The organism is Paenibacillus sp. 19GGS1-52, assembly GCF_022369515.1.
Taxonomy (GTDB): Bacteria; Bacillota; Bacilli; order Paenibacillales; family Paenibacillaceae; genus Paenibacillus_AQ.
In genome coordinates, this window is the sequence record NZ_CP059724.1 from 3,978,984 (window position 1) to 4,036,654 (window position 57,671).

Below are 57,671 nucleotides of genomic sequence, written 5' to 3' on the forward strand. Positions count from 1 at the left end.
TTTAAATATTCATAATTACTTTATGTAAGTTTATGATATAATGAATGCAGAGGTGATAGAAATGGATGACTTTGAAATGTGTCCACGCTTTGAAAAAGCGGTCGATATGCTCAGTAAACGTTGGGTTGCCTTGATCGTTTTCGTACTTATGACAGGTCCGCATCGTTTTGGTGAAATTGAAAATTGTTTGTCCAATCTCAGTGGTAAAGTGTTATCTGACCGTTTAAAGGAACTAGAGGGTGAGGGAATTATCAAACGTACAGTATATCCTGAAATGCCTGTTCGTATTGAATATTCGCTTACGGATAAAGGAACCGCTTTGGCACCCATACTAGGAGAAATCAGCAACTGGTCAACCGACTGGATCAAACTTGGAATAAAAATCTGAATTCCATTCCACTGTTCCTAATGATTCCTTGCGCTCGTATGATCTGTTTATTTCATTATGATAAAGTACAAACATGATCAATTTATATAAAATATTAGATATAATTCTATAATCTTCATATTAAAAAGGCAGCCCTTCTATTAAATAAAGGGAGCTGCCTTAATTTCGTATTGAATCTTTCAGGTAAATATAGTAAATTAGAAGATCTACTGAAGTTTATTAAGAGGAGGTGGAATATATGATGGAAAAAATGTGCATGACAATGATGCGTGAAGGAATGCAAATGTCTAAATAATCATTTGTCTTTATTTTCAAGTGAATCCGCAATATTCACTTTCTAGAAATATTCGCAAGTCTTGGCAGAGTAGACTAACTGCATGCCATTTTTTTGTTTTTCTAGGCTTTAATCTCGTTTTATGTTGCTTAGCTGATCTTAATGTATCTGTCCTGAATTTTCTTTGCTATTATGATTCGTTCCATCTTGAGTTCCCATATCTGCTCTTTCCACCGATATCGTTCCTCTGATTCCTCATTATCCTTCAGTTTGTCGAATAACCCCAGCAGTATGACATTTATATCATCAAACCGTGTCCAGAGTTCCTTGATATTCGCTTCCCTATTCTGTGCTTCAGTAACCACTTCAAAGTTCTTCAAACTCTCGATGAGTTCAGCCTGCCACTGTCCATCGTTAATTGTTTTGGCATAATTTAAGAGATCCAGATAATCATCGACTGACATGTGCACCGACTCCTTAATTTGTTTATACCAAGTATTATACTCGGTATTGTGTATATTGCAATAGTCTATGTAAAAAAAGCAGACCTTAAACTGTCCGCTTAGTGTAAAACTGCTCATCTGCTGATCACTACACAATTATTGTGTTCTCGGACAAAGTCTGTAAACTCTCAATTAGCTGGTCCAATCGATCAAAGCCGGCGACAACCTCGTCTACAATCAGCTTCTGCTCCTCAACACTGGCGAGTATTTCCTGGGAAGCTGCACTGGATTGCTCTGTAATGGCAGAGATGGAATCAACCTCAGTTCCAATCACACTAGAGGAATTACGCACATGCATTGATTTCTCTTCTACTTCTTTGGCTTGCTTCACTACTTGTGATGCTATTTCGGATAATTCGCGGAAGACCTGCTCTGATTGTTTTACTGAAGCTTCACTGGATTCAATCATAAGCTTCCCCCGTTCCATCAAGGAAGATAAGTGTACAACCTTTAGTCCTAGGCCTCCTAGACGACCGGAGATTTCATCAGCCGATTGATGGGAATGCTCTGCCAGCTTTCGAACTTGTGCGGAGACTACTGCAAAGCCACGCCCTTGTTCTCCTGCACGTGCAGCTTCTATAGCCGCATTCAGCGCAAGAAGATTCGTTTCTGCTGCGATAGATTGAATAGTATCGACAATCGTGCCAATACTGCGATTCTGCTCACTCAACTCATCCATCTCATTCACGATACCGTCCATCATGAGGCGAATTTCACTGATGTTATTCGACAACTCTATGATCTGCTCATTCCCCTTTCCTGCGGAAATAGCTGAATTATTGGACAATTCACGCATCGTAATTGAATTCTCAGCCACAAACTCAATAGCCTCATTTGTACCTCCAATGGCACTGGAGATATCGCTTACGCTTATGGCTTGACTCTCAATCCCTTTGCTCATTTCAGTAAAGCCGATGGTTAATTCACTGGTGATATCCCCGGTGATCCGAACATTTTTTTGCAGCTTCTGGTTAAATATACCCATCTCATCGATTGATATTTTCATTTGCTCCAGTTGAAGCTCGACATTTTGATGTGATTGTTCTGATGCTACAGTTCGTTCATATACATTCTTAATTAACTGACGTGAAAGGAAAGATAGCATAAATACGATAACCATCGGTAAGAAGAGCTTGATATTATCAGCCCATATATAGGGTGGGAAGTCATTAGTACCAGGATGCACAATAAAATAATTCAGCTGTATAAAGCTGATTATTCCGTATACCAGCAGTGGTTTATAGACAGGATAAAGTGCTAACAACACAGCAAAAGTGAGTAAAGAAATGAGATTGGGTTGAGTGAAATTCACGTAGATCATTAATATACTTGACACTACGACCATTATGTATGGAATCTGCCGGGTACCTATTCGCATCTTCAATGCACCGAAAAATACTATATTCGTAACAATGCATATTATTGCAGTTACAATACCGGTTGTCATACCTTCTTGTATAGTAAGTAATGGTGTAGCCAATACCGAGATCAGTAAAATTAAATAGGCCATTATTTTATTTCGCTTGTGAGTTAATTCATTCTCAAAAAGGGTATAACTTCCATTTTTAGACTCTTGTGCAATCAATATTCGACGTTCAGCCTGCATCACAATTGACATTTTCTCTCGTCCCTTCATCTATACGCATTCTGTATGAAGTATTATATCGGACGATAACAAACTTTATTTTAGAGGAGTTTCCTTAATTAGACAAAAAAACAAGGGCGGAATTTATAATTCCGACCCTTGTTCTATAAAGTGTGTGAATTTATTGTGTTTTTTTCAAAAACATTCTTATAACAATTTATTAATATCATCCTTAATCTGTTCGGATTGTGGACCAAATACGATTTGGACTGCACCTTGACCCAGTCTCATGACTCCAGAAGCACCTAGCTGCTTCAGAGCAGAATCTTTGACAGCCTTATCATCATTTACAATCAGACGAAGGCGCGTAATACATGCATCTATATTGCGGATATTAGATGGACCTCCGATGTTTTCGAGGATCTTAGCTGCTCTTGAAGAAGCGGATATCTTCGCTCCACCTACAGAGACTTCTTCCAGTTCATCTTCTACATCATCTTCACGACCTGGTGTTTTGAGGTTGAACTTCGTGATAATAAAACGGAACAAAACATAATACAAGACGAAGAAGGCAAGCCCAATCGGAATCAGAAGCCATGCATTGGTGGAACTCTTCAGGTTAACCAGATAATCGATTAGCCCTGCAGAGAATCCAAAACCCAGCTTGACGTCTAGAATGTACAACAATGCCATAGAGAATCCTGTTAGTAACGCATGAACCAGATACAATAATGGTGCAACAAACATAAAGGAAAATTCTAGTGGTTCAGTGATACCGGTCAAGAAGGAAGCAATTGCAGAACCAATAAAGATCGAAGCTACCATTTTGCGTTTTTCCGGCTTCGCTGTGTGAATAAAGGCTAGTGCTGCGCCAGGAAGTGCGAACATCATGATTGGGAAGAAACCGGACATGAACATCCCTGCAGTTTTATCTCCAGCAAAGAAGCGGGTTAAATCGCCGTGAACGACATCACCAGCTGCGTTCGTAAAATCACCGATCTGGAACCAAGCAATTGTATTAATTACGTGATGCAAACCAATAGGAATCAGCAGTCGGTTAGCAGTACCAAATATGAAGGCACCTAAGGCACCCAGTCCGACAACCCAGTTACCAAAATCATTAATTACATCCTGTACAGGACTCCAGATCATCCCTACAAATACTGCCAAGACCATCATGGAAGCTGCAGTTATGATAGGTACAAAACGTTTGCCGGCAAAAAATCCAAGCCAGTCTGGCATCTTGATATTATGATATCTCTTATATAAGAAGGCTGCCCAAGCACCGGCAAATATCCCGCCGAGTACACCCATGTTCAATACAACATCATCATTAATAAAGGAGAATTGTAGTGGCACAATGGCTAATATCTTGGTTAATACCAGATACGAGATAATAGCTGACAATGCAGCTACAGCGTCACCAGCAAACCCTATGGCAACCCCAACTGCGAATATCAACGCAAGATTTCCAAATATGGCTCCGGCACCAGCATTGAGGAATGGAGCAACGTATTGGTTTAGAAATCCTCCCACTGTGCTTCCAAAATGAATATCTTTTTCGTAGTCAATAAGACCAAAGCCTTGAAGAATAGCTGCTGCTGGCAAAGTAGCGACTGGAAGCATCAGCGACTTGCCTAACTTTTGTAGAAAAGCCAACATAAACATATCATCCTTTCGTTTGCTTATTAATAATGCTATTTGTTATTGCTTTGAAACCACGCTGAGAATTACATGTTCACCAGCCGTAACTTGACCGTAATGACACTCCACTTCCGGCATTATCTCCTCTGTTGCAGTCACAATAATAGGTGAAATCGTATCAAAACCTGCTGCACGTATAACTTCGAGATCAAATTCAATTAATGTCTGTCCTGCTTTAACAGTGTCACCACTCGCTACATGACTGATGAATCCATTCCCTTTCAGGCTGACCGTATCGATTCCGATATGCAGCAACAGCTGCAAGCCGCTGGAATGCTCCAATATTAAAGCGTGACTTGATTTGACGATATGAGCGACCTTACCGTCGAAAGGAGCTTTAAGTATTCCCTCTGTAGGTTGGATAGCAATCCCGTTGCCCATATGACCTCCGGCAAAGGTATCGTCCGGAACTTGCGCTAATGGAACAGCCATACCCGTGATTGGAGCTGTTATTTCTACGACAAGCTGAGTATGTTTCTCTTCTTTTTTTGATTTCCATTTGGAAAACATGACTGCCACTCCTCTTAAGCTGTTATTTGTGTTTCCGTGAAGTTTGGAATAGGCGGTGTAAATGCATCGCCATGAAGCATAGCTCTTCTTCTGGAATGTCCACATCCAGTGATTTACGCATGATTGTTCCGAGTTTCTGAGCTAGTTTGTATTCCACTTTGTATTCTTTTTTAATATGCTTCACAAAAGGATTATCAATGAATGACTTTTGCAAAATTCTCTCCAATGAGAATCGTAAGTGAATCATCAAGCGGACATGATTCATACTGCCGTGCTCAAAGGTTATATTCCCTTCGTCCCGTATCACATCCATCAGCTCGCTGACAATATTCGAAGCCTTTACCAGTTGCCCTACTGGCACATTGCTGACTGCCGAATAGACATGATATGTGAGGAATCCGACCTCGTCCTCGGGAACTTGCACCTGGAATTCAGCATTGATTTTTTCGGCTGCTCTGTAAGCGATCTCATATTCCTTCGGAAAAGTCATTTTGGTTTCCTCTAAAAATGGGTTAACAATATCCATGCCGTTGCGCAAACGGTAAATGGTAAATTGGATATGGCTTGGGAGGGCTAAGTAGATTTTGTCGTTTAACTTGTCGGGAAACTGAAAGGCAATGTCCGCGATTATTTCATCAGTAATTCTCATAACCAACGGATCAATATCTTCCAGCAGGATTTGATACTGGCTCCACTCTTCACGGTCTTCCAGACGGAATAGCTTCTCAATCCGGGTGTCATCCCCTTCAATGATCCCCGATTCTTTCACCGCAAAGCCGATACCTTTGCCTATGATGACATATTCCTTACCATTTTTCCCTCCATGAACCATGACCACATTATTTCCGATTACACGTTGTACTTGAAACTGCTCGCTTTCCCGCGCCAAGTTCTTCCCTCCTTCCACTCATTGTCCCGATTTAGACATCAAAAAGAGCCAAGAATAGTCTTATATACTTAAGACAATCCTTGGCTCATGCCCTTTTACGGTAACACGCCACTAACTTATAGTTGATCACTTATGAGACTATCATAGATCATAGTCCGCTATGGCGTCAATGATAATTTTACAAATGTCAAGTTTGGAAGCACGCGGCTCTATTTAGTATGGCTGAGCCATTTGAATATCCGCGATACTACTTCATGCATCACTACCGGTTTACTAATGAAGTCAGTTGCTCCAGCAGACAAGCATTTCTCACGTTCTTCCTTCATCGTCTTAGCGGATATAGCTATAATGGGGATCTCCGGAAGAAGAAGCTCTTCGCGTATAATCGATAACGTATCATAACCATCCAGATTTGGCATCATAATGTCTAATAAAACGATATCTATATCAGACTGCTCCCGCACAATTTGCAGACATTCAAAACCGGTCTGTGCCGTCAGAATATTCATATCATAAGGCTCTAAGCCCTTTCTTAGTGCAAATATATTCCGCGTATCATCATCAACAATGAGAACTGTCTTGCCACACAGCTGCGGATATTCCAAGTCAAAAGTTTTTCCATTATTGATGGGATTTCTATATATATCTTCGATGGTTTCATGGGACGCAGCTACCTCAGAACGGAACTTTGAAGTTACAACATCGTATTCAGGATCCTCTTCTCGACATGGAAGGTATAACGTAAAGTTGCTGCCTTCACCTGGAACACTTTGCAGCAGAATCTGTCCACCTAGCAATTTGGCCAACTGAAGTGAAATAGACAGCCCAAGTCCAGTCCCACCGAACTTGCGTGCGGTTGATCCGTCAGCCTGGCGGAAAGCTTCAAAGATGAGCTCATTGTTCTCCTCCGAGATCCCAATACCACTATCCTTCACTGAAAAAGACAGCACAGGTCCCTCTAATTCATAAGAGGGGGAATGGAAAGATGCCAATCTGGTAATTTCTACGTGAACACTGCCCGTTTCTGTAAACTTAAAGGCATTCGATAGCAAATTGCGCAGAATCTGGTGCAGGCGCATTCCATCGGTATAGAATAGATCAGGCACATTATTCCCGATAGTTATTGAAAAATCTAGTTTTCTTTGTTCTGCAGTTTGACGGAAATGGGCTTGCAGCATTGGCGGAAGCTCTGTTAGATTAACCGCATCATATTCCACCAGCATTTTACCAGCCTCAACCTTGGACAAATCCAGAATATCATTAATCATATTAAGCAAATCACTGCCAGAGGCATAAATTACAGAAGCATACCCTTGCTCTTCTGGGTTCAAAGTATCATTTCGGTTCTCAGCCAACAACTGTGAGAGAATGAGCATACTATTAAGGGGAGTCCGTAGCTCATGGGACATGTTCGCCAGAAATTCTGATTTATAACGAGAACTAAGCTGCAATTGCTCATTAAATTCCTCGAGTTCAATAGCTGCAACCTCTGCTTCAGTTTTTTGGTTATTTAGATCCTTGTTTAGGGTGAGCAGCTCCTGTGTGTAACTTTGCAGCTCCTCGGACTGCACTTGTAATTCTTCAGACTGCACCTGCAGCTCTTCATTCATAACCTGCGATTCACCATATAATTTCTGAATCTCCATCCGAGTGGTTACGGAATTTAGGGTAACCCCCATCATATTTAAGAGATCAGTGAAAAGGTCCAGGTGATACGTTGCCCATTTAGTAAGTGAAGCTATCTCAACCACCGCTACGATATTATTCTCAAAAATAACTGGAGCGATCACTGCAAAACGAGGAGCAGTTCTTCCTAGACCGGAATGGATGCGGATATAATCCTCCGGTAAATCCTCAATGACCATCATGTGTTTATCCATTGCACACTGCCCAACAAGACCTTCTCCCAGACTAATGCTCTCGGTAGCTGGGAAGTTCTTATTTTGCCCGTTGCCTGCATACGTATAAATGCGCTCAAACTCTTTTTCTACATTTAATACATATATTGCACCGTACTGCATTTCCAGTATTGTGGACAATTTGTTCAAGAAGGTTCGACACATCAATGGAAGATCAACAGTTTCCTGAAGTAATACGGACATCAGCGTTAACTGTTCATTATTCCACTGTTCTCGCTGTACCGTCTCCAACAGTCGATTCGTCGCATCGCCCAGGTCATAGATTTCATCAATTGTCCTGACTTCAATCCGTTCTGACATATTACCGCCACTCGCAATATTATTGATCGCTAGAATTATCCGTTGGAGAGGGTTCACAATGCTTCTGGAGAGAACGATAGTGATGAGTGACGCTATTAATGTAACAACACTCCATAGGATATACATCGTTATTAATAGCTTATCGTTACCTTGTTTCAGGCTAATAACCCGTTCATTGGTTAAATCCCGTTCATTATCGCGGAAATATTCAGACTCTGAGCGTATCAGATCAATTAGTGGTTTACCGGTATCATTCTGAAAAAATGCTAAAACTGCTTCATCCTGTCCATTTCGCTTAAGGTCAATAACATATTCACCCGCCGAACTAACCCATAACTCAATATTACTCTTAATATCATCTAAATTCTGGATTTGGGATGGGTTATCAGCCATCAGACCTTTTAGCTTGGCATAATTAATACGCCATTCTACAAGCCCATCATTGTAGGGTGTAAGGTATTCCATATTGTCAGTGAGGGCATAACCTCTTTGACCCGTCTCCATATCCAATACATTCTTTTCAATTTGATAGGTAAGTTCATGCACCTGCACATCGTGCTCGCTTAGAAAGACCGTTTCTTTCTCCAATTCAGATATTCGATGAGATACAATGGCTAAAAATAAACCCAAAATTAGTAAAATAATGATATAACCTAGAGCAATTTTGCCGCGAATCTTCAGTTTCCATCGTTGCTTATCGAACAAAGGCTTAACCTCCATCAAGGTCCGTTTGTATATTCCTATAATTGTAAATGATGGTGTTAGAGTTAACAAGTATCTCTTTATAATGCAGCAGATTATAAGTAGCCTTCGCTATGTGGAATTTTGTCCTTTAGTTGTCGAATATTCGTCTCTAGTTTCATAATGATCTCTTCCAAGTCCTTAGGATCAATACCTTTAATTACAGGATCAGTAATTATTGGCAAGCCTTTGGTTTCAACCTTAATATCACGCAGCTCTAGCTGTTGCTCCTGCCATTTGTCCATAAGATCGGCAATCGTAGCATAGAATCGTTCGTAATCCTTAATTACACTATCCAGAAAAGTATCCACTTCTTCCGGGTCATAACCACGAAGCTTCTTACTGAATTCCTTTTCATGAATAGTTAATGCGTCGAGTCCTATGCCAAGTTGGCTGAATAACTTTCTCTGTTTGTCCAATCGGCGTTTCATGTGCTCATCCATCTGTGATTCCTCCTATGTATACTGCAAACTTTCAGCAGTAACAATTATATCAGTGTGAAAGCGACCTGGAAATATTACTATAGTAGTGACTTTTTAATTAGCCTGGATTTAAAAGTTATCCGCAACTGCTTTATTCAATATTCCCAGACAGCGGTCCAGATCAGTCTTCACCTGCTTCTTATACAGTTTAGCTTTATCCTCGCCGTCCGAAGTGAAATGATATAAGACGATTTCTTGAAAATCCACCTTCGGGTCATTGCCCTTTAATTGCTTGGTACGGTAAAGTATCCCCTGCTGCACCAATTCATGCAGGGCACGATAAATTTCACTCTGCGGGGGGAGTAGCCATGAGCCTTAAAATCACGTCGCATATCCTCAAGCATCTGATAACCATATCCGCGCTGCTGCTCCACCATTGTAATAAGATACACTTTGATAAAAGCCCGTTGGGCAATCATAAAGGCCATACGACACCTCCTAGGGAATGTATTCCTTATCTTTCTATAAGCCTATTATAAGCACTATTTTCCAACTTTCACAACCTGAAACTTGGATTTACTGGGCACACTTTTTCTATTTTTATTGTTGATAGGAAGCGCATACAGGTTGGATTTAGATTTTGTGGTGCTGGTGATTTTTTTTGATTTTCTATTATGAATTTTTCATATGATGAAATGTAGTGAATAGAAATCTGGCGTTAACGTTTAGACGTTTAATCGTAAAAAGTTCACACATTAAAAAGGCCACATTCGCTAGCGGATATCCGCTAGAAATGCAGCCTTGATTATATTTAGAGAAAGCTCGGGTTGTCGGGATTCTATTTACATTTTGTCTCGGTTGTACATATCGGGGTCAACTTCTGCGTTCATCGAACCTCTGTTCCCCAGCGAATTACCTACTTTTGTGTCATCTTCTATAATACCAGGGTTTGTAGGTCCTCTATCTGCCATCGAATTGCTTTCGGTTGAATCGCCTGCATAGGTTCCTTCATAACGATGGGTATTGAGTGAACTATTGCCTCTGAAGATATCATGAATATCATGGCCATGCCCATGTTCTTCTACTAACACAAGAATTTTGCCATTCTCTACATATTCCTCATATTCTCTCGCTTCATCCTCAGGGATGCCCAGTCCGATTAATCCTCCTACCAAACCTCCTGCGCCCGCGCCTATGGCTGCTCCAGTCAGTGTCGCCACAATTGGACCTGCCGCTAAGATTGCACCAATTCCCGGAATAGCCAAAGCACCGATGCCTGCCAGCAATCCGGCTACGCCACCCAATACGCCTCCTGTTGCAGCACCTGTAGCTACACCTTCTGGAGCCATTGTGCCCGTTTCATCCGAAATACTCCTAAGCTCATCACGGTCACGTGTAATAATTGAAATTTCGTCATTCTGAATGCCTTTGTTCTGCAGCCCTTCAATTGCTCTGGTTGCTTCTTGCTCCGTATCGAAGATACCTACGATTTTCTTAGTCACTTGAAGCCCTCCTTTGAAATTGTCGTTCGCTACATTATTACCCTGTATATCTTGGACAAAACATCAAATGTGAAAAACAGAATTTTTCGAGCAGGCCATCCTTTAATGCTTAGGACGTGTCCGGTTGGTCGGAACCGCCTGTAACGGATCATCCGGCCAGTAATGCTTCGGGTAGCGGCCCTTTAAATCTTTTTTGACTTCGAAATAGATCCCACGCCAAAAACTGGCAAGATCCGCTGTCACCTGCATCGGTCGTCTTGCCGGAGATAAGAGATGCATTACCACCGGGATCTTCCCACCACCTACCCTAGGGGTATCCAGTTGTCCGAACATTTCCTGCAGTCTGACCGCCAGCACTGGCGCCGTCGGATTATCATAATCTACTGGGATACGGGAACCGCTCGGCACAGTGATATGTGTAGGAGCTTCCTTGTCCAAGGTTTGACGTTGCTTCCAGTCCAGCATTTCTTCGAAGACACGGGATAAAGGAATGCGCTGAAGATCACGAAAAGCGCGCATGCCATGCGTATAGGGCTGCAGCCATGTGTTCAGAGATTCTAATAAAGCCTCATCCGAAACATCAGGCCAGTCTGCATGCACCATATGCATAAATACCATCCGCTGTCGCAGCTGCATCGTGTTTTTATCCCAAGGCAATAGAAGGAGCCCCTCAGCAGCAAGAGCCGTCAGTAGTACTTGTTCTGCTGCTTCTGCCGAAGGCCGTTCATGGGTAGTTTCCTTCAAGATCAGGCCACCTAGCATTGTGCGACGGCGAGCCTTGACGCTTTTGCTCTCCTTGTCCCAATACACTTCCGCTTCATCGGTGATCCTATCTGCATGGTGCTTCAACAGCTGTACTTCCTTCAGCTCTGCGGCCAGCATGATTTTGCCCTGTGCAGCTTTGTCATCCACTGAGGCTGCCACAATATAAGGACACCGCATAAGCGGTTGTCCTTCCCGCATCGCTGCGCCCCGACCGCTGGAGAGAACAAAAGCGCCATCGCCGCGCTTCTGCCCGATCCGGTCGGGATACGCGAACGACAGCAGCAGCCCGATGAGGCTGATGTCGTTCGGGGCTTCGCCTGGCGCGGCTTGCAGCTGCGCCAGGTAATTGCGGCTCTCGCGCTGCACCGCCCGCAGAGTCGCAAGATCTGCTCCGCCCGCGTCCCTGCCGGCGGAGCGCTCGAACCGAAGCAGCGCCTCGACGCGTAGCGTGAGGTCGCTATCTACGGCCGCGGGACCCCGGAAGAGGTCCCTCTCCTGCAGCAGCGCCGCCAGCCGGCAGGCGAGCGGCGTCGCGCCAAGCTCTTCCGCGCACAGCAGCATGTGCGCGATGCGCGGGTGCGCGCCAAGCGCGGCCATGCTGCGGCCGTGCGGCGTGATTGCGCCGCCGGCGTCGAGCGCGCCGAGCTGGCGCAGCAGCGCAGTGCCCTGCGCGTAAGGCGCAGCCGGCGGCGCGTCCAGCCAAGGCAGCGCGGCGGGATCGCGCACGCCCCATAGCGCCAGCTCCAGAGCCAGCTGCGCCAGGTCGGCCTCCATAATCTCCGGGACGTTGTCATCCGGAAGACGGTGGTGCTCCTCTTGGCTCCAGAGCCTGTAGCACACACCGGGGGCAGTGCGGCCTGCTCGCCCGCGCCGCTGGTCCGCCGATGCCTTGGACACAGGTACTGTTTCCAGGTGCGGCATGCCGGTACGCGGCGAGAATACCTGTGTTCGCCGCAACCCTGAATCAATCACTGTGAGCACACCATCGATGGTCAAGCTGGTCTCCGCAATGGATGTCGCCAGCACCACCTTCCGTTCACCTGCAACAGATGCAGCGACTGCCAAGTCCTGCATAGCCTGCGGCAGCTGTCCATACAGAGGACGAAGCACCGTGCTTGCGGGCAAGCTTCCGTTCTCCAGCTCGCTTTGAGTTCGGCGGATTTCCCGTTCACCTGGCAGAAAGACGAGCACATCTCCCTTCTGCTCAGCAAGGGCGCGATGTACAGAGGCTGCGGTGGATTTTTCTATGGGGAAGTTACCGGAGGCAGTAGCATAAATAGTCTGGACTGGATAGACTCTGCCCGGACAATCTACTACTGGCGCACCACCCAACATGGCGGATACCCGTTCACCATCCAGCGTAGCCGACATAATGAGAATACGAAGATCCTCACGCAATACAGTCTGTGCTTCCAGTGTAAGCGCAAGCCCCAGATCGGCATGCAGACTGCGCTCATGAAATTCATCAAAAATAACAAGACCTACGTCACCAAGCGACGGATCAGTTTGCAGCATCCTTGTCAGTACACCTTCGGTTACGACAACGATCCGCGTGTTCTTCCCTACTCGGGTGTCCATACGCATACGGTATCCAACCCTTTGCCCGACAGTTTCGCCAAGACACGACGCCATGTAAGTAGCCGCTGATCTAGCGGCAAGTCTTCTGGGTTCCAGCATAAGAATGGTTTTGTCCTGCATCCACGGTTCGTCCAGAAAAGCCGGAGGCGTTCCGGTCGTCTTGCCCGCACCCGGTTCGGCAATCAAAATGGCTGCCCGCGAGGCGTTTAATATTATTTTCAGCTCAGGAAGTACCTGCATAATGGGTAGTTGATTCATTTTATCTCTCCATGATCTATTATTATCCTTGTAATCATGGGCGATAATTCCGGAAAGATCAAGTTTGAGAATAGATCCTGCGAGCTTAGTTATCCTCTCCAGTCACTCGCTCCCGTATTTTATCACTATATTGGATAAATGCAGCATTACTCTCGCAGCCGCGCTGTCGCAGCAGCTCTTGCAGACGCAGCTTTTTCAGAGACAGCTTTGTTTCCAGTGCTTTTCCTTCACTAGTAACAGCATTTCCGCTATTCTGGCAAGTAACCAGCAGTTCTTCCAGCGTGACACACTCCGCCCGCAGTGTCACCTCTTCCGGCAACAGTCCGGCATTCTTCATAATCTTGTAGGAAATACGCAACTCCTCCGGCACACCAGACAGATCTTCAAGTACCAGCGGTTTACCGTGTCCTGGCAGTCCTTGAAACTCCCCGTTGCGCATAGCCTCCTGAATTTTCTGCTCAGCCAACCAAGATAAAATCTCCATTCTACCCCTCCTAAACATACCCTATATTATTTCAGCTTGTGATAGCCACGCTCACCATAAGGGGAAAGCTTCTCCAGCCATTTTTTCTCTAGGTCAGGCAGCATTTTATGATATTTTGCCATATCCGATTTATCCTGCACAAACTCTTCTTGTGGTTTAATTTCTTCGAGAATTTCAAAGCTAAACCCTGCTTCTCCATATTTCTTCCAATCGGCTTCGAGCTCCTTATTCGTATGGTTGGCGAAATCGAGCATGAATTTGTGCTTATTCCAGACACCCTCCAGATTCAGAGTGCTTCCTACCAACGATTTTCCATTGTGATTATTCAGAATTCGGTAAGCCCCCATCTGTCTGTGTGTATGTGCGTAGTTGTAGGCCAGTTCTTTACGTTTTGCTTTTTCCATGGTCTCATTTCTCTCCCTTATCACTTCATCTATAATTTCACCCAATAATAGCTTCCGTCCTCTTCTCGTTCGAGTAGTTCATAGTCAATTAAATAGCGGCGCAGCGTAACGTAGTCTGGATAGGCTGCGCTCAAAATAAGATTAACTTCCTTCTCCGTATACTCTCGGCCGGTTTCGAAGCGTTTGATCAGTTGACGCAGGATAGCGGCTTTGCGCTTCTGTTTCTTGGGGAATTCCGCTAAGGGACCTTCTGGCCCCTGCTTGAAATACGCCTTTAGGATCTCGGCGTTCTCCTCCTCTGTGATCGCAAAACGCTCATCAAGCATCGAGGCTGAACGAGGAATGCTGACAAAAGGAGAGGACACTGCGGGTTTCTCCTCCACCAGTTCCATCACGGCCAGAAACAGCTTCGCCTGTTTAGCCTTTTCGCGAAGCGTAAAGCGGTGATTTCGCACAGTAGAGGTACTGCCGATGCCCAGATCCTTTGCAGCTTCACCATCACTTTGACTCTGCCGAAAAGCATTTAATAAGCCCTTTTGCAGTTCCGTCAATCCGGTCAGCTTCTTATCGAGTCCCAGCAGCCAGTTAAACATTGTTCCATGAATATGATTGATATGTTGGACAGCATATTTCTCGGCTTCATAATAAGTACTGCCATCCTTATAAATAATGCCTTTCTCAAACTCTTCTCCACAGACCAAACATACATAAAATCCGGAATGGTCCCGCTCCTCATACAGATAACCTTTCTTCAGTTCATCTATAGAAGCGTTCCAGAATTTCTCCGAGATGCTGATGGCTTCATTTCCCTCTGACAAAACAGTTCACCCAATTCGTTTTATTTATATAAACATATTATCATTTTGTTTGCTTTATTTCAAATATATAAGTAAATTGTTTGTTAAAATTTCTATCGCAACATAAGAAAAGACGGTTCTCCCATCCTCTAGTTAGGACAAAACCGTTTCATCTGAACATGCCATAAGGTAATATAGTTTAACCACTACTTAGAGGAGGATTCAAACATGTTAGCTGAGCTACAAAAAAATGGACAAGGTTATTCCGCCCACTTCGAACGTCACTTGAACCATCCCGTTGCCGAGGTTTGGGCTTATTTAACCGAGAACAAGAAGCTTGCGCTTTGGTTCAACGAGCTCCGGGTAGAGGACCTCCGCGAAGGAGGATTCATGAGGTTTGATCTGCCTAATGGCAGCTCTGAGAAAATAAAGATTACCGCGTACACGCTAAATTCCGTTCTAGAATATAAGTGGGGCGAAGACAGTGTCCGCTTTGTGTTATCCTCTACTACGGACGGTAGCCTATTAGTATTAAATGAGCAACTGACAGCCATCAATGCTCATACGCCTAGGGATCTCGCAGGCTGGCATATATGTCTGGATGTGATTGCTATCCTACTGGATGGAGGAACCATGGTGTCCCGAAGTGAGGAATGGAACAAGTTCTATGTACGATATGTTACGCTTTGTGCCTCAATGGAACGTTAAGAATAGCCATTTTCTTGCCAATAATATAAAAATACCCGTATCTCCTTTTCACATCGGACCCGGAGACACGGATATTAATTTCTTTTATGATAACAGCGATTCCGCCCCATCAATCACAATTTGTGCTCCAGTAATATGAATAGATTCGTCAGATGCCAGAAAGGACACCAACTCTGCTACATTATCGGGTTTACCGGGACCGTCAGCAAGCGGCTGCGCACCCTCTGGGAACTCAATCGGAATAACGATCGCCCCGATCTCCTCGTTAAATTCTGTGCTCTCATCAATATTTGTGGATATTGCTCCTGGACAGATCACATTTACACGAATTTTGAATTTGGCAAGCTCCAGTGCAGCCATTTTGGCAAAAGCTACCTGACCAGCCTTCGTGGTACTGTAAGGGGACCAGCCAAAGCTGGCAAACCGCGAATTACCGTTGATGGAGCTTGTAATGATGATGCTGCCTTTTCCTTTCTTCTTCAAATGTGGAATACTATATTTTAGGGTCAAGAAGGTTCCGGTCAAATTCACCGACATCGTATGTTCCCAGTCACTTAGACTGAGTTCTTCGATAGGTCCTACTGCACCGTTGATCCCTGCATTCGCAAATACAATATCCAATCCTCCAAAACGCTCCACGGTTTGGCGTACCGCTTCTTCCATCCGCTCCGCATCTGAAGTATTGACATCAAGCGCTAATGCGCAGTCCTTGCGCAATTTATTAAGCTTCTGCTCCAATTCGAAGTTACGTTCATTCACTAAATCAAATAACGCGACGTTTGCACCTTCCCGTGCCAACTGAATGGCAGTTGCTCGGCCGATTCCCGAACCTGCACCGGTAATTATGGCTGTTTTCCCGACAAAGCGCTGCTTCTTAGCTATATTTGGGCTCATATGTACTCTCCTTCCACATCATCCATTGAAATGACTCTGTTTCAAGATTACCCAACTCACCCCTATTTTTAATCATTTTAAGTAAAAATCGCAAAAAAATAGCTCCCGCAGAAGCTAAATATCCACGGGAGACTCCTTGTGCAAATATTCAATTTTCCAACTGCCGTACATCCACTTTCACCGTTAAGGTGCCCGGCCCCCCGCGATATACTCCCTTTACAGGTACAATATCTTTGTAATCCCGGCCATGACCAAGCTTTATATAACGCCAGCTCACTTCTACATTATTTGTTGGATCAAACCCGAGCCAGCCAGTACCTGGAATGTGAGTCTCTACCCAAGCATGCGAAGCCTGCTCGAAATTGGCATTCCCACCCTGCAGGTCCCCGACAAAGTGATAACCGCTCACGTATCTGGAAGGCAGACCCACACTGCGACAGACAGCGATCATCAGGTGGGCATAATCCTGACAGACCCCACGTTTGAGCTTCAGAGCTTTTTTGACGGTTGTGTTCACACTGGTTGCTCCGGGATCATAGGTGAACTGCTCATAGATCGTTGAAGATAACTTTACAATCCACTCGTACATATCTTCAGCTTCATCAAATGGATGCTGCGAAGCGAACTCGACCAGCTCACGTGTCACCTCGGTATAACGGGTAGGTAAAATAAATTCAATGTAACGGTTCTGAAATTTCTCGTCATTCAGCAGCTCGACCTGCTCCTTAAGCGGGATACGCGGCAGATCCCATCCTTGTGCCTTATCCAGTGTTACAACCGTAGCCTTAGTATGGATGACCATCTCCGTATGCGGCTTGTTAACAGAATAGGCATGAACCCTGTTTCCAAAGAAATCTTCATAGGTTAATAGATTAGCCGCCGGATAAACATCAACTTCATGATGGTAACATGATTGCCGATAGTTAGTGCGCGGTGTCAGCCTGATCTCATTGACACTGTCCGTAACGGGATTGGGATAGCTGTATGTGGTCGTATGATCGATTTGGATCTTCATGCTGATATTCCTTCTCGCCGAAAAAAGGCGCCTTCCATCGTTTTCCCCAGCTTTTGGCAGGAAAGCATCAGTGAATTCAGTACATCCTCTACCAGATCACCAGACATATCTTCATTTTCCATATAATCAAGCTCTGCTTTGATCTTTCCAGCTTGCCGGATAACTTTCTCATGCCCAGAGCCTTTTTCCGATGAATCTAGCTGAAGCTTGGCCAAATGCTCTTCCAGTTTATGAAAGGAGAACCGCACTGAACGCGGAAAGTAGGCATTGGCGATCAGAAACTCTAGTATACTTTCCGGTGACATGGCATCTGCATAATAACGACGAAACGCCTGATACCCACTCACAGATTTCAAGACGGCTTGTAGTTGAATATAGACCCCATTCATATCTTTGGATCGGCACGATGCCGTCACCGATTGTAATATGCGAGTAGTATTTTCCGCCCGCTCCAGAAACCGCCCACTCTCGATAAAATGCCACTCATTCCCTCTCAGCATGACCGACTGCTCTGCTCCCAGGAACATAGCCGTCCGTTCTTTGATCTGTTGGTAGAATTGGTGCGGTCCACTCATAATATCCGCAACCGATCTATCCCCAAGCCATAGATTGAAGCTGTTCGCAATATCCCATAGTTCACTAGGCAAATGTTGCCGCAATGTCCGCAAGTTATTTCTCGCTTGGTGCACACAGGAGAATATCGAATTGGAATTGCCAAGGTCCAGAGTTATAAAGGACAGCACATCCTGCTCAGAGAAACTTTCAAATTGCTGTTGATACTGAGTTCTGACACCTAAGGCATCAATCAACCGTGACCATTTATGTCCTTCTTGCTGGAAGTCCTCTTCCTGCTGGATATGATAATGTACATCTATAAGCCGTGCATGATTCTCAGCCCGTTCAATATATCTGCCTATCCAAAATAAAGCCTCCGCATTGCGATTCAGCATCTTCAGCCACTCCCTCATCTTACATATTGATGCCGCATTGGTTAAATGTCAGCAAACTCGCTAGGCAGTGTCAGGCCATTACCCATGTATCCTTAACTCCGCCTCCTTGAGAAGAATTGACAACCAGTGACCCTTCTCTCATTGCCACTCGTGTTAACCCTCCGGGGATAACATGCGGTTTGCGGTCAGCACCCATTAATACGAAAGCTCTTAGATCAATATGACGCGGTGTCATCGTTCCTCCTGACAATACAGGGGCTCTAGAGAGAGACATAATCGGCTGGGCGATATAACGCTCCGGATCAGCAAGAATCTTTAACCGGAACTCTGCGAGATCTTCCTTGGTTGCCTCACTACCAATCAACATCCCGTAACCTCCGGATAGCGAGGTTTCCTTAACTACCATTTCCGGTAGATGGTCCAGCACATATTGGCGTTCTTGTACTCTGGATAACAAATAAGTTGGAACATTTCCAAGTATTGGTTCTTCATTAAGGTAATAACGTATCATGTCCGGTACGTATACATACATGGCTTTGTCATCTGCTACACCTGTTCCGGGCGCATTCGCTATCGCTATGTTTCCAGCCCTATAGGCATTCATCAACCCCGCTACCCCAAGCAGCGAATTCGGTTGAAAAGCGAGCGGATCAATAAAATCATCGTCCAGACGGCGGTACAATACATCTACGCGGCGCAGTCCATTCATTTCTTTAAGATAAATCTTATGATCCTTCGTCACCAGATCGCGGCCTTCAACCAAATGGATGCCCATTTGTTGAGCCAGAAAAGCATGCTCATAATAGGCGGAATTATATTCTCCTGGAGTCAATAGTGCAATTACCGGATCGGAAGTGCGTGTTGGGGAAAGACTGCGCAGCACCGACAGGAATTGATTCAGACTATGATCCACATCGCGAATTGAGCTGGCAAATGACAATTCCGGAAACAACTGATTCATCATCGATCTGCCTTTAAAGAGATAAGAGAATCCTGAAGGAGTTCGCAAATTGTCTTCAAGTACATAATATTGACCGTCATGATGGCGGATTAGATCAATTCCCGAGGTATTTACATAAGCTCCACCGGGAACTCGTAAACCAGCCATCTCTGGCCGAAAATAACAATTAGAGATAATCATGCGCCGCGGTACAATTCCATCCTTAACAATGTACTGCTCATGATAGATATCGTGAATGAATAAATTCAATGCAGTAATGCGTTGAATGATGCCGGCTTCAAGCCTTTCCCACTCATCTTTGGGAATAATCCGGGGAATCATGTCGAAAGGAATGGTACGTTCCATCGGCTGGTCCTGTGCCGGATTGTATAATGTAAAGGTAATACCTTCTTCCATCATTCGTCGCTGCATCATATTCTGCTTGGCTTGCAGCTCTTCGGGGCTCATCCCGGAAAACATGCGGTTCACATGTTTGTAATGAGGTCTGACATTCCGTTCATCAGCATACATTTCATCGAAAAAGTCCTGTAGCGGGTACGGAGACAGACCGGGTAAAGGATCTATTTTTGACATGAGCCCGACTCCTTTCGGATAACAAGTAATGTTTAGTAACAAATAACACTTAAAATCAAGATTATTAACCATAAAAATATTGATTTATACCCTCATCATACGAAAATGATAATGTTCATGTCAATATATATAACAGCAAAATGGAGTTTCTGAACCATCTTACACTCTGTAATCGCTTCCTTTCTCTATTTCGTAGTTTGCAGGAGCATAGAAATAGACAATACATAAAATTGTATGCTAGAGAGTTGACAAGCATTACTATTATGAATTTTTCATATATTGAAATAGTATAATAATATTATTTTTGGAATAACAAAAAAGCAGCAAGCCTCCAGTTAATGAGTGCTTGCTGCTTTTTGCAGGTAATATTTCTATTCCTCTGATTCTGCTGTCTCAGCAATCAACCCTGCGAATAGGGCATGCACGAACTGCTGAGAATCGAACACCTGTAAATCATCAATTTTCTCACCCAAGCCCACAAGCTTTACGGGTAGATTCATTTCCTGACGAATGGCAATAACAATACCACCTTTGGCTGTGCCGTCCAGCTTGGTCAGCACGAGACCGGTAACCCCACTCTTCTCGCCAAAAAGCTTAGCCTGAGTAAGCGCATTCTGTCCAGTAGTCGCATCCAAAACCATAAGAACCTCATGCGGAGCACTAGGGATTTCCCGTTGAATGACACGAAAGATCTTATTCAGCTCTTCCATAAGGTTGCTTTTGTTCTGCAGTCTGCCAGCCGTATCACAGATCAGTATATCAACATTACGTTGCTTAGCCGCTTGCAGCGCATCGAACATTACTGCTGCCGGGTCAGAACCCGACTGCTGCTTGATCACATCTACTCCGGCACGCTGGCCCCACACTTCCAACTGCTCAATTGCACCAGCACGGAAAGTATCACCTGCAGCCAGCAGAACCTTTTTACCCTCTTGCTTATAGCGGTGAGCCAGTTTGCCAATTGTGGTCGTCTTGCCGACCCCGTTAACACCAACGAATAGAATAACGGTAAGTCCATCTGGATTCTCATTCAAGCGGTTATCATCATCTCCGCGCAGCAGCTCCATCAGCTTGCGGGACAGAATCGGTTGTAGCTCAGTCGCATCCTCAATCCGCTGCTGTTTCACTTCTGTACGCAGTTCCTCAACAAGCTTCATAACTGTATTTACGCCGACGTCAGCACCAATCAGAATCTCTTCCAGCTCTTCGTAGAACTCTTCATCTATTTTTTTGCGGCGGATAATAAGGTCAGACACCTTTTCGACAAGTCCTTTACGAGTTTTCTCCAGACCGTCTCGAAATTGTTTGGTTACACTCTCCGTCTTGCCGGAGATGCTTTCCTTCAACTTTCTAAAAAAGCTCATTTTGTTCCTCCTAAAGTTTTATGGAGCATTTACTCCCTGGCATTCTTCGCAATAAAACTGCCTCGTAAGCATACGCTAAGTTTTGTTAGCATCACTTCATAGAACTACTTCGTACAAAACTGCCTCGTAAGCATACGCTACAATCACTTATGCTATTTCTGCCTCTTCATCCTCTAAACGGACGGAGACGAGCTTGGATACGCCGCCCTCTTCCATCGTTACACCGTATAACACATCCGCTTCCTCCATAGTTCCTTTGCGATGTGTAACTACAATAAACTGTGTCTGCTCGGAGAACTCGCGCAGATACTGCGCGAAACGTACCACATTAGCTTCATCCAAGGCCGCCTCAACCTCATCCAGTACACAGAAAGGAACCGGCTTTACCTGGAGGATGGCAAACAATAGAGCCATAGCGGTCAATGCGCGTTCTCCACCAGAGAGCAGCTGTAGATTTTGCAGTTTTTTGCCAGGAGGCTGAGCCACAATATCTATGCCTGTATCCAGCATATGTTCCGGGTCCAGCAGCATGAGGTCTGCCCGTCCGCCGCCGAACAGCTTCGAGAACACCGTACCGAATTCGCGGCGAATGGCATCAAAGGTCTGCTTAAAGCGTTTGGACATTTCCTCTTCCATTTCATGGATCACATGATACAGTGTTGTCTTGGCCTCGACCAGATCATCCTTTTGACCACTAAGAAATGTAAAGCGCTCATGTACGCGCTGGTATTCCTCAATTGCTCCTAGATTAACCTCACCCAATGCGGAAATACTACGTTTGAGTCGCTGTACATCCGCTTGAGCGGCGGGCACATCCTCAGGCACAGGATAACGCTGCTTCGCCAGCTCATAGCTAAGTTCATAATCCTCACTCAGCTTGCGCAAAATATTATCCAGCTCAACATCAAGTCTGCCCACAGAAACCTCAGTAGAACGCAGCTTGTCCTCGACCACTCGCAGTGCCTGCCGTTGGTCTTTCGTCTCACCTTCTGCCAGCTCCAGCTTACGCGTTAATGCTGATCGCTCTGCTCTTGCCAAATCAAGCGTACCAGAGGTTGCTTCCTTCTTAAGGCGGTTGCTGTTCAGACTTTCCTTCTGCTGTACCGCTTCCAACGTATTATTGACTAAGTCCTGTTCTATTGTATCCAACAAGCTGCGGTTCTGGCGCAGCTCTTTATCCTGTGAGCCAACATCCTGTCTTAAACGCCGCAGTTGCTCCTCAAGGGAAAAAATCTCCTGATCTAGCTTGCCTTCCGCAACCTTCATCCCAGTCAGCTTGCCTTGCAGCTCTTCTTTGGCAGATTCATTGGCCTTCCGCGCAGATTCGGCGTTCCGGATTTCCTCATGGGCTTCCTTCTCTTCCTTCACCAAGCGTTCAAGCTCGGTAGTAGCCAACTTCCTCGACTCTTCAAGTCCACGGACCTCGCTCTCAAAGCTGCTGCGTTCCGCGCCCGCGCTCTCTACTTGCTCAAGCACATGGCGCAGCTCTTGCTCCAGCTGCTTCAGGTCGCCCGAAACCCGCTGCTCTTCCAGACGTTTCTCGTCTCCATCACGACGCAACGTTTCCAGCTTCACCGTGGCGTTCTCTTGCTCCTCACGGAGACGCGTTATGCTCTGATTCAGCTTCGCAATCTGGCTTTCGCTTTCTTCAATCTCATCACTCAATTGATCCAGCTGGCGCTTACGGCTTAATAGACTGTTGCTCTTCTTGTGCTGGCTACCTCCGGTCATCGAACCTCCGGCATTAACCACATCACCTTCAAGTGTTACCACGCGAAAGCGGTACTGACATTTAGCCGCAATACGATTAGCCTGCTCAAGACTTTCGGCTATAACAACATTTCCGAGCAGACTGCCGACAATACTTGCATATTTATCGTCGAAACCTACTAAATCGGAACCAATACCTACAAACCCTTCAGCGTCCCCCACCAATCCACGATCGCTGCTGGAAATTTGCCGAGGCCGGATCACGTCAAGCGGGAGAAAGGTAGCTCTTCCTAATTGACGCTGCTTCAAAAAAGCAATCGCCTGGCGTGACACAGACTCATTCTCCATGACGACATGCTGAAGCGACGCGCCGAGCGCAGTCTCCATAGCAAGCTCCAGCTTCTCTGGGACAGAGATCAGCTCGGCAACAGCGCCATGCACCCCGTTCAACTGCCCTTTGCGTGCGCCCTTAAGCACTTCCTTAACCCCAAGCATGAAGCCGTCAAAGTCATCCTGCATTTCCTTCATAGTCTCGTGGCGGGAGACCTGTGCTTCACGCTTCTGTTCCCATTTACGCAGACCAGATTGCGTCTCCTCCAGCAGCTTCTGTCTCTTGGTGAGCTGCTCACTCTCCGAGATATAGGCACCGCGCAGAGCTCCCAGCTCCTTGCCGAGCAGTGCTATCTTGTCCTTGAGCCCCTTCTCGGCCGCAGACAATTCTCCGCGGCGAACTGTCCACTTATCGCCCTCTTCTTCACTGCGGCTCATGCGGCGCTCCAGATTCTCCTTCTGCTGGTCTGCGTAACGAATTTCGTTACGCGCTCCAGCCATCAGGTTCATCAGCTCCAAGAGTGCGCTCTTCAGCTTCTCTTCCCGGCTCTGGCTGATGCCGTCAGCTACACCTTCCAGCCTTGTTTCCTCGTCAGCCAGCTGCTTTCTCAGCTCGACAAGTGCTGTACGGGATTGTGTAAGCTTAAGCTCCAGATCCGTTAACTCACGCAGTCGATCCGCCGAACGCTCACCCACAGAACCAACCGTTAGCAGCAGTTGCTCGCGATTATTCTCCAGATTACGTCTGCGTTCCTTCAGCAGCTCACCATAACCTTCGCTTTTCTCATAAGCTTCAATATACCGCAGCAGCTGTTCTTGCTGCTGTTCTATCTGCGCTTCCAGTGTCCGCAGAGCAGAACGTCCGCTTTCCAGCTTGGCATCATGCGCTGACACAATGGTTGACAGTTCGAGCTGTTCATTCCGCAATGTCACAAGCTTGGCATTACCTTCCTGCCAAGCCGTATGTATCCCTTCGATCTGGTGCACATACACTGAGATCTCCAGTTGCTTCAGCTGTTGACGCAGTTCCTTGAAACGCACTGCCTTCTCAGATTGATCCTTTAGCGGTCCGACCTGATCCTCCAGCTCACTGATCAAATCATGGATACGCAACAGGTTCTGTTCTGTATCCTCCAGCTTGCGTCCGGCATCCTTTTTGCGCGATTTATATTTCACAATTCCTGAAGCCTCTTCAAAGATCCCCCGCCGGTCTTCAGAACGGGTACTAAGTATTTCTTCAATCCGGCCTTGCCCAATAATAGAATAAGCCTCACGCCCGATACCCGTATCCATAAACAGCTCTGTGATATCCTTCAGACGGCAGGCTTGCTTGTTGATTAAGTACTCACTCTCTCCGCTGCGGTGAACACGCCGAGTGACCGTCACTTCGCTGAAATCCAGCGGAAGCGTGTGATCTTCATTATCGAGCGTTAGCGAGACTTCACTTACATTCACTGCTTTGCGAGCGTCACTACCGGCAAAAATAATATCCTCCATCTTGCCGCCGCGCAAAGATTTGGCGCTCTGTTCGCCCAGCACCCAACGGATGCCATCCGAAATATTGCTTTTGCCGCTTCCGTTCGGACCTACTACGGCTGTAATTCCACGCACAAATTCCATTTCCGTTTTGTCGGCAAACGATTTAAAGCCAGCTAATTCAATCCGTTTCAAAAACATAACTCGCCAATCACCTCAGACCCATTATAACATAGCGTTCGTTGCCCTAAAATAGCACTCAAGACGATGAACCTACTGATTTATTTAAGTAAAAATATAAGGATAAAGTATAATTTCACAGTATACTTTATCCTTATATTTCGAAAAAGAGCAGCAACAGTCTGACCTCCGCCAAATGGCGACACTCAGACCATTGCTGCTTTTCTCCTCTAGCTTGACTTACTCCCAAGACAATAAAATTCTCAGGCGCCGTCTTCCTTCAGCAGCAGCAATGCTGCCGCCGCCGCTTGTTGTTCTGCTTCCTTCTTGGAGCGCCCGCTTCCACTACCTAGTGAACGGCTGGCCATATACACTTCAGAGACGAATTCACGCTCATGCGCCGGTCCCCGTTCTTCAATGATCCGATATTCCAGCGTACCCATGCTGTGATGCTGAATCAGCTCCTGCAGCTCCGTCTTGTAGTCGGTCATCTGCATTTGCAGCTTACCATCTGTCTCCACAAGCGGAAATACGTGATTATCAAGAAACCCGCGTACCGTTTCCAGTCCTTGATCGAGATAAAGCGCTCCCACGAAGGATTCAAACACATCAGCCAGCAGAGCCGGGCGAGTACGTCCGCCCGTAAGTTCTTCCCCTTTACCCAGCAGTACATAACGGCCGAAACCCAGGCTTTCAGCGAATCTGACCAGCGAAGGCTCACACACAATAGCTGCCCGCAGCTTGGTCAGTTCACCTTCAGGCCTGTCCGGCAGAAGATTGTACAAATATTCAGAAACCGTAAGCTCCAGCACAGCATCGCCGAGAAACTCAAGGCGTTCATTGTCCTGATGCTGATTGAAACGGTGTTCATTCACATAGGATGCATGGGTAAAGGCTTGCTTTAGAAGTACAGAATCGCGAAATTGGATATGAAGTTGAACTTGTAATTGCTTCAAGTCGCCTTTCACCGCGCTGTCCCCTTACTGATTATATTTTTTTAAAATAACTGTGGCGTTATGTCCACCGAATCCGAAGGAATTCGACATGACAATGTTTAGATCCGCTTCACGCGGCACATTTGGTACATAATCCAAATCGCATTCCGGATCAGGATTGTCTAGATTGATTGTTGGTGCAATCATCCCTTTTTGGAGGGATAGTCCGCATATAATAGCTTCCACTCCACCAGCAGCTCCTAGCAAATGCCCGGTCATCGATTTCGTCGAGCTGATCGCTACCTTATACGCATGGTCTCCCAAGGCTTTCTTGACAGCAAGCGTCTCTGACTTATCGCCTACAGGTGTTGAAGTACCATGTGCATTAATGTAATCAATATCTTCTGCAGCAATCCCGGCATCACGAATCGCCATCTTCATGCAGCGAGCCGCACCATCCGGATCAGGTTCAGTCATGTGATGAGCATCTCCGCTAAGTCCATACCCAATCACTTCAGCATAAATTCTTGCTCCGCGCTGTTGTGCATGCTCAAGCGATTCCAGAACCAGAATTCCCGCTCCTTCACCCATGACGAAACCATCACGATCGACATCAAACGGACGACTGGCCTTCTCCGGCTCCTCGTTACGAGTAGACATTGCTCTCATTGCACAAAACCCGGCCATGCCAGTAGGACGAATCGTTGCTTCCGCACCGCCGCAGATCATTGCATCTGCATCACCGCGCTGGATAAAACGAAATGATTCCCCTATGGAATGGGTACCTGTTGCACAAGCTGTAACCATAGTCGTATTAGGACCCTTGGCACCCAGGTTAATGGACAGCTGTCCAGAACCCATATTAGCAATCATCATAGGAATAAAGAAAGGGCTGACACGCTTGGGACCCTTCTCCAGCAATATATTATGATTGTCTTCCCATGTGCCAAGTCCGCCAATACCTGAGCCAACGGATACGCCAATTCTCTCTGCATCAATATCTGTACCGATTGTAAGGCCGCTATCCTTCAGCGCGTCTTCACCAGCAGACACAGCAAACTGTACGAAACGGTCCATTTTACGAGCTTCCTTGCGACCAAACATCGCTTCAGGATCAAAATCTGTAACAGAAGATGCTATTCGCGTAGTATATTCACTGACATCAAAGGCTTCAACCAATGATACACCGGATTTGCCACTCATCAGGTTACCCCAAAACGTTTCCAAATCCTTACCCAGCGACGTCACTACGCCCATACCGGTAACAACCACTCTATGACTCAAACGCAATCACCCCATCTGTAGGCTGTACTTTAACATACTGAAATTATTTACTGCGAATTAATACTATATAAACTGCAGTCACCACATGGTTTACCCATCAGTGATCCTGTTATTTTCCCACTAAAGGGGCAAAGAAACACACCCTTTGGTCAATCATTTGCACCGTAAAAATGAGGAGAAGCCCCGCCTTAGCAAAGAACGGGACTCTCAATCATAGGACTCTAGGTATGAGATTGTATGTACTTCACAACTTCACCCACGGTCGTAATCGTCTCTGCATCTTCATCAGAGATTTCCATATCAAATTCATCTTCCAATTCCATAACCAATTCTACTACATCAAGAGAATCAGCACCTAAATCATCTTTGAAAGACGCTTCTAATGTTACCTCAGCTTCATCGGCACCTAAGCGGTCGATGACGATACGTGTTACACGCTCTAATACATCGGACATCCGGTTCACCTCCTCTTTTGGTATTATACGAGATATGAGGTCAAAATGCCATATTCGCGTTAAAAACGCCTTCTGAACATCTCAATTCCTTCCCCTATAAAGATTTTAACTCTTAGGCTAATGCTTACATGTACATCCCGCCATCCACGTGTAGTGTCTGGCCGGTCATATAAGCTGCTCCTTCCGAAGCTAGGAATAACACGGCCATGGCGATATCCTCCGGCCGTCCAAGACGGGCAAGCGGAATTCGTTTGGTCAGTTCACTGCGGACTTCCTCGGACAGCTCGCTGGTCATATCGGTGTCTATGAAGCCGGGAGCGATACAGTTAACTGTTATTCCCCGTGAGGACAGCTCAAGGGCTGCCGACTTCGTCAGACCGATAATTCCCGCTTTGGCTGCCGAATAGTTCGACTGACCAGGATTGCCTGTGACACCCACTACAGAGGAAATGTTAATGATCCGTCCGTAACGCTGTTTCATCATCGGACGTGTGGCTGCCTTAAGACAGTTGAACACACCTTTGAGATTGGTTTCGATAACCTGATCAAACTCTTCTTCTTTCATGCGCATAATCAGATTATCCCGGGTAATACCGGCATTGTTAACGAGAATGTCGATTTTGCCCCAAGTGTTCATAACCTCTTTAACTAGACTATCCGCTTGTTCAGTATTACCGACATTGCCCCGAAGTGCAATTCCTTCCGAGCCAAGCTCCACAATACGCGCTACAACTTCCTGAGCGGCAGCTTCATTTCCAGCGAAGTTCACAGCTACTTTTACGCCGCGTTCCGCCAGTGCCAAGGCTATACTGCGGCCAATACCGCGTGAAGCACCAGTGACGAGGGCCGTTTGGCCCCGCAATGCTGAGAACATTGTTTATCCCCTTTCAATCATGCTGCATACAAGCCCATGCTAATCCTCTTACCAAGCAGTTTGGGCATTCTCCAGGCTGTTGATATTGATCAACTTTACGGTTTTGTCAATTTTGCGGATCAGCCCCGTCAATACACTGCCGGACCCAATCTCTACAAAAGTGTCAACACCGTCAGCTATCAGCCATTCAATACTATCCTGCCAGAGAACTGGTGAATAGACTTGACGCACAAGCAGCGCACGGATTTCTTCAGGATCGGTGACGGGTAACGCTGTGACATTAACGATAACAGGCACGGACGGAGTGTTGAAGGTTACTTTCGTAAGCTCAACCGCCAAACGATCCGCTGCCTCCTTCATCATAGAGGAGTGAAACGGTCCGCTTACTTCAAGCGGAATTGCCCGTTTGCCACCTGCCTCTTTGACACGCTGCACAACGCTGTTTACACCAGCCAGTGAACCGGATACAACAATCTGCCCAGGGCAGTTAATGTTCGCCAGCTCTACCGAACCAGTCTCTTCCGAAACACTGCGGCATAATTCCGCCAGGGCCTCACGGTCTGCGCCAAGCACTGCTGCCATGGCCCCCAGGCCACCTGGAACAGCTTCTTCCATGAAACGTCCACGCAGACGCACCAGTGCGACAGCATCCTCGTAAGATAGAACACCTGCCGCTACCAGCGCGCTGTATTCACCAAGACTGTGACCAGCTACATAATCCGGCTGCACCCCTTGTTCACGCAGCGCCTCAAGATAAGCCACACTAGCTGTAACCAAAGCAGGCTGTGTATTCACCGTCTGCTTCAATTCACTGTCGGGACCTTCAAAAATAAGCGTGCTCAGCGGAAAGCCAAGCACTTCATCGCCCTTCTCGAACACCGCACGGCTGTGTGGCAAGGCATCATATACATCCTTACCCATACCTACGGCTTGTGCACCTTGACCGGGAAAGACAAATGCGATTTTACCCATAAATATTAACTCCTTCCTGCTACCAGATGATAACCGCTGCGCCCCATGTGAGACCGCCACCGAAGCCGACCATCAGCACAGTATCGCCTTCCTTCATGCGTCCCTCTTCCGCTGCTTCTACAAGAGCCAACGGTATTGAAGCCGCTGAAGTATTGGCGTATTTATCTACATTGATTACACATTTCTCTGGAGGCAGATCCAGACGCTGCATAGCAGAATGAATGATGCGGATGTTCGCCTGATGCGGTACAAACAGATCAATATCTTCTTTGACCAGGCCCGCTTTGGTGAGCACGCGCTCTGTGGCAGAGCCCATGATACGTACGGCGAACTTGAATACGTCACGACCGTTCATATAAATGAAATGCTTCTTATCCGCTACAGTTTGCTCAGAGGCAGGCAGACGAGAACCGCCGGCTTCCAGCTTGAGCAGATGTCCGCCTGAACCTTCAGCACCCAGATCGAAGGATTGGAAACCACGGCCTTCTGGAACTTCTCCAACAATCACTGCACCTGCACCATCACCAAACAATACACATGTATTGCGATCAGTGTAATCTGTAATACGTGACAACGTATCCGCACCAATCACCAGAGCATTGTTGTACATTCCGTTCTGAATAAATCCAACCGCGGTAGCCAAGCTGTAGACGAAGCCAGAGCATGCTGCCGACAAGTCAAACGCTGCTGCGTTTTTGGCACCCAGCTTATCCTGCAATATGCAGGCGGTAGAAGGAAAAGAACTGTCCGGTGTAACTGTTGCTATAATAATAAGATCCAGCTCTTCCGCATTCATGCCTGCAGATGCCAGTGCTTTGATCGCAGCTTCATACGCAAGATCAGAGGTTGCTTCATGCGGAGCAGCAATGTGCCGTTCCCGAATACCCGTCCGGCTGACAATCCACTCGTCATTCGTATCTACTATCTTCTCCAGATCACTGTTGGTTAATATTTTCTCAGGAACATATTTCCCTGTACCGATAATTCCAACTGGCCGCAACTGTTTCATATTGTCACTCACTTCCCGCTAATTTCCTTAGATATGCTTGGCACAAGATCTGCCAGAAGCGCAATCCGTGCTTGTCTAACTGCATTCTTAACTGCATTCCCATCTGAAGAGCCATGCCCTTTCACTACTAGACCACTAAGACCGAGCAGCGGTGCTCCACCGTGCTCCTTATAATCCATCTTACCTTTAAGGCTGCGAAGCTCTGGCATCAGCAGTGCTGCACCTAGCTTAGTCTTAAGAGAACGGCTAAACTGTTCCTTCAGCAAAGAAAACATTGCACCAGCCGTGCCTTCCAACGTCTTCAGCAGTATGTTGCCGGCAAAACCGTCACAGACAAGCACATCACAGTTCCCGGTCAACACATCGCGAGCTTCCACATTGCCGACAAAATTTATGCCCGGCAAACTCTCCAGCAGGGGATAAGCTTGTTTGGTCAGTTCATTCCCCTTGCCAGGTTCAGTGCCCACATTCAGCAAACCCACACGCGGCTTAGCAATTCCATGTACTTTATGGCGATAAATACTACCCATAAGTGCGTATTGTTCCAGATGCTGGGCAGTGGCATCCATGTTGGCGCCAAGATCCAGCGCCAGAACACCTACATCATCCAGTGTCGGAATCATTGGTGCCAGTGCCGGGCGTTCAATGCCCTGCATTCTTCCGACTATGAGCAGCCCCGTAGCCATAAGCGCACCTGTATTGCCAGACGAAATCATCGCGTCGGCTTCGCCTTCACGAACCATACGTCCGGCAACGACCATGGATGAATCCTTTTTCCGCCGGACTGCCTTTACAGGCTCCTCATCAGATCCGATAACATCTCCTGCATGTCGCACTGTCACATTAGTCGGTTTATTCTTCAGCAGCGGCGCAAGTCTGGCTTCATCACCAACAAGCACAATCTGCAAGTCCTTCCACTCCGCGGCCGCGGACAACGCCCCCTCTACATTGCATTCAGGAGCGTTGTCCCCGCCCATGGCGTCAATGGCGATCAGCACTACGGTTTCCCCCTTCACTGTATTCTTCAATTGCGGACCGATATACAATAAAATGACCCTGAAATACCAGCTCTTCACCAACATACGTAAACACATCTACCTCAGCTTTGCCGCCCCGGCCTGCGAGTGAGCGCACTTGCGCTTTGGCAATACATTTCTCTCCAAGACGGACCATACGTACAAAGCGAATATCGGCGGAGGCTGTCAGAGCAATCTCGTCATTAATAATGGCAACCGCAAGTGAATTGGCTTGGGCGAAAACATAGTGACCACGGGCGATTCCGTTTCTGGAAAACACATGGTCCTCACGAATTTCAAATATGGAAATTCCGCTCTTGTCCAGCTGTAAATCCACAATATCTCCGACTACTTCATCCGCAGGCAAGGAGCGAACCTGATCATAGGAATGCTCTGCCATTTGCTTCATACGCTCTCGCAATTCAGGAATACCCAGCTCCATTCGGTCCAGCCGGATGGTCTGAATGCTCACCTTCAGTTGACGGGTTAATTCCCGGTCTGTTACGAAAGGATTGCCTCCGATGATTTGAAGCAACTGTTGCTGGCGTTCTTTCTTGGACATCCGCTCGATAGCGGCTCACCTCCTGGCACATGCTAATGAAAGCACTCGGCCGCTAGAATGGCCGCCGTTATTAATGTTATAAGTTATATATGTTATTTAGAACCAGGTACTAATATGTAGTATAAAGCATGCCGCACCAAAAATAAAGCTTTGCCTTCGTTACCGCTCTATTCGGCAAAAAAATAGCACCTCACCGGCAGATGAAGTGCTACTTCTTAAATATATTCGTAACTTGTCAGAACTATTGTTTGATAATTTCTCTTGCTTTGTAAGTTCCGCAAACTTTGCATACGTGGTGAGCTAGTTTCAACTCTCCGCATTGTTCACATTTCACCATGCCCGGCACAACCAACTTAAAGTGTGTGCGGCGTTTGTCACGGCGGGTTTTGGATGTTCTCCGTTGAGGTACTGCCATTTGTGATACACCTCCTTATATACAGTATTTCGTTCAACCTGCTTAGACAGCAGGATGTGCTTAGTCTCATTCAATGTTTCATTTAAAAAAGTTTTTCAACCCAGCGAGTCGAGGATCGATCACTGTGTTGTCGCAACTGCAGGTGCCTTCGTTCAAGTTCTGTCCGCATTTCTGACAAAGACCAAGACAATCTGCCTTGCACAATACCGAATCCGGTAAGTGCAGTACGAAATTTTCTTCCACATACGGGATAAGATCCACACTCTCATCCTTGATGTAAATGAGTTCCCCATCTTCATCTTCCGGAAGAACCGGCTGCTTAAGCCACTTGAAAGTCTCGGCAAAAGGAATGTTCATGTATCTCTTGACCTCGGTAAGACAACGTGAACACATCATGTCCACATCTCCACTCAGTTTCCCCACCACTTGCACACAATCGGTGCCTGCGGGCAGCGCTTTAAGGTCCACTGAGAGCGGTGCAACAGCCAGAATATCCTTGCGCCCTTTGACAACCTCGCTTACATCCAGACTATCTTGGATCAGCAAAGGCTCGTCGGCATTCGCAATTTTGCGAAATTGCATTTTCATAACTATCACTCCAAACAAACAAAATTTATTATACCTATTTATATTGACCTTTGTCAACCCTTTTCCCTTTATATTATTTCTGGAAATAGGGTGAACTATGATATAACTATTAATAATACTATATTTTATAGAAGATGGAGTGAAGCAACTGTGACTACAGTCGGAATTGTAGCTGAATACAATCCTTTACATAACGGACATGTTCACCATTTCCATGAGGCCAAAAGACTGGCTGGTGCGGAGAAGGCTATTGTCATTATGAGTGGCCCCTTCACCCAGCGCGGCGAGCCGGCGGCGGTAAGCAAGCAGGCCCGGACAGAGATGGCGCTCCATATGGGCGCCGACCTCGTCATTGAGCTGCCGGTGGCGTACGCCATCCAGCCGGCAGAATGGTTCGCCTTCGGAGCGGTTTCACTGCTGGAAGCGACCGGAGTCGTGGACAGCCTGTGCTTCGGCTCCGAAGCTGGCAATTTGGGTTCGCTGCTGCCGCTGGCCAAGTACTTGGCCGAAGAGAGCAGCGAACTTAAAGGCGAAATCCGCCGCCGCATGGCGCTCGGGAGTAGCTTCCCCGCCGCCTACAGTGCGGCGGCGGCTTCTGCCTGGCAGGATTCTCTCCTTGAAGAGGAGAATCCCCTTGATGCCCGTGAACTGCTGCGCCAGCCGAACAACAGCCTCGGCTTACATTACTTAATATCTTTGCAGCGACTGCACAGCAAGATTCAGCCCTTGACAGTGCCACGCACGGGCGCTGGCTTCCATGATCCACTGACTACAGGCTCAGCCATCGCCAGTGCTACAGCTATCCGCAAACTGCTTCAGGAGGGCGGCTCCCCAGCTTCATATATGCCCAGTTATAGTTTATCTATACTTGAGCGTGAGCACACAGCTGGCAGAGGCCCGCTAGGGCTGGAGGATTTCCAAACTCCACTTGCGCATGTTCTCACCACACGCAGCGCCGCAGAGCTGCAATTGATGCAAGATATGAACGAAGGCCTAGAGCATCGAATCCTGCGTCTTATGCCGCAGCTAGAGCAATTCACTGTGACAGGCCTACTCACTCTGTTAAAGAGCAAGCGCTATACCCAGACCCGGCTGCAGCGCCTGCTGCTGCATGTCCTGCTTAATCATTCTAAAGAAGAATTGGCCTCTCCCATTCTAGCACAGGGACCTGGATATATCCGCATTCTTGGCTTCCGCGAGAGTGGGCGAACACTGCTAAAACAAATGAAGCAAAGCGCTACCCTGCCCGTTGTCATGCGGCCGTCGCTTTGCTCCCATCCTCAGCTTGAACGCGATCTGCAAGCAGGCACCGTTTATGCGGGAGCATTCGCTAATCCACTGCGGGGTGATCTATACCGCGATTATTTAGAGCCTCCGGTCAGGGTTTGACCGGAAGCTCCTGCATATACTTCAGAGCCTCGCTCAACGTGGATACAGGCACTAGCTTCATCGTTGTGCCTATTTTGTCTGCTTTTGCCTTAGCTTCTTCATAATTCTTAACTGGCACGAAAAAAATCTCCGCGCCCTTCCGGTCCGCAGCGACAATCTTATGCTTCACTCCGCCAATGGCGCCAACATTCCCCTCTGCATCAATGGTACCCGTACCTGCCACTCTGTGTCCTTTAGTCAAGTCGCCAGGAGTTAGCCGGTTGTAAATCTCCATTGTGAACATCAGACCCGCGGAAGGGCCCCCTACATCGGTATCTACAAAACTGACTTCCTTACCTGCTTCCTTAGCTTGCACTTTTTGCACCGCGCCTATCGCAACTCCAAGACCCGGCCGGACAGAAGTGTTGTCTTTATTCTTGATCTCTACAAGCGTCACTTGCTCTTTAAGCTCTTTGCCAGCACGTTGTAACGTAACAGCAACTTTCTCCCCAACCTGCCTTTTGGACAGAAGTGCCGACAAGGCCTCTGGATCGGTAACTGCCTGTGCGTCTACGTTAATGATTTTGTCGCCAGGTTGAAATTGTCCTGAATTGCTCTCCACCGGAACCGAAAATACATACAGATATTCCGTAACATCTTCGTATGGAATATTAGCGGCGTGATATGCAGCCTGCACAGCAAAGGACTGAGAACTGCTCATATAATAGACCTGCTCCGCTGCATATTCGTCCTCCGACTTATCGCCCAGCCGCGTTTCTTTGCGAATAATCTCTGCATTGGAATTAAACAGGGCCGCGGCTAGTAATACCACATTCGCATAGCTGGCAGATACCGTAGTCATCATAAAAGTTCCCTGCTCAGCTGGATCTGCGTTCTCCACTTTAATCATAGGAGCTACCTCCGAGGCACTTCCCGGCTGATACACAATGAAAGGCGTACTCATAAATACGGCGACATAAAGGACTACTACAAAGCTAATCAGGTATGCTGTGGCGCGAAATCCCGTCCGACGATTCATCTGCTTCACTGCTTTTCCCTTCTTTCGTGCGACACTGTAGCTATATGGGTTTCCTCCTAGCTTGGCATGACGATTGTCTACTCTGCATAAATTGTTAACAATACCCGTCCTGTCCTAAGCTATGAAGAGGTGATATGAGAAATGTACATTAAAATACGCCGGATCGCCGCAGGCTCTACACCATTTGTGTCCGGGATACTTGCCATACTGCTTGCTATCGCCATCGTGTCGTCCCCAGAATCCTCTTTCGCCGCTTCACTTCAGGGTCTCAAGCTATGGTGGACACTTGTATTCCCGGCACTGCTGCCCTTCCTTATTCTGTCGGAAATGCTGACGGCCTCAGGTTTCGTACATGGATTTGGTGTATTGCTGGAGCCGCTCATGAACCGGATATTCCGGCTTCCAGGCGCAGGTGGCTGGATACTGGCCCAAGGTATAACAGCCGGATTCCCTGGTGGGGCCGGAGGTGTGGCACAACTGCATAAGCAAGGGAGTATAACGGATAAAGAGGCTGCAAGGCTGGCGTCACTGGCCCATTTTGCCAGTCCGGTAACTCTGCTCATTGTCGTCGGTGTAGCACTCTTGCACAGTCCCGGAGTGGGCTATGGCCTACTTGTTATCCATTGGCTGTCGGGTCTGCTGGCAAGCTTTACTGCGAGCAGGTGGAATAGTAAGTCCAAGGATATACCGTCTGCCCAGAAGAAAACGACAAAAAGAAAGTCAGCCTCACTGCCCCGTCGCATCCTGCAAGCCTCAGCAGATGCTCGTAAGCAGGATGGGCGGAGCTTCGGCAAGCTGCTCGGTGAATCCGTTGCTACTGCCGTACAAACGCTGATGATCGTAGGCGGATACATGATTATGTTCGCTGTAATCAGCAGTATTGTAACCTCTTTGTTTCCGATGCTGCCTTCGGCATTGCCAGCTAGCCTGTTGGAAATACACTTAGGTGCCGGAGCAATAAGCACAGGTGCGATCAACGTCAATGCTGGCAGCGCATCAGGAATAGTCGGCTTGGCACTGCTGTCAGCAGCTCTTGGCTGGAGCGGACTTTGTGCTCAGATCCAGGTATTAACCGTGCTCAAATCGGCCGGAGTGAAATTCCTGCCCTTCGCGGCCGTTCGTCTACTGCACGGACTGTATGCTTTTGGATTAACTCTCTTGTTCTGGAAGCCACTGTTAGCTTTACGTGTTGCCGTGCTGCCTGTGCTCGCCGGTTCGGAAACCTTACAATCTCAGACGGTAAAAACTGCTGATCTCTGGTCTTTTTTCCCCAAGCTACTAGGCCTGCAAGCTCTACTGTTGCTTCTACTGACGCTGCTCTCTTTAGCTGTCTATCTTCTTACTGCGATTCGTCGCCAGAGGGTCTGAATTTAAGCTTCATGGCTTGTTCAACCTCTGGCGTTACAAAATCCGTCACATCTCCGCCAAAATGGGCGATTTCCTTAACTACACTGGAACTAAGATAAGAATATTTCGGATTCGTCATCATAAAAATGGTCTCGGCATCCGGATCAAGGTTGTGATTAATAGAGGCATTTTGCAGTTCGTATTCAAAATCAGTAACTGTTCGGATGCCGCGTACGATGACCTGAGCATCTTTTTGCCGGACATAATTGACCAAAAGATCACGAAAGCTGTCAATTTCCACATTCGGAATGTCATGGGTAGCTTGACGCAGAAGATCTTTGCGTTCCTCTACAGTGAACAAAGGATTCTTGCTTAAATTGTTTAGCACGGCAACGATCAAACGATCAAACTGCTTCGCTGCACGCCGAATAATATCCATGTGCCCCATAGTTACCGGATCAAATGTACCGGGATATATAGCCACACGTTCTTTTCTAATTTGTAGACTCATCTGTACCTCCCTCACCACTCTTGGTTTCTTCCGTGCGAGCAGCTTCATACTGATAAATAGAAATAGTCGTTTCCCCATAAACGGCCTGACGCAGCCTGTAGAACCCTACAATATCTTCGGGATAACCGTAGGCTGATTCATGCTCTAGTACAATTACCGCATCCTTGTTCAGCAAGCCTTTTTGAGCCATAGCAAGCATCAGCTCGTCACCATGCTTCAGACGGTATGGAGGGTCCAGAAAAACAAGATCAAAAGAGCGTCCCCGTTTCTCCATCGCACTAAGTGCTCTTCCGGCATCATTGCGGTAAACCTCTGCCTTCTCCTCAAGCCTTGTAGCTTTCAAATTCGCTCGTACTGTATCAATGCTTTGGGGTTCCATATCCACAAATACCGCGCTGTCCATCCCCCTGCTCAAGGCCTCGATTCCCAGTCCGCCTGTACCCGCAAATAAATCGAGCGTTGAGCCACCCTCGAAATAAGGGCCGATCATACTAAATACTGCTTCCTTAACCTTGTCGGTCGTTGGCCGCGTTCCGCTGCCCGGAACACTTTTCAGGGGTCTCCCCTTTGCACTTCCCGATACAACTCTCACCGTTCCATTCACCTGCTCTATATCTCTGTTTATTATGCCGGTTTGAGGCATAAGTCCACGCCTATCGTACCACATTTGCAGCATGAAATAAAAAAGATTGTCTCTATATGTCATACAGCCCGCCACTGGCGATCTCCATAATTATTTCAACCGTATGTATAAGACTGGACATCAAGGGACATCATGTAATTATCGACATCGCAAAATGTCGTAGACAACCGCGGAGCAGGCTTACGTTTCCCCATAAGCTCTTCGTCCGGTTTCTCCTCTCCCATGAAAGGGGCCCTAGTGATAGGGCCCCGAATTTATGTTTGTGGAGCCTTATATAGTAAGGATTTATTCAACATCCAGCGAAAATTATCGCCAGTAAAAATATAAATTGGGCACCGATTGGACACCATTTACCTGAAAACATTAACGCTCGCTGATGCTCTTAAATGATCATTCCCAGTACTCATAATGCAAAGGACCTGCCGATTATGAATGGTCCTTTGGTTTTACTGGCACATGTTTCCGTCCTGTTACCGCCGTTTGGATACGCGCATATAACTTATTCCATTCCTCTTCATTCATCTTCTCATGGGCTTCTTCAAAGCTATTGTAAAGTGTGTTTCCATTCTCATCCACAAATGAGATGGATACTTTAAGTTCTTTCTGTTCTCGCTTAATTTAAATCACACCTCCCGAGTCTCGATTCTTAAACTTGCTTCTGCTCTGTATTATGCATATTCATTTCCGTTTATCTTTCACTTTATTACCTTTCACTTTAAGGAGGATCTTGCAGTAACCTATCTTGACACCTTTTATTTGAATAGAAAAATAAATAAATCACTCCGTCAGCTCATTAAGAGGAAGCGGAAGTGATTTTCAAAATTAAAAACTGGTCAGAAATCGGGCTCACGCGCACCCGCATTCTGACTGAGGTGCCGGGAGGACCCATTTACATAAAAACTTCCTTTCAGACCTAATCGTGTATTCATGACATCTTCATATTAATGCTACATTGTACAGTTCTTTACCATTACAGGGAGTGCAGCATTGATAATCACTTGTGCGATCTCGAGTTGCTGCCAAGAGAGTCGCTGTATTCGAGGAATACCAGTGGCGCAGCGGATCAGAGAGGACAGAGCATTAATCACCTGCTGCTGCTTGCCGGCCTCTACATGTATAAGCTGTTCCTTCAGTTGCGCCCTCAATACCGGCCAAGGGGCTTTGCCGTCCTCTCGCTCCACTGCTGGGCTGTTGTCCTTTAGCAATTCATCCAGTCTCCACTCAATCTCTGTTAATCGTTGCATTATTTCCTTGTACTGTCTTGCTGTCATTTCTCTTCACTATCCTTCATATAAAAAAAGTATGCACGATAAGGGTCCGTGAACGGACTTTTCCTTAAAGCACATACTTATGAATTCAACCTGTAAAAAGCATAGCATGATGAAAAGGGATGTCAACAACATTTCTGTACCTCAGAAATGTTGTTGACAATTATAAATTATTGAAGATAATAACCTGACTCCAGAGAGGATTTACTGAATTTATATTAGCTTTAAAAAATTTACGCGAATTATCATTTTTCTGAAATTCTCCTAGAAACCTAATGTTCAATTTTTTAAATATCAAATAGATGGCTGGATTTTGTATCAAATAGTCTGGAATACATTGTTAAAGCATACGAATCAGTCATACCGGCAATATAATCACATACCAATCTAGCATTGACTCCTTCGTACAGTGACCATTGTTTTCGAATGTCTGGTGGTAAGAGTAGATTCTCATTCATCATGGCGTCAAACATTCGCTCGACCATAAAACCACCCTTCCATTCCATTGTCTGAACTTGCTGAGATTTAATTACCTTTTGTTCTACCAAGTGCACTTTTAAAGAGTCAAGAAGGTCTCTATGAGACGGAGGTAATATAGCCTTGTATCTAAATCGAGGCGAATAATCAGATTTAACCTCAACCAGATTAACGCTAGTTATCAAGTGATTTATCAAATCGGCAAAGAATCTCTTTAGCAAATATTTTTCTCCCGGAGAATCAGGCTCTTCTCTATTCATAATTACGGGATTTAATAGTTCTTTTAATTCTGGATGTAAACGTACCATTGAATTAAGGATTACTTGTAAATCCAGAATGGAGATGAAGCCTAATTTCATCCCATCTTGAATATCATGAGAGCCATAAGCAATGTCATCTGCTAACTCTATAATAGAGCACTCGAGAGTTTTATTGTCCGTTTTAGTATGCTTATCTGTTGGGAAACTATTAAGTATGTACTTTTTTTCATCATGATTGTACGGCTCCAGCATCCAATGAAGAGTTTCTTGATCTTCATCATAGACATTAGCTTTTGGTGGTTTTACATGATTTTTCTCATCATTATAAAACTCTTTATTTATCGCATCAGAAAACACTATAGGATATTTCAACAATGAGAATAAGGTCGCACGAGTTAGTCTCATCCCTCCACTTTCATAACCCTCAAGCCTTGTTAATATTCGAAAAGTTTGAGCATTTCCTTCAAAACCATAAGCATTTGCTTTAATCATCATTTTATTTAGAGCCCTCTCACCCTTATGCCCAAAAGGGGGATGACCAATATCATGAGCTAAGGATGCTGTTTCTACTAATGAATTATCAATTGCAGCTTCAATATTCTTTAGAATTGGTGAATTTTCATTTAAGTGAATCACGATTCCTCTAGCTATTTGTGCAACTTCCATTGAATGAGTTAGTCTTGTCCGATGATAATCTCCTTCCTCTATTCCGATAACTTGTGTTTTGGCTTGTAAACGTCGAAACGCCGTTGAGTGAATTATTCGTCCATGATCACGTTCGAAACTATCTCTCGCTGACACTCTTTCCTTTTCACCACTTGATTCAATAATTCTGTTATAATCGCAGTCTGTGTATAAAGGATTCTTATCATATTTAGTTATAATCATCATTTCACTCCTATTAATTTTATATGTTGATTATACCTTGATTCCATTATTTGTATTGTATAATTAGTTGATATTAGAGATTGCAGGATATATATGGGCAATTAACTTTCACGGCACTATTCTTTCATTGGCTATTAAATCTTAGGTACATCTATACATAGGAGAGATGAGCCGTGAAATTCGGATTACGCATACCCAGTATCAAGAAGCGTATAGCAGCACGCACAAGCGTTAAGCGTCAGATCGTCCACCGTGCCGGCCTGAAGATGCCCCGGGGGTATGGCTGGCTTCGGAATCCCAAGAAGGCGGCATATAACAAGGTCTACAATAAGGCGTCATTCGATGTGTTTAAGCTGATCAAGAAAATGTTTAAGTAATCCCTCAATTAAAAATACCCCGCTGACCATTTAAGGTTAGTGGGGTATTTTCCGAGGCTTTCATCGTGTCGCTTCTTCGACAACTAAAGCTATATTCTGAGAACCCTTAAATAAGTTGTTAATTGCTGAATCCATAGAAATTTCTTGTGTAGCCATTGTTTTTCTGATTTTTTCAAATGGTTCTGAAGTAACGTTTAGTTCGTCTGCGATAAGAATGAGAAACTTGTTGGAACCATCATAAAGCTCATTAATGCCTTTTATGTATGTAAGATAAAGTATTTGAGTATTTTTATCCATTTCTTTGGAATCAAGCTTGAGCCAGTTTATTCTCGTAGTCAATAAAGCCAGTTTTTCCAACAGACCTTTATCGAATTTCTTCTCATGAGAGAGATAATCAACAATCTGATTAACTGCTTCTGATATTCCCGGCAGTGTTTTAGAAATATGATCTACAAGTAACGAACTATTTGAACTACTCATGCTCTCCCCCCTTTTTGTTGCCACAATGAGGACAAAATGAAAAGCTAGAATTCACTTCTTTAAAACAGGAAGAACAGACATCCGATTGCAGTTCCTTACAATTCGGGCAATGCCTTCTATTTAACATAAGAACGTGATCACATTTATAGCATCTTTTCAATGCTAGACAAATTTCTAAGGCGCTATCGACCTTATCAATTACCGTTTTATTGACATAACCTTTATACTCTAGCAGTCTTTCGCCTTTACTAAGAACCCTTATTTGTCCACAATCAATTAGAGCTTCTTTAGTTTGGCCATTATCTTTAGTCGGTGTAAGCCTGACATACATAGGCATTTTTAACCGTTTATCAGTGACTTCGCCAGTTATGGGCAACGCAATAACGGTAGGCCCCAATACATTACCAATATCATTGGATACAACAAGAACCCTCCGCGTTTTCCCTTCTTCACTTCCGCGAACGGGTTCAAGATCAGCAATATATATATCACCACGTTTAATTTGCCTCACCATTATTTAACTCCTTGATATAATTAGTAAGAGCAATCTCCGCCTCAAATGATGTCTGAATAGATTCTTCGGCACACTTTAGCAGCCCATCACCCTCATCTTGGTAATACATTTTAAGAGCTTCATAAGAATTTTGATCATCTATCATTTCAGATACTCTTTCACATTGTTTTCTGTTGTACAACTCAACCTTTGCTTTTGCGCAATTTAAAATTAAACTTGTCGCGAGTAACTTTGCATACAAGCCGTTATCATACCTAATTGTAGTAGCCATATCAAACTCCCCCCCCCTACTCACATTTTCGCCTCCTTTCCTTTAAAAGTCAATTGTTTAATCCATGTTCTAGCATATGTCAACAGCTTTTCCATAATGTTTGATTAATAAAACAAAAAAAGTTAATAAGCCAGAGCCAGTAGGCAAATTCAAGAACGCTTTGGGAATTTGATGTCTATAAGCTTTAAAATGAATCGATCAAAGTAGGGTCACCTTAACAGTGTACGGAATTATTTTAAATGACTATATAGTGATCTAACCCTGCTGAGAATCAATCTTGGATTGGATACCTGATAAACAAAAGGAGCCCTCACATTACGAAGGCTCCTTCTTCATTCTATAGGTTATCCCAATCAATCGCTGCCACTGCTGCGTCGATCCGTTCACTCTCAGTCATTGCCCTCCTCGGCTTCCCAGCTAACTGTTTAGCATTGGCTGCAGCCGTCATTGAACTTATCTCTGCCAGGATTGCATCTGCATGGGCTTGATAAGCCTCTCCCTCGGTTAGCAGATAACCACCTTTTATAGTCTCCATGGCCGCATGGGAAGCGACTTGGCCGTTCTTAATGGCTTCATCAATGATGTGCCCGTTCTTCGGTGTCCGGATACTCTCCAGATCCTTAATTCTTTTTTGCTCTGTATATGAGTTGCTCATTTTATTTCCACTCTCCCTTTCATTCTCATGTAAAGCTGACTCTCAACCGTTGGCGTTTGTACTCAGCAAATTCTTTTTCGAAATCCCTCTGTGTCCGTTTCTCCATCTGCTGAACTTCTTGCTTATCAGCATTACCATAGAAATTATAAGTTGGGCTAAAGTTAAAATCACCAACAGTATTGCCACCAGCATTACCACCACCCATGCTCCGATTAGCGGCCTGTAGCAGTCCCTGTGAACGTGCAGAGTTGTTCTCGGGGATGATCCACTCCGGAGAATTACCTTCTCCCACCCAAGCCATTTCAGGACTGTCCACGTAACCGCCTTTTGCGTACCCTCCGAGTTTAGGGACTTGCGGAATGTTTATCCCAAAATGCTCTCCGCCAATCTTTGGAACCCAATCCGGCACATCAAAGCTTACGTTATTAATCCCGCGAATGGCCGCATTAATTGCATCAACCGCGATATTAATAGGCATGACCAATATAGAGCCCATACCCTCGAATATCCCTGCGAATGTATCCCTGACACCTCCCCATGCCTTTCCCCAATCGCCGGAGAATATCCCGGTAACGAAATCAATGATCCCCCCCAGAGATTTCAACAGCCCCTTGATAACTCCACCAATAGCATCAATAGCGTTCGTGACGACTACCTGTATGACGGGCCACACAAAGTTAAAGGCGGCGAATACAGCATCGAGTGCCGGCTTAACTACGGCGAAGGCTCTTGTGATGGCAGTACCAATGGACCCGAAGAGTTCGCCAGCCTTGCCGACAACCACCATGATCGGCGGGATCAGGCCCGTAATCATTGATGCCACGCGGGGAAATACCTGCGTGCTAAGGAAGGTGAATATTTTGCTGATGATCGGCCAGAGATTACTGGCCAGGTAGTTTGCTATTGGAATGATTGCTTTATATACAGCAGCAAACCCCGTAATTGCAGCAGTTCCAATTTTCCCGAATATCGGCAGCAGTTTAGGAATAATAGACAGCACCGATCCGATCATCTTCTGAATGGAAGGCCATAGACCCACCAAGTTACCGATAAAGTCAGACCAATAATCCGCGAGACCGCCGAACATGTCTTTGAAATCAGAAGAAATCCCCTTTATGTCGCTGCCTTTGATGCCGAACATAGCAGCTATATCCATTCCGCCGCCGGAGAACATGCCTTTAATTTTGTCTACAACTCCAGCTACAGAGTCATAAACAGAGCCGATTGTGGACGCTATCTTTTCGGCTGTCCCTTTATCCATCCCGAAAGCAGTTAGATAATTGACAGTTACGCCTTCCATTTCACCATCAAAACCGTTTTCGAAGAGCCATTGAACGTTCGTGTATGCTTCTTTGACCGCTCCGCCGATCTTCCCGAATGCTTTCTGTACAACTGGGAGAACCGATGTCATTTTGTCCGAAAAAATCTGGACCAAAGGAAGGAGCTTGTCTGAAATCGGAATGATAACCCCCGCATTAATTATTCTACCTATTCCACCTAAGGCCTCGCCCATTGAGTTGTAGCGGACCTTTGCCAACTCGCCTAAGGCGTCTCGTGTGGTACTGATACTGTTATTTGTGTCATTCATTGCGGAGAACGCCTTAACCCCAAGTTGCTCGAACTGGGTTCCGAATAAACTAACTCCGTACGTATTTTGCTTGACGGGATCTTTCGTGTCTTCGATAGCCTGAGTCACCTGCTGGAAGGCTTTGTATGCTTCAGGCCCACCCTTAGCAAAGGTCTGCATCATCTTGTCAGCGTCGAAACCAAGACCTTTATAAGCATCGCTGGTTGCTTTACCTACCTCGATCGACTTAATTGAAAATTCATTGATAGCATCCGCGACCAGGTCGGTATCTTTAGCGCCTGCAGCAAATCCATTGCCGAGTATTCCCATCATATTCTCTGCGTCAGCTCCGATGGACTTAAAGGCTGGAGAGTATTCGTTTAGGGTGTCCAACATGTCGCCACTGCCATTGAGCCCTGCAGCAGCTCCTTGAGCAAACATATTGAATGCTTGATTTGCGTCTCCGCCGAATGTTGTTGCCATTACACTCGCACTCTTTAAAGATTCCGCATAATCCATGTCGAAGGAATCACGCAATAGAATCGCTCCTGTTGCTGTATCCTGTAATTCCTTCCCCTGTAAATGGAGCACTTGCGTGGTCTGACTCATAGCGTCTGAGATATCGTCCCAGGACTCTCCGTAGTTTTGAGAATAGATGCCCTTTAATACAGCCTTTTGCCCCTCCATTGCCTCGTTACTTAATAGAGTCTTAGCCTGCATCTTACTTACGGCCTTCTGGTACTCATCAGCTCCACTCACAGCCAAACCAGTAGCAACAGCAACACTGGCGCCTAAAGCTAAGATAGGAGCAGCAACCATGCTACCTCCGGCTAATCCGGCAGTTAGACCGCTTGCACCGCCTCCGCTACCCTCACCACCTCCTGATCCTCCTCCACCACTACCGCCGGCATCTGGACCATCCATGTTATTGATCTCACGCATGCGGCGCTCGAGATCCTGCATATCACGGGAATAGCGTTGGAGGTCATTGCCGAACATGTTTGACGGCATTCGGATCGTGGCGATCTGTTGCAAGTTTCTGAGCAGGAGCGCGGATTCTTTAACCGATTCCTTTAATTCCTTTACCGTCTCCGTGAAGATGCCTGTAAAGCTCGGCATCCGGCGCAGTGCGTCAAATTCACGTTCTGCTGCTTGGAGTCCCTCGCGCAGCGGACGGACTAAATCTCCTGAGATCCGGATTGCCTCGATAGATCGGGCTTTTGTCTCCAGGTCATTTAGGTTATCCAGCACCTTGCGCATACCTGTGTTATAGCTAGGATCCAACTTTGCTTGTAGCTCAAACGCTATTTTGTACTCTTTGCCGGCCATTGGTTATATCACCTCATCTCTTTATTGGTTGAAAACAAAAGCATACTTTTATAAACATCACCCCTCTCATAGGAAAAACCTATAAGGTCCGAACGTCGGTGTACTTTAAAGCTAAAAATCTGCTCATCGGTATCGGTTTATTTGCTTGAAGAAACGATTCCACTGAAATCGACTCCTGCTGTGGCAGAGATTTAAAGTATTCAAGATCTCCCTCTATCAGCATCTTTCGTATCTTGCGACCTGAAAGAACCTTGAGAATTAAAGTCGGAGTAATTTTGATGTTTGATTGCCTGGCTAAATCTTCACTATGGAGTGCTGCCGCTATGCGGTTTTTTGTTAATTCCCCTGAAATGGCAACTAACGATCCTATCTGCCCTTCGAGCGGTATATTTTGTCGAACAAGATTGGATCCTCTCAAAGCCAGCTGAGTTCGGAGTTGTACAATCTGCCGAAGGCCTAAGAAATTGAGAGCTATAGTTTCAGGCAGCTCGTTCTCGATAGTGATCTTTGCCTGATCGTCACTTAAATCTGAGATTCTCTTTAATATCAATTCATTATGGATGTCTTTATATTTGGAAAGACGTTCAATCCTGGTAACCAAGGAGTTAATACTCACGGCTTGCTCCCCCTCTCTTTTAGTTTCGTATAGCGTATTTCCTTACTTTCGCTTCTCTCATATTTTGAACACATGACTTTTTTAAGTGTGTAGATGAAGTGATTTTCAGGAATTTTCAGTCATATAACAGCAAAACGGAAAGCGAAAGTAATTTTTTAAATTAAAAACTGGACGAGAATCGGGCTCACGCGCACCCGCATTAGTTCTAAAGCTCCAGAAGGACCCAAATTCCTCAGCGGGTGCTCTGATTCAGCCGATTATCTACCGTTTACCCCCTACATGTTCTCTTCTTGCCCTGCCTAATCATCGATTAATGCAGTTGCTTATTCATTCAAGGTATAGTGGATCTCGAGCGGACCATGAGCTGAATCCAATCCACTAACCTCCACTATGCTTGCCTTCGGGTTAGCAGCCTTCCATTGTTCGAACGATGCTCTATGGTCAAGGCTATTGGTCCGTTTGATATGGACAGTTGGCTTAGGCGTTGACTGCTGAATATCTCCCTGAGTGAGCTTAACCCCTCTATACTCGGGCTTCTCAGCCAATAGGTGCTCAGTGTCCTCGCCATTGATCCATTGTTGGAAGAAGCTATGGTGCTCGAAGCTGGCGAGCTTCTTGGTACGTGGATCGATATACGGAAGCATCTTAATAAGTGACACCTCCGGACCAGATCTATTCAATTGGCTGCTCTCATCGTCCAACTGCTCTTTCTTACCTTCAAGCGCCTTGATCTCCAGATCAATAGCGGCCTTCTCTTTCTGGATAGCCTGGACTCGCTTTTGATTCTCCTGCACTTCCCGGACTGCTGTAGATCGAATCACCTGAATCTGCTTGGAATAGTCTGCACTCACACCGGACTGGTTGGAGTATGCTTCAATGGAAGACTGTACCTCGATGAGCTCAGTACTCAGCAGCCGAACTGATTTACGGAGCTTCTCCGCACCTGTAGCATCGTCCTGCAGCTCGCATTCGATCATGGCCGCTGTCTGTTCGGCAACGCTCTTATTGATCGCCTCAGCCTGCGCCTTCAGCTTATTAACGTTCTCCTCTACCTTAGCTTCCCTGCTACTCACTTTCTCTAGAAATTCATTTACCAATTGACTAACCTTTTTCTTCTCAAACATCTGTTCATCTCTCCCTCTATTGGATCGTTCTATTTGGTTATGAGTTCTACTTCTGGCGGGACTGATTAACATAGCCTGCGATCAAATCAGAATTCTTGGTGGCAGCTGCTCGATCTAATAGCGCAGCATGGGCCACTGACTCAGCAGATGCACCACTCTGGATGGCCTGATCCACTGCCTCGTTGCCGACCTGTCCACGGATTGCTTCAAGGTCCTTCAGGCGCTCAGCCTCAGTCTTTGTGCTGTTCATCAACTTGAACGTGCAGTTCCCGCTCGTTGAAGCTGCAGGGTTACCAGGTTGCCCGATATGTGGAAAGAAAGCCTCCGGGTTTATTGATCCAATGACTTGCATGTGATTCCGCATTCTTCAAACCTCCAATAATTCTTATTGGTAATTAGTTGATAGAGTCAATCCCCAGCACTACCCTTTGTTTGTACATCTCTTCCCATGAGTCATGATGGACGCGACATAGAATCGGTATGCCTTGCCCTGTTTAACGTTCTTAGCCTTCCACTGGCTGAACTGTTTTCGCTCGAGCGCAAATGCCTCACGCTTAGACTCCTCACGCTTAAAAGCCATATTAGTATCTCCGTTCTATTACAGGAAATCATGCATTGTAGATCCTACAACATTCCTCTTCACCTTAGTTATCCTGGAAGTGCCCTGGTACACCGAGCCCCCCCATTATTGGTGGTGTATACTCAACCTCATTCAGGTTGTTATAGGTGATCTTAGGCCCTTTATACTCACTCGAAGTAGGAGAGTCGAAGTAAATATCAATGCTTCGACCATCTGCCCACCTTCTAACCAACTCATTTTTCTCGTTATACGAAAGTTGAGTAATGCGCGGATCGATATAATCAAGTAAAGGAAGTAACTGATTGTATTCACTATCCACGTTCGCACTGGGTAGGCGGTTATTTATGTCATTAGCTTTAGATTGCAGCACTTTGATCTGTTCTCTAATAGCGTCACGCTCCTCTGTCATGCGATTGTAGTTCTCGATCCGCTCTGCCGTGGCCTTTTGCACTGTTGATCTAATTTTCTCCAGTTCCTTCTCATGCTGAGATCCCTTGCTCAGTTGAGCCTGGTATCCTGCGATCTGATCCGAGATCTCATCCAGTTCCAAGCGGAGCTGACGGTTTGATTTTTGAAGCCGTGCTGATCCTGCAGAGTCTCCGGAAATTTCAAGATCCACCAGCTCAGCAGCGTTCTCGTTAATCTTTACGCGAATAGCATCGCTCTTGACATTAAGTTCTTGAAGCTTGGAATTAATCTTTCTGCTGCGAGCATCTACACTTCTCGTAAAATCAAATACCTGTTGGCCCAACAATTCATATGCTTTTCCTGTCATTGAATAATCACTCCTGTTAATAGTTTTATCACGCTTTAGAAACGCCATTTCTGGCATAGTGGCAATTAGTCCTGATTGTCCCTAGAGTCTACCTATCGCCACGTGGGATAGGTGTATAAAGCCGTAAACATGATGGTTGGAGGTCTTGCCAGCTCTAAAAAGCTAAGTGTTCTGTTCACGGACTTATTCCTCCTGACAATAAATGGACACAAATTAATAGTTGCAGCCTATAGTCGAGATATGGTAATATTGGTTCATCGAGAAACAATTACATATGAGATTGAACGAATGCCTTCGCTATTCCAGTAGCGGGGGCATTTTTTGTTTCAGCTTCCCAACTTCCTCTGATTTCTTCAAGAAAGTTCTCAAGCTCCGTTGTGTCACGCCCCATATGCTTGAAGAGTGTAACAATATCTTCAACTCTAATCGTCTTCTTTTCCATTGTGCTTGCCTCCCTTCTTGCAGTCAGCAGGTCCTCTTCCTTGCCCGCATGAATATGGGACATTGAAATGCCGTAATATTTACAAAGTCGGCCTATTGCAAACGGATCGGCTCTCCCACAATCAATCTCCCATTTCTTTAATGTGCGTTCTGTGATGCCTGCAGCTTCAGCTGCTTCCTTTATTGAACACCGTACATTTTCACGTGCTTCCCGCAAAGAAATCATACTCCGGCTTTTTGATACTGCTACCTGAGCTAAATACTTGGAACGATCCGCCCGGGTTGAATTCTGATTCAGTGTAACGGTATTACTCATGACTTCGCCCCCTGCTCAGTGGTCGTGCCGATATTGCTGGTTGGTAATAATACGGCCTTCATAGGTTCATCCTTCTCTCTCGATGTATTGGGGGAGTTAACCCCCCACGCTGCTACTCAGTCTTACTGACTGTGATGGAGTACTGACCTTTGACTGCGCTATTGACTGTCTTGATCGCACAATCACCACCAGCAAGTGTTTGAATAAGGTTGTCGAGATCGTCAAGGAAATCAACGTTTCCGCGGTCCAGTTCAAATACCGTGTCTGCTGCTCTTTCTTCCGCTGTTTTGGATCTGAGCTTGGTATAGGCATATTTGATTGAGTTGACCAATTCGACGTAAATTTCACGATCGACTTGCACGGATTCACTTAAAATCTCTTTTGCGATCGGGGCAATATAATCAATTACGCTTTCCCATTGTGTGTCCGGATCTGCGGCCGCCTCTAAGGTTGCTTCAATCTCATCAGCAAAATCTTGTTTTGAAATCCCATCGTTAGCGAACTCATTCAGAAACTCTGCAAACGTGATCGGCATTCCCTCAACTGTAACTTTCCAATTTTCATCAATGATCTTCTCTAGTTGACCCATGATAATCCATCCCTTCGATTTTTAAAGTATATTTTGCCTGTCCAGACAGTTGAAATTGATGCTCTGATATGAGTGGCTACCTTCTGCTACCTCTTTTCAAATACCGTTTTGTAGATCACGTATTCGTTGACAATGATCATTTCTTGAATTCCGCCCAGCGTTTGAAGGGGGTGTTTTGAAACCACATCCTTTGGCAACCACAGTCTCTCCTTTTAGATTAAAAGAGCTCCTGCAGCCCTTCGATCTGAATGTTCAACATCAAAGCCAGCTTTGCCATAGCGCGAATCTTATATTAGTCATAAGGAACGTGACTCATTGGCGGGTCAAGGATCTGGTTGAACACCACGAAGTCAAAAACTTCTGTACGCTGCATGTACCGCTCGGTAATAATGCTCCGTTCAATGTCAGGCAGCCTGCTTACTGATTGTTCTACCCGTTCACAAAACTGACGGCGATGTTCTGGCTCATCCACGTTGTACGCCGCAATATTGCCCGTCTGGTCGCTGACCGATCCTGTGAATCCCTTTGGTGCAGCTGACCAGGATGCGGTTATGGTAGCTTCGCGTTCCTGGAACATCACGAATTTCCATAGCCGGTACCGCTCGAGCTCCGACTCTACAGCTGATTTGAGCTTCCGCTTAACCGCCGACGGTAGTTTATTGATCGCTGCTGTCATTTCCTCATCCCTCTGATAGCGTTATGGGGTTTACGTCTGGATCTACGATGCCAAGAGCTGCACCGATCTTGTAGAGAGCTCTGAGCCGCATTTTCTTGTACGTACCCTCTACGACTCCCATATCCGTATAGATATCGAAATGAGTAATATAAGTGGCTTCCAGCTGAATGTACTTTCGCAAAATTATGTCTTTTTCTATCTCTGGCAGCCTATCAATAACTCTTGTAATGAATGCCGTTTCCTCATTACCACGATTGACTGTTAATAAGGTATGGGCTTGCTCTAACCTATCAATGATCACTTTCTCTGTAGCTCTATCGATCAATTGCTTCACCTCCCAGCAGGCCGCCACGCGCGCGCCTCTTTTTCTTTTGAACTTAGAAAGCTTCTACATTGATCATTTTTGGTATTAAAGGCTATTCTTTAGCCTTATCCCATTCTACGAATTCTGAAGAAGGGACCTCAAAGTACCTCATGAATGTTGGAATGAATGCTAATATGTTGCCGTTATTTTTACTTGGTAAGGTTTTAAAATGTTCTCCTACTCCTTCTTTGAATTCATCCTCTGTTAACTCGAATTCTTTAAGCAGCTCTATGTTGTGCATGATGTGTAATAACTGCTGCTCTGTAATCTTTGGATGTTCCTTATTCAAGGTTCTTCTGAATTCAGTGTTATAAATTGTTAGGAATACGTGATCGTCGATTGGTAAATCGATGTAATATTTTTCTTTAGTACTTTTTTTCTTTAGTTCTTTCTTTATATGGGGGTCTAATGAGTCCTCTCTATAGAGGTCTAATGAGTCCCCTATTAAGGGGTCTAACGAGTCCCCTATACTCTTCTTCAAATCCTTATTAATCCGGAGGAATCTCTTTCTCCCCTCCGTTCGATCAATGACAATTCCACGCGCGATCAAGACCTTAAGCTCTCTTCTGACTTGCCGCTTATCGCATTTAGTGAGTTGAGATATAAATTCAAGAGATAGCCAGCATTCCAGTTGGTTGTATCCAAACGTGTAACGAACAACAGTATTGAATATACGGAATTGGGTCATATTCAAATTTGCTGTCATGAGATAGTCCATCACCCAATGCGGGACTCGAACAAAATTATCTTTTCCTGTAGCGTCGGCCATTTCACCTCACCTTCTTATCCTCCACAGCGCCGTTGTGGAATTCCTCCCTGGCCCTCTACTAGCAGACTAAGGAACTCGAAATCCTTAAGACTGCCCGAGACATAATCCTCCAGAATAAGCCACAGCACATTACCTTGAGAAAGCTCAATACCATTCACTTCGAACAAAGTATTTACTAAATGCTCATACAGGTCGTTCATAATATCTAGTTGAATTCCTACGCTCTGGAGCTGATTCTGCTTCTCTCTCAAACTGAGGATCAGCTGCAGCAGCCTTAAGGAGATAATTCTCTGTGCTGTAGTCATACTGCCCGCCTACCTCTCCATACCGCACTGGTTGGTGTTCTCGCTGATCCATTTTTCTAGCTCATGCCGGCGAAAGAAGATGCGACTTCGGATTTTGAAAAATGGTAGGCTCTTGGTTCTGCACATGTCATAAACTGACCAAGCGGAGATCCTTAAATACTCAGCAGCTTCCTTAACGTCCAATGTTTGCGGCCGTGGCTGCTGGGTCTGTTGTTGTATGACCATCTGGCCAAGCTGCTGCATAAACTGCTGAGGGTCAAATTCAGGCTTCCGCTCCATGAGTTCGGGCATTTGATAGGCTGCAGGTGGTGCCTGCTGAATAATTACTGTCGATGTACTGCGTCTTGCTCTTTGATTACGCATGAATGATTCCTCCTTAAGATTCGTATTTCCTCACGCCTTAGAAGTCCAAAAGCGCATAGGGGGTGTAAATATGCCAACTACCTATAAACAGTGAATGAAATCCCTTGTCCCATAAGGGTTCTTGAAGCCCTAAAACGTGAGGTTTTACCCCCTATCATTCCAGTATTTCTTACGTTGCCGATCCCTGTTAATAATCTTGGTTTGCTCCGGCTTACATTTAGAGCAAAATTGCTGCCTGTTTGAATGCCTGGTGAATGACTCTGCACATCGAGAACACTTCCCTACGGTTTGACCGTGAATGCTATCTGGGTTCTTTCCCCAATAGTTCAGTTCAAGTTCTGGATCTGTAGGCAAGACATTCGTTTCGAAATAATTGCAGCGGACCGCACCCTTTTTGAGATACAGTGGATAATCACCGTCATCTCGAAAGAAGCTACAGACTGCTTGATCATCAGGACAGAGGTGGCATTTGTTCCCGCTGTGCAGAGAAGCGCATTGCTTTCTCGCCAGCATTCGTATAGGCCGAATGATGTCCTTTCTTGTCTTCATATGAAGCCCTCCCTAACCGTTCCCCTTAATAAGATGACTTACGGTAAGCCTCAGCTGCTTCATCCAGCGTTATCATGTCTAAGCGGTTGTGCATAGAGCGCACTAGACGATTGATATTTCCTGCATCAAGCCCTGCTCGCTCCGCTGATAATATCGCGTATCCGAAAGCTGATTGATTGCTCCAAGCCTGCGGCACTAATCTCTCAGCTGTTTGGCAGCCAACCTGATGGGCTTTGACAAGAAGCTCCTCTATATCGTCCAGCAGCCAGATCATGTCCGGTGTGACTCCTTGAGGAAAATGCTTCTGCTCAAGTTGGACCCGAGTTTTAGTGAATGCTGTCTTCCCCACTTGTGGAGATGTTCCACTTGATTCCATTCCTCACGCACCTCCTAACTGGTTTGATTCAGTTCATAGATTTCAGATATAAGCTCCCTAACATCATTCTCATACAGCTTTGCGGCGATCTCATACAACTCAGGGACCTTACCAAGCACCTTCTCGATATAATCCAGCTTGTTCTTGAGTTTTGGTTTGTGATCCTCGTTGTAATTGTCCAGCTTCCGCTGCAGATTGAGATGATATTTCAGTTCAAATTGCTTATAGAGTTCTGTCCAGCGCATGTGTACCTTATCCATGCCGCCTTTACGCACTACACGGTTCAATACTTGCCGCTTGGTTGCCAGGTCAATGTCGTCAACCAAACCAATGATCACAGTCTCCTTGTGGTCTATTTCCAGCCGCTGCTCCTTGATCAGTTCATTCTGCTGCCGGACGGTTGCCAGCGTGGTACGGAACATGATGCGGGTTTGATCGTCTGCAAAGGGCAAATATGTTTCTAGGAATAAATCATCGTTTGAGACATGGCCGCCGGTTCTTCGGATCGTTGGAAGGACCTCGTCAAATATCCAACTCTCGAATTTCTCAGCCATTTCCTTAATATCTTGATTCCGTGATTGCTCTGCAGCCTTGGCAATTAGGCGGTACACATCGCCTTCAGGAATAACATTTGTTTCCTGAGTGCCGCTCTGTGAAGGTATCCCCAACTTACGGATACCTTTGCAATGGTCTATCACTGCCTGGCTGGGTTTGGCGTACATCAGGGCACGAGCCACATCAACACCGACGAAAAGCGGCTTGCCCTCTACCTCTACCATCCGGACATCCCCAAACAGCGGGTTACTGAATATGCTTGGTTTGTTCAATTCTCTCAACTCCTTCTCTAATCAGTGGAACTAAGCACGTTTGAGCGACTGGGAGCCTGAGGTGCGCTTAAAGCTTGCGGTGCGGGGGATACTGGAACGTTGGAGCGGTGCGGGTTACTTAGCTGCTGGCTGTATCACTGCTTTATAAATCTTTCAAGGTTCTGCCCCCACAAGTGGGGTGAGTTAATTCATCCGAACTACAATTCTCGAATTCTTGATCAGCAATCCATCGATCAAGTACCTCTTTACGAAAAAGTATTTTTGCCCCAATCCGATATGCAGGAATCTTTTTATTACGAACCAACTCCCTAAGCTTATACTCGCTTGCCCCTACATAAGGCGCAGCTTGCTTAACAGTAAGTCTATCCATGTAAGTCACCTCCTTTTTAGTTGCTGTCTTGTGTTGCCTGTGTGGATATTGTATTCAATATGGATACTTTATCATCTTGTATTCATTTTGGCAACAATAATCATTAATTGTTTTTACTTGTTGTCATATTGGATACTTTGGTATACTTATTAAAAAACAAAAGGGGTAAAAAAATGAAACCTAAAGTTTTTGGGGAGTATCTAAGAAAATTAAGAAATGATAAAAAGCTTACTCTCGAACAAGTTGCAAAAAGTGCAGGGTTTTCTAAGGGTTATTTGTCGAATATAGAAAATGGAAGAAGAGGAGTTCCTTCACCAGAAATATTAAAAAAATTAGCAGTTGCACTAGAAACTCAGTATATGGAATTGATGCAGGCTGCTGGGCATGTTCCTGAAGCAGAGCTTGATATGCTGATTGATATGAGTAAACAAGTTGCAAACGAGGCATATTCAAAATCGGTTGTTTCGGAGAAATACATAGAGGGGTTTATAGATCAGTTAAATTCATATCAGAATTACAAAGACAAAATAGACAACCCTGATACTACTCAGGATGAAAAAAAAATTGCCATAGTTAGCATGCAACAAATAATCGATAATATCTTAAATGCTACAAAAAGAATGGACCGACGTTTGAAGCAGGAAACTTCCAAACCTGTCGATGATTCTGATGATCCCGATGTTCTTGACGGTCTATCTAAGAAATTTTCAGGAAGTCAGTATCTAAAACTAAAAGAAGCACAAGGTCAAATTAATCTTCCGCCAATAGGAGATAGCCGTGATTTGATCATGGGAGTTATTAACCGGGCATTACCACACATTTATTATTCTTCAGACACACATCAAGGGTTCATTGGAGCAATAGAAGAAGAAATCGTTGATTTTCTATTCGAAGAAGCGCCCGACATCAGAAAAAAGATCGTGCTTACACCTGAAGGCATTAAAGATTTTGTAGACACACATTATTTCGAGCATCAAGAAAGCCTCTGGAAGCTAAGTATCTGCCTAGAGCAAATTAGTGATCGGTTTAAAGCATTGGCATTCGATCATCCTGAGTTAAGTGATGTCGGGATCGATTTAAAGGTTTGGTTAGATAAAGGAGTTCTCCACTATGGTCAGCACCTTATTAACGACCAGCAACGGCAACTTATTCTTGCTTACCTGGACGCGCTAATTCCAAATGTCAATAAACCAAAGAGTTGATCCCATGAAGAAAAAAAGCATATTGTTTGGAGAGCACAATTTCGTGCTGACCGATTTCTCACACTCCAATTCTGGAGAGTCATTCTCACAGTTCAATTCTGAGCAGTGAGATTATAAGAACGAATGCTTTTAAGATATTCCATTCGCCGTAAGCCCTCCCACAAGCCCCATACAGCCGCCTTGCACTCTTGAACATCCATATACATAGAAAACTACCTACTCATTGATTTTCACCAGTCAAACAGTACAAATTCAGGATAGGAGGTCTTGTCATGAATGAGCCCACTAGCAAGTCACCCGCTGCCGATCTGCTGCTCTCTGCACTCCAGGAGCTGAAGGAGCTAAAGTTCGAGGTTACGGTGAGTATTAAACCGCCCGAGGATCCGAATACAGTTAATAGGCCAGACAGGCCTCAACTGGATATAACGAGGACTGAGGAGCTACTGCAGCCTGTACTCTCTGCTACAGATATTCAAAAGTTTTTGGGGATCGGGCTGCGCCAGGTATATGAGTTACTGAATTCAGGTGTAATTCACGTTGCACGGGTAGGTAAGCGCATGTTTGTATCACGAGCGGTGTTCATCGAGTGGCTTGAGGGGTCGGACGAGCCGGAGGTGAAGCGAAGGCGTTAATCCAAGAATTCTCACTCGCCAGTTTTGGAGAGCACAATTCCATGCTGACCGATTTCTCACTCCTCAATTTTCAGGAGTCAATCAGCCATCAAGCCGGAAGATGCACCGCCAGCACGAGCTGCCGCCGCTATCTTTTATCTTTAAGGTTAATCGTTACTACCTGGGTATCTGTAGTGCTCTCTTTGATTCTTGAGGTGACTCGAAGGTATTAAAGAGGGTTTCAAGGAAGGGCCTGGTATTCAGGGGTATCACCAATGTTGGTTAGCCCTCTGTTCGGTACTCAACACGTTCTTCTTTATGCATGAGTATATTCGATTGTATTCTCGTAATAGAGATGTTCTATATATATCTTTATATATTACTTTCTTTAGAGTTTCTTTTAGTTATCTTAGGGGGGTAATCCTCCACCACTAATGGGGGATTACTCTCCACCGCCGAGGGGGACAACTCTCCCCCAAAGACATTTTAAATTAGCGGTGGACGATTCTCCCCCAAGCGTATACATGATG

General features: G+C 45.6%; 61 protein-coding genes and 1 pseudogene. 7 read left to right on the forward strand and 55 right to left on the reverse strand.

Annotated features, from left to right (window positions below; all coding sequences use genetic code 11):
- Nucleotides 1-61: 61 nt before the first annotated feature.
- Complete coding sequence (locus tag H1230_RS18595) at nucleotides 62-388, forward strand: catDE operon transcriptional regulator CatR (protein ID WP_239711406.1); 327 nt, start codon at nucleotides 62-64, stop codon at nucleotides 386-388.
- A 423-nt stretch (nucleotides 389-811) separates the two neighbouring features.
- Here H1230_RS18595 and H1230_RS18600 read toward each other — a convergent pair whose 3' ends face one another.
- The 13 genes and pseudogenes from H1230_RS18600 to H1230_RS18660 all read right to left on the reverse strand — a co-directional run bounded on the left by H1230_RS18600 (nucleotide 812) and on the right by H1230_RS18660 (nucleotide 15,044).
- Nucleotides 812-1,126, reverse strand: coding sequence for a hypothetical protein (locus H1230_RS18600; protein ID WP_239711407.1), 315 nt, complete (start codon nucleotides 1,124-1,126; stop codon nucleotides 812-814).
- Nucleotides 1,127-1,253: 127 nt separating this feature from the next.
- Entirely contained in the window at nucleotides 1,254-2,783 is a 1,530-nt protein-coding gene (locus tag H1230_RS18605; RefSeq protein WP_239711408.1) for a methyl-accepting chemotaxis protein, read from the reverse strand.
- Nucleotides 2,784-2,957: 174 nt separating this feature from the next.
- Nucleotides 2,958-4,412 carry an N-acetylglucosamine-specific PTS transporter subunit IIBC gene (nagE, locus tag H1230_RS18610; protein ID WP_239711409.1) on the reverse strand — a complete coding sequence of 485 codons (1,455 nt, stop codon included), beginning with the start codon at nucleotides 4,410-4,412 and terminating at the stop codon, nucleotides 2,958-2,960.
- Between the two features lie 42 nt (nucleotides 4,413-4,454).
- Nucleotides 4,455-4,964 (reverse strand): PTS sugar transporter subunit IIA, encoded by a 510-nt coding sequence (locus H1230_RS18615; protein ID WP_239711410.1) that lies wholly within the window; start codon nucleotides 4,962-4,964, stop codon nucleotides 4,455-4,457.
- A gap of 22 nt (nucleotides 4,965-4,986) precedes the next feature.
- Nucleotides 4,987-5,853, reverse strand: a complete 867-nt coding sequence (locus H1230_RS18620) for a PRD domain-containing protein (protein WP_239711411.1) — start codon at nucleotides 5,851-5,853, stop codon at nucleotides 4,987-4,989.
- Nucleotides 5,854-6,062: 209 nt separating this feature from the next.
- Entirely contained in the window at nucleotides 6,063-8,777 is a 2,715-nt protein-coding gene (locus H1230_RS18625; RefSeq protein ID WP_239711412.1) for a CHASE3 domain-containing protein, read from the reverse strand.
- A gap of 92 nt (nucleotides 8,778-8,869) precedes the next feature.
- A complete protein-coding gene (locus tag H1230_RS18630) occupies nucleotides 8,870-9,256 on the reverse strand; it encodes a DivIVA domain-containing protein (RefSeq protein WP_239711413.1) in 387 nt (128 codons plus the stop codon).
- A 108-nt stretch (nucleotides 9,257-9,364) separates the two neighbouring features.
- Nucleotides 9,365-9,723, reverse strand: a pseudogene (locus H1230_RS18635) (replication termination protein).
- 354 nt (nucleotides 9,724-10,077) lie between these two features.
- Nucleotides 10,078-10,737 carry a general stress protein gene (locus H1230_RS18640; protein ID WP_239711414.1) on the reverse strand — a complete coding sequence of 220 codons (660 nt, stop codon included), beginning with the start codon at nucleotides 10,735-10,737 and terminating at the stop codon, nucleotides 10,078-10,080.
- Between the two features lie 102 nt (nucleotides 10,738-10,839).
- Entirely contained in the window at nucleotides 10,840-13,338 is a 2,499-nt protein-coding gene (hrpB, locus tag H1230_RS18645; RefSeq protein WP_239711415.1) for an ATP-dependent helicase HrpB, read from the reverse strand.
- Nucleotides 13,339-13,423: 85 nt separating this feature from the next.
- On the reverse strand, nucleotides 13,424-13,822 hold the full coding sequence (locus H1230_RS18650) for a DnaJ family domain-containing protein (protein ID WP_239711416.1): 399 nt from the start codon (nucleotides 13,820-13,822) through the stop codon (nucleotides 13,424-13,426).
- Between the two features lie 26 nt (nucleotides 13,823-13,848).
- Nucleotides 13,849-14,226, reverse strand: a complete 378-nt coding sequence (locus tag H1230_RS18655; protein WP_239711417.1) for a GIY-YIG nuclease family protein — start codon at nucleotides 14,224-14,226, stop codon at nucleotides 13,849-13,851.
- A 29-nt stretch (nucleotides 14,227-14,255) separates the two neighbouring features.
- Nucleotides 14,256-15,044, reverse strand: a complete 789-nt coding sequence (locus H1230_RS18660) for a DUF2087 domain-containing protein (RefSeq protein ID WP_239711418.1) — start codon at nucleotides 15,042-15,044, stop codon at nucleotides 14,256-14,258.
- A gap of 207 nt (nucleotides 15,045-15,251) precedes the next feature.
- Here H1230_RS18660 and H1230_RS18665 point away from each other — a divergent pair, with 207 nt between their 5' ends.
- Nucleotides 15,252-15,731, forward strand: coding sequence for an SRPBCC family protein (locus H1230_RS18665; RefSeq protein ID WP_239711419.1), 480 nt, complete (start codon nucleotides 15,252-15,254; stop codon nucleotides 15,729-15,731).
- Nucleotides 15,732-15,815: 84 nt separating this feature from the next.
- On the opposite strand, the gene H1230_RS18670 is transcribed toward H1230_RS18665, so the two are convergent.
- The 16 genes from H1230_RS18670 to H1230_RS18745 form a co-directional block, all read right to left on the reverse strand.
- Nucleotides 15,816-16,625: an SDR family oxidoreductase gene (locus H1230_RS18670; protein ID WP_239711420.1), complete on the reverse strand. Its 810-nt coding sequence runs from the start codon at nucleotides 16,623-16,625 to the stop codon at nucleotides 15,816-15,818.
- A 148-nt stretch (nucleotides 16,626-16,773) separates the two neighbouring features.
- Nucleotides 16,774-17,640, reverse strand: a complete 867-nt coding sequence (locus H1230_RS18675; RefSeq protein WP_239711421.1) for a transglutaminase family protein — start codon at nucleotides 17,638-17,640, stop codon at nucleotides 16,774-16,776.
- Nucleotides 17,637-18,590, reverse strand: a complete 954-nt coding sequence (locus H1230_RS18680; RefSeq protein WP_239711422.1) for an alpha-E domain-containing protein — start codon at nucleotides 18,588-18,590, stop codon at nucleotides 17,637-17,639. Before H1230_RS18680 ends, H1230_RS18675 begins: the two co-directional genes overlap by 4 nt.
- Nucleotides 18,591-18,660: 70 nt before the next feature.
- Nucleotides 18,661-20,124 carry a circularly permuted type 2 ATP-grasp protein gene (locus H1230_RS18685; RefSeq protein WP_239711423.1) on the reverse strand — a complete coding sequence of 488 codons (1,464 nt, stop codon included), beginning with the start codon at nucleotides 20,122-20,124 and terminating at the stop codon, nucleotides 18,661-18,663.
- 371 nt (nucleotides 20,125-20,495) lie between these two features.
- Nucleotides 20,496-21,488, reverse strand: coding sequence for a signal recognition particle-docking protein FtsY (gene ftsY, locus H1230_RS18690; RefSeq protein ID WP_239711424.1), 993 nt, complete (start codon nucleotides 21,486-21,488; stop codon nucleotides 20,496-20,498).
- Nucleotides 21,489-21,635: 147 nt separating this feature from the next.
- Complete coding sequence (gene smc / locus H1230_RS18695; RefSeq protein WP_239711425.1) at nucleotides 21,636-25,205, reverse strand: chromosome segregation protein SMC; 3,570 nt, start codon at nucleotides 25,203-25,205, stop codon at nucleotides 21,636-21,638.
- 242 nt (nucleotides 25,206-25,447) lie between these two features.
- Complete coding sequence (gene rnc / locus H1230_RS18700; protein WP_239711426.1) at nucleotides 25,448-26,152, reverse strand: ribonuclease III; 705 nt, start codon at nucleotides 26,150-26,152, stop codon at nucleotides 25,448-25,450.
- Between the two features lie 12 nt (nucleotides 26,153-26,164).
- Nucleotides 26,165-27,403 carry a beta-ketoacyl-ACP synthase II gene (gene fabF, locus H1230_RS18705; RefSeq protein ID WP_239711427.1) on the reverse strand — a complete coding sequence of 413 codons (1,239 nt, stop codon included), beginning with the start codon at nucleotides 27,401-27,403 and terminating at the stop codon, nucleotides 26,165-26,167.
- A 221-nt stretch (nucleotides 27,404-27,624) separates the two neighbouring features.
- The gene (locus H1230_RS18710) at nucleotides 27,625-27,858 is read right to left on the reverse strand and encodes an acyl carrier protein (protein WP_154120704.1); all 234 of its coding nucleotides are present in this window, start codon (nucleotides 27,856-27,858) and stop codon (nucleotides 27,625-27,627) included.
- Nucleotides 27,859-27,982: 124 nt separating this feature from the next.
- Nucleotides 27,983-28,732, reverse strand: a complete 750-nt coding sequence (gene fabG, locus H1230_RS18715; protein WP_239711428.1) for a 3-oxoacyl-[acyl-carrier-protein] reductase — start codon at nucleotides 28,730-28,732, stop codon at nucleotides 27,983-27,985.
- Nucleotides 28,733-28,780: 48 nt separating this feature from the next.
- Nucleotides 28,781-29,704, reverse strand: a complete 924-nt coding sequence (gene fabD, locus H1230_RS18720) for an ACP S-malonyltransferase (protein WP_239711429.1) — start codon at nucleotides 29,702-29,704, stop codon at nucleotides 28,781-28,783.
- Between the two features lie 19 nt (nucleotides 29,705-29,723).
- Nucleotides 29,724-30,713, reverse strand: coding sequence for a beta-ketoacyl-ACP synthase III (locus H1230_RS18725; RefSeq protein WP_239711430.1), 990 nt, complete (start codon nucleotides 30,711-30,713; stop codon nucleotides 29,724-29,726).
- Between the two features lie 8 nt (nucleotides 30,714-30,721).
- Nucleotides 30,722-31,711 carry a phosphate acyltransferase PlsX gene (gene plsX / locus H1230_RS18730; RefSeq protein ID WP_239711431.1) on the reverse strand — a complete coding sequence of 330 codons (990 nt, stop codon included), beginning with the start codon at nucleotides 31,709-31,711 and terminating at the stop codon, nucleotides 30,722-30,724.
- Nucleotides 31,695-32,291, reverse strand: coding sequence for a transcription factor FapR (gene fapR, locus H1230_RS18735; protein WP_239711432.1), 597 nt, complete (start codon nucleotides 32,289-32,291; stop codon nucleotides 31,695-31,697). The genes plsX and fapR overlap by 17 nt, the downstream gene beginning before the upstream one ends.
- Nucleotides 32,292-32,532: 241 nt before the next feature.
- Nucleotides 32,533-32,706, reverse strand: a complete 174-nt coding sequence (gene rpmF, locus H1230_RS18740) for a 50S ribosomal protein L32 (protein WP_019911234.1) — start codon at nucleotides 32,704-32,706, stop codon at nucleotides 32,533-32,535.
- 78 nt (nucleotides 32,707-32,784) lie between these two features.
- Nucleotides 32,785-33,294 (reverse strand): YceD family protein, encoded by a 510-nt coding sequence (locus H1230_RS18745; RefSeq protein ID WP_239711433.1) that lies wholly within the window; start codon nucleotides 33,292-33,294, stop codon nucleotides 32,785-32,787.
- Between the two features lie 150 nt (nucleotides 33,295-33,444).
- Between H1230_RS18745 and H1230_RS18750 the strand changes: the two genes are divergently transcribed.
- Nucleotides 33,445-34,683: a nucleotidyltransferase gene (locus H1230_RS18750; RefSeq protein ID WP_239711434.1), complete on the forward strand. Its 1,239-nt coding sequence runs from the start codon at nucleotides 33,445-33,447 to the stop codon at nucleotides 34,681-34,683.
- Here the strand turns inward: H1230_RS18750 and H1230_RS18755 are convergent.
- Nucleotides 34,673-35,710, reverse strand: a complete 1,038-nt coding sequence (locus tag H1230_RS18755; protein ID WP_239711435.1) for a SepM family pheromone-processing serine protease — start codon at nucleotides 35,708-35,710, stop codon at nucleotides 34,673-34,675. The genes H1230_RS18750 and H1230_RS18755 overlap by 11 nt on opposite strands.
- A 132-nt stretch (nucleotides 35,711-35,842) precedes the next feature.
- On the opposite strand from H1230_RS18755, the gene H1230_RS18760 reads away from it, so the two are divergent.
- Entirely contained in the window at nucleotides 35,843-37,069 is a 1,227-nt protein-coding gene (locus H1230_RS18760) for a nucleoside recognition domain-containing protein (RefSeq protein ID WP_239711436.1), read from the forward strand.
- Here the strand turns inward: H1230_RS18760 and coaD are convergent.
- The 4 genes from coaD to H1230_RS18780 form a co-directional block, all read right to left on the reverse strand.
- Entirely contained in the window at nucleotides 37,041-37,559 is a 519-nt protein-coding gene (gene coaD, locus H1230_RS18765) for a pantetheine-phosphate adenylyltransferase (protein WP_239711437.1), read from the reverse strand. The two genes, H1230_RS18760 and coaD, sit on opposite strands and share 29 nt — an antisense overlap.
- The gene (gene rsmD / locus H1230_RS18770; protein ID WP_239711438.1) at nucleotides 37,543-38,151 is read right to left on the reverse strand and encodes a 16S rRNA (guanine(966)-N(2))-methyltransferase RsmD; all 609 of its coding nucleotides are present in this window, start codon (nucleotides 38,149-38,151) and stop codon (nucleotides 37,543-37,545) included. Before rsmD ends, coaD begins: the two co-directional genes overlap by 17 nt.
- A 998-nt stretch (nucleotides 38,152-39,149) precedes the next feature.
- On the reverse strand, nucleotides 39,150-39,473 hold the full coding sequence (locus H1230_RS18775; RefSeq protein ID WP_239711439.1) for a hypothetical protein: 324 nt from the start codon (nucleotides 39,471-39,473) through the stop codon (nucleotides 39,150-39,152).
- Between the two features lie 284 nt (nucleotides 39,474-39,757).
- Entirely contained in the window at nucleotides 39,758-41,098 is a 1,341-nt protein-coding gene (locus H1230_RS18780) for an anti-phage deoxyguanosine triphosphatase (RefSeq protein ID WP_239711440.1), read from the reverse strand.
- A gap of 170 nt (nucleotides 41,099-41,268) precedes the next feature.
- On the opposite strand from H1230_RS18780, the gene H1230_RS18785 reads away from it, so the two are divergent.
- Nucleotides 41,269-41,472, forward strand: a complete 204-nt coding sequence (locus tag H1230_RS18785) for a hypothetical protein (RefSeq protein WP_239711441.1) — start codon at nucleotides 41,269-41,271, stop codon at nucleotides 41,470-41,472.
- A 60-nt stretch (nucleotides 41,473-41,532) separates the two neighbouring features.
- Here the strand turns inward: H1230_RS18785 and H1230_RS18790 are convergent, their stop codons facing one another.
- From H1230_RS18790 to H1230_RS18890, 21 genes are all read right to left on the reverse strand, one after another.
- Nucleotides 41,533-41,952 carry a hypothetical protein gene (locus H1230_RS18790; RefSeq protein ID WP_239711442.1) on the reverse strand — a complete coding sequence of 140 codons (420 nt, stop codon included), beginning with the start codon at nucleotides 41,950-41,952 and terminating at the stop codon, nucleotides 41,533-41,535.
- On the reverse strand, nucleotides 41,945-42,466 hold the full coding sequence (locus tag H1230_RS18795; protein ID WP_239711443.1) for a type II toxin-antitoxin system PemK/MazF family toxin: 522 nt from the start codon (nucleotides 42,464-42,466) through the stop codon (nucleotides 41,945-41,947). The genes H1230_RS18790 and H1230_RS18795 overlap by 8 nt, the downstream gene beginning before the upstream one ends.
- Nucleotides 42,450-42,737: a hypothetical protein gene (locus tag H1230_RS18800; protein WP_239711444.1), complete on the reverse strand. Its 288-nt coding sequence runs from the start codon at nucleotides 42,735-42,737 to the stop codon at nucleotides 42,450-42,452. The genes H1230_RS18795 and H1230_RS18800 overlap by 17 nt, the downstream gene beginning before the upstream one ends.
- 337 nt (nucleotides 42,738-43,074) lie before the next feature.
- Nucleotides 43,075-43,392 (reverse strand): hypothetical protein, encoded by a 318-nt coding sequence (locus tag H1230_RS18805; RefSeq protein WP_239711445.1) that lies wholly within the window; start codon nucleotides 43,390-43,392, stop codon nucleotides 43,075-43,077.
- A 25-nt stretch (nucleotides 43,393-43,417) separates the two neighbouring features.
- Nucleotides 43,418-46,288: a phage tail tape measure protein gene (locus H1230_RS18810; RefSeq protein ID WP_239711446.1), complete on the reverse strand. Its 2,871-nt coding sequence runs from the start codon at nucleotides 46,286-46,288 to the stop codon at nucleotides 43,418-43,420.
- Nucleotides 46,289-46,367: 79 nt separating this feature from the next.
- Nucleotides 46,368-46,904, reverse strand: a complete 537-nt coding sequence (locus H1230_RS18815; RefSeq protein ID WP_239711447.1) for a hypothetical protein — start codon at nucleotides 46,902-46,904, stop codon at nucleotides 46,368-46,370.
- 323 nt (nucleotides 46,905-47,227) lie between these two features.
- Complete coding sequence (locus tag H1230_RS18820) at nucleotides 47,228-48,028, reverse strand: hypothetical protein (RefSeq protein WP_239711448.1); 801 nt, start codon at nucleotides 48,026-48,028, stop codon at nucleotides 47,228-47,230.
- Between the two features lie 46 nt (nucleotides 48,029-48,074).
- Nucleotides 48,075-48,392: a hypothetical protein gene (locus tag H1230_RS18825; protein ID WP_239711449.1), complete on the reverse strand. Its 318-nt coding sequence runs from the start codon at nucleotides 48,390-48,392 to the stop codon at nucleotides 48,075-48,077.
- Nucleotides 48,393-48,449: 57 nt separating this feature from the next.
- Entirely contained in the window at nucleotides 48,450-48,608 is a 159-nt protein-coding gene (locus tag H1230_RS18830; protein WP_239711450.1) for a hypothetical protein, read from the reverse strand.
- Between the two features lie 64 nt (nucleotides 48,609-48,672).
- Nucleotides 48,673-49,383 carry a hypothetical protein gene (locus H1230_RS18835; protein ID WP_239711451.1) on the reverse strand — a complete coding sequence of 237 codons (711 nt, stop codon included), beginning with the start codon at nucleotides 49,381-49,383 and terminating at the stop codon, nucleotides 48,673-48,675.
- Between the two features lie 268 nt (nucleotides 49,384-49,651).
- Nucleotides 49,652-50,140 (reverse strand): helix-turn-helix domain-containing protein, encoded by a 489-nt coding sequence (locus tag H1230_RS18840; RefSeq protein ID WP_239711452.1) that lies wholly within the window; start codon nucleotides 50,138-50,140, stop codon nucleotides 49,652-49,654.
- Nucleotides 50,141-50,252: 112 nt separating this feature from the next.
- A complete protein-coding gene (locus H1230_RS18845) occupies nucleotides 50,253-50,729 on the reverse strand; it encodes a hypothetical protein (protein ID WP_239711453.1) in 477 nt (158 codons plus the stop codon).
- Nucleotides 50,730-51,021: 292 nt separating this feature from the next.
- A complete protein-coding gene (locus H1230_RS18850) occupies nucleotides 51,022-51,405 on the reverse strand; it encodes an ArpU family phage packaging/lysis transcriptional regulator (RefSeq protein WP_239711454.1) in 384 nt (127 codons plus the stop codon).
- A 4-nt stretch (nucleotides 51,406-51,409) separates the two neighbouring features.
- Nucleotides 51,410-51,757 (reverse strand): ArpU family phage packaging/lysis transcriptional regulator, encoded by a 348-nt coding sequence (locus tag H1230_RS18855; protein WP_239711455.1) that lies wholly within the window; start codon nucleotides 51,755-51,757, stop codon nucleotides 51,410-51,412.
- 64 nt (nucleotides 51,758-51,821) lie between these two features.
- On the reverse strand, nucleotides 51,822-52,538 hold the full coding sequence (locus H1230_RS18860) for a replication protein (RefSeq protein WP_239711456.1): 717 nt from the start codon (nucleotides 52,536-52,538) through the stop codon (nucleotides 51,822-51,824).
- Between the two features lie 14 nt (nucleotides 52,539-52,552).
- Nucleotides 52,553-52,843, reverse strand: coding sequence for a hypothetical protein (locus tag H1230_RS18865; RefSeq protein ID WP_239711457.1), 291 nt, complete (start codon nucleotides 52,841-52,843; stop codon nucleotides 52,553-52,555).
- Between the two features lie 9 nt (nucleotides 52,844-52,852).
- A complete protein-coding gene (locus tag H1230_RS18870) occupies nucleotides 52,853-53,206 on the reverse strand; it encodes a helix-turn-helix domain-containing protein (RefSeq protein ID WP_239711458.1) in 354 nt (117 codons plus the stop codon).
- A gap of 144 nt (nucleotides 53,207-53,350) precedes the next feature.
- Nucleotides 53,351-53,755, reverse strand: coding sequence for a hypothetical protein (locus tag H1230_RS18875; RefSeq protein ID WP_239711459.1), 405 nt, complete (start codon nucleotides 53,753-53,755; stop codon nucleotides 53,351-53,353).
- Between the two features lie 25 nt (nucleotides 53,756-53,780).
- Complete coding sequence (locus tag H1230_RS18880; RefSeq protein ID WP_239711460.1) at nucleotides 53,781-54,131, reverse strand: hypothetical protein; 351 nt, start codon at nucleotides 54,129-54,131, stop codon at nucleotides 53,781-53,783.
- A gap of 14 nt (nucleotides 54,132-54,145) precedes the next feature.
- Entirely contained in the window at nucleotides 54,146-54,958 is an 813-nt protein-coding gene (locus H1230_RS18885; RefSeq protein WP_239711461.1) for a BRO-N domain-containing protein, read from the reverse strand.
- Between the two features lie 142 nt (nucleotides 54,959-55,100).
- The gene (locus H1230_RS18890; RefSeq protein WP_239711462.1) at nucleotides 55,101-55,328 is read right to left on the reverse strand and encodes a helix-turn-helix domain-containing protein; all 228 of its coding nucleotides are present in this window, start codon (nucleotides 55,326-55,328) and stop codon (nucleotides 55,101-55,103) included.
- A gap of 173 nt (nucleotides 55,329-55,501) precedes the next feature.
- On the opposite strand from H1230_RS18890, the gene H1230_RS18895 reads away from it, so the two are divergent.
- On the forward strand, nucleotides 55,502-56,530 hold the full coding sequence (locus H1230_RS18895) for a helix-turn-helix domain-containing protein (protein WP_239711463.1): 1,029 nt from the start codon (nucleotides 55,502-55,504) through the stop codon (nucleotides 56,528-56,530).
- Nucleotides 56,531-56,802: 272 nt separating this feature from the next.
- On the forward strand, nucleotides 56,803-57,162 hold the full coding sequence (locus tag H1230_RS18900; RefSeq protein WP_239711464.1) for a helix-turn-helix domain-containing protein: 360 nt from the start codon (nucleotides 56,803-56,805) through the stop codon (nucleotides 57,160-57,162).
- Nucleotides 57,163-57,671: the final 509 nt, after the last annotated feature.

Bases quoted from the DNA above. Each gene is read 5' to 3' on its own strand.
- H1230_RS18850 (WP_239711454.1), bottom strand. From the start codon at position 51,405: ATGACAGCAGCGATCAATAAACTACCGTCGGCGGTTAAGCGGAAGCTC.
- H1230_RS18775 (WP_239711439.1), bottom strand. From the start codon at position 39,473: ATGACAGCAAGACAGTACAAGGAAATAATGCAACGATTAACAGAGATT.
- H1230_RS18875 (WP_239711459.1), bottom strand. From the start codon at position 53,755: ATGAAGACAAGAAAGGACATCATTCGGCCTATACGAATGCTGGCGAGA.
- H1230_RS18605 (WP_239711408.1), bottom strand. From the start codon at position 2,783: ATGTCAATTGTGATGCAGGCTGAACGTCGAATATTGATTGCACAAGAG.
- ftsY (WP_239711424.1), bottom strand. From the start codon at position 21,488: ATGAGCTTTTTTAGAAAGTTGAAGGAAAGCATCTCCGGCAAGACGGAG.
- H1230_RS18800 (WP_239711444.1), bottom strand. From the start codon at position 42,737: ATGGCTACTACAATTAGGTATGATAACGGCTTGTATGCAAAGTTACTC.
- H1230_RS18840 (WP_239711452.1), bottom strand. From the start codon at position 50,140: ATGAGTAATACCGTTACACTGAATCAGAATTCAACCCGGGCGGATCGT.
- fabG (WP_239711428.1), bottom strand. From the start codon at position 28,732: ATGTTCTCAGCATTGCGGGGCCAAACGGCCCTCGTCACTGGTGCTTCA.
- H1230_RS18615 (WP_239711410.1), bottom strand. From the start codon at position 4,964: ATGTTTTCCAAATGGAAATCAAAAAAAGAAGAGAAACATACTCAGCTT.
- H1230_RS18880 (WP_239711460.1), bottom strand. From the start codon at position 54,131: ATGGAATCAAGTGGAACATCTCCACAAGTGGGGAAGACAGCATTCACT.
- H1230_RS18830 (WP_239711450.1), bottom strand. From the start codon at position 48,608: ATGGCTTTTAAGCGTGAGGAGTCTAAGCGTGAGGCATTTGCGCTCGAG.
- hrpB (WP_239711415.1), bottom strand. From the start codon at position 13,338: ATGAATCAACTACCCATTATGCAGGTACTTCCTGAGCTGAAAATAATA.
- fabD (WP_239711429.1), bottom strand. From the start codon at position 29,704: ATGGGTAAAATCGCATTTGTCTTTCCCGGTCAAGGTGCACAAGCCGTA.
- H1230_RS18685 (WP_239711423.1), bottom strand. From the start codon at position 20,124: ATGTCAAAAATAGATCCTTTACCCGGTCTGTCTCCGTACCCGCTACAG.
- H1230_RS18870 (WP_239711458.1), bottom strand. From the start codon at position 53,206: ATGCGTAATCAAAGAGCAAGACGCAGTACATCGACAGTAATTATTCAG.
- fapR (WP_239711432.1), bottom strand. From the start codon at position 32,291: ATGTCCAAGAAAGAACGCCAGCAACAGTTGCTTCAAATCATCGGAGGC.
- H1230_RS18665 (WP_239711419.1), top strand. From the start codon at position 15,252: ATGTTAGCTGAGCTACAAAAAAATGGACAAGGTTATTCCGCCCACTTC.
- H1230_RS18675 (WP_239711421.1), bottom strand. From the start codon at position 17,640: ATGAAGATCCAAATCGATCATACGACCACATACAGCTATCCCAATCCC.
- H1230_RS18890 (WP_239711462.1), bottom strand. From the start codon at position 55,328: ATGGATAGACTTACTGTTAAGCAAGCTGCGCCTTATGTAGGGGCAAGC.
- H1230_RS18760 (WP_239711436.1), top strand. From the start codon at position 35,843: ATGTACATTAAAATACGCCGGATCGCCGCAGGCTCTACACCATTTGTG.
- H1230_RS18655 (WP_239711417.1), bottom strand. From the start codon at position 14,226: ATGGAAAAAGCAAAACGTAAAGAACTGGCCTACAACTACGCACATACA.
- smc (WP_239711425.1), bottom strand. From the start codon at position 25,205: ATGTTTTTGAAACGGATTGAATTAGCTGGCTTTAAATCGTTTGCCGAC.
- rpmF (WP_019911234.1), bottom strand. From the start codon at position 32,706: ATGGCAGTACCTCAACGGAGAACATCCAAAACCCGCCGTGACAAACGC.
- H1230_RS18600 (WP_239711407.1), bottom strand. From the start codon at position 1,126: ATGTCAGTCGATGATTATCTGGATCTCTTAAATTATGCCAAAACAATT.
- H1230_RS18650 (WP_239711416.1), bottom strand. From the start codon at position 13,822: ATGGAGATTTTATCTTGGTTGGCTGAGCAGAAAATTCAGGAGGCTATG.
- H1230_RS18895 (WP_239711463.1), top strand. From the start codon at position 55,502: ATGAAACCTAAAGTTTTTGGGGAGTATCTAAGAAAATTAAGAAATGAT.
- H1230_RS18805 (WP_239711445.1), bottom strand. From the start codon at position 43,392: ATGAGCAACTCATATACAGAGCAAAAAAGAATTAAGGATCTGGAGAGT.
- H1230_RS18780 (WP_239711440.1), bottom strand. From the start codon at position 41,098: ATGATGATTATAACTAAATATGATAAGAATCCTTTATACACAGACTGC.
- H1230_RS18710 (WP_154120704.1), bottom strand. From the start codon at position 27,858: ATGTCCGATGTATTAGAGCGTGTAACACGTATCGTCATCGACCGCTTA.
- H1230_RS18795 (WP_239711443.1), bottom strand. From the start codon at position 42,466: ATGGTGAGGCAAATTAAACGTGGTGATATATATATTGCTGATCTTGAA.
- nagE (WP_239711409.1), bottom strand. From the start codon at position 4,412: ATGTTGGCTTTTCTACAAAAGTTAGGCAAGTCGCTGATGCTTCCAGTC.
- H1230_RS18860 (WP_239711456.1), bottom strand. From the start codon at position 52,538: ATGGCCGACGCTACAGGAAAAGATAATTTTGTTCGAGTCCCGCATTGG.
- H1230_RS18595 (WP_239711406.1), top strand. From the start codon at position 62: ATGGATGACTTTGAAATGTGTCCACGCTTTGAAAAAGCGGTCGATATG.
- H1230_RS18680 (WP_239711422.1), bottom strand. From the start codon at position 18,590: ATGCTGAATCGCAATGCGGAGGCTTTATTTTGGATAGGCAGATATATT.
- H1230_RS18725 (WP_239711430.1), bottom strand. From the start codon at position 30,713: ATGAAACAGTTGCGGCCAGTTGGAATTATCGGTACAGGGAAATATGTT.
- H1230_RS18630 (WP_239711413.1), bottom strand. From the start codon at position 9,256: ATGGATGAGCACATGAAACGCCGATTGGACAAACAGAGAAAGTTATTC.
- coaD (WP_239711437.1), bottom strand. From the start codon at position 37,559: ATGAGTCTACAAATTAGAAAAGAACGTGTGGCTATATATCCCGGTACA.
- H1230_RS18745 (WP_239711433.1), bottom strand. From the start codon at position 33,294: ATGAAAATGCAATTTCGCAAAATTGCGAATGCCGACGAGCCTTTGCTG.
- H1230_RS18810 (WP_239711446.1), bottom strand. From the start codon at position 46,288: ATGGCCGGCAAAGAGTACAAAATAGCGTTTGAGCTACAAGCAAAGTTG.
- H1230_RS18820 (WP_239711448.1), bottom strand. From the start codon at position 48,028: ATGTTTGAGAAGAAAAAGGTTAGTCAATTGGTAAATGAATTTCTAGAG.
- H1230_RS18670 (WP_239711420.1), bottom strand. From the start codon at position 16,625: ATGAGCCCAAATATAGCTAAGAAGCAGCGCTTTGTCGGGAAAACAGCC.
- H1230_RS18865 (WP_239711457.1), bottom strand. From the start codon at position 52,843: ATGACTACAGCACAGAGAATTATCTCCTTAAGGCTGCTGCAGCTGATC.
- H1230_RS18825 (WP_239711449.1), bottom strand. From the start codon at position 48,392: ATGCGGAATCACATGCAAGTCATTGGATCAATAAACCCGGAGGCTTTC.
- H1230_RS18900 (WP_239711464.1), top strand. From the start codon at position 56,803: ATGAATGAGCCCACTAGCAAGTCACCCGCTGCCGATCTGCTGCTCTCT.
- H1230_RS18845 (WP_239711453.1), bottom strand. From the start codon at position 50,729: ATGGGTCAACTAGAGAAGATCATTGATGAAAATTGGAAAGTTACAGTT.
- H1230_RS18835 (WP_239711451.1), bottom strand. From the start codon at position 49,383: ATGACAGGAAAAGCATATGAATTGTTGGGCCAACAGGTATTTGATTTT.
- H1230_RS18790 (WP_239711442.1), bottom strand. From the start codon at position 41,952: ATGAGTAGTTCAAATAGTTCGTTACTTGTAGATCATATTTCTAAAACA.